The sequence below is a fragment of the Bacillus cereus group sp. BfR-BA-01379 genome, from assembly GCF_022663605.1.
GTDB lineage: Bacteria > Bacillota > Bacilli > Bacillales > Bacillaceae_G > Bacillus_A > Bacillus_A mobilis.
Map to the genome: position 1 here is coordinate 1 of NZ_JAKUFT010000037.1, position 51060 is coordinate 51060.

Genomic DNA, 51060 nt, shown 5'->3' on the forward strand with positions numbered 1-51060 from the left:
TCACTTCGCAATACTCGTTCTGTCATACCGAGACTCGCTGACAAGTTTCTTCTTCCAATCGGCTGCATGAGCCTAATGTATTGAAGAATTTGCATTCTCGTTTGCATAACAGGTAGCAGATCAGGTAATAATTTTTTTGTGTTCTGAATCCATGAGCGCATATCTTTTCTCCTCACTACATTGGTTCATTTTTCCTCGTGGTCACTTTACGTCCCGTAGTGACATTTTGTGTCCCACATAGGTTAAAAAAATAATCCCTGCTACGTGTATTATTGTAACAGGAGATAGAAACTTATTCAACTCTTAACTGCATTCTTTATATAGTTTATTATGACACCTTTGTGAATGTTACCATATTCCACCTGTTTTCCGCCTATTTCTACAACCGGAATCATTAGATGATATTTTTCTAAAAGGTCATTATCTTCATATATATCTATTTCCTCAATTTGAAAAGAATATTCACATTGCACTTCCTGCAAAACTTGTTTCGCCTGCACGCAAAGGCCGCAATCTTTTTTTGTATACAGTACAACTTCCATCTTCTTCACCTATCCGATCGTTTTTCGTAATGACGACGCTGGAATATGCATTTGTTCTCTATACTTCGCCACTGTTCTTCTAGAAATAACGATTTCATGCTCTTCTTCTAATAATTTTGAAATCTTTTGATCTGAAAGTGGCTTTTTCTTATTTTCCGCTTCAACAAGCGTTTGAATAAACCGTTTCACACGCTTTGTAGAAACTGCTTCATCTTCAGTAGTAGAAACAGCATTACTAAAGAACGATTTCATCTCAAATAAACCGTGTGGTGTTTGCACATATTTATTTCGCGTTGCACGACTAATTGTAGACTCATGCACACTTAACTCTTCCGCTACCTCTTTTAAAGCAAGTGGCTTTAAATGTTCTGGACCGTCCCAGAAGAAATCATGTTGTTTTTCCATAATAATGGTCATCACTTGCAGAAGCGTTTGTTTTCTCTGTTTTAAACTGCGCATAATCCACTGCACATGCTGATACTTTTCTGATACGTAAGATGCTACTTCACTTTCACTATCATTCAGAAGTGCACTATACTCAGAATGAATTTCAATTCTCGGCATATTTCTCTCATTCATTTGTAAAACGAGACGATCACCATCTTTTTTCACCGCCATATCAGGCACAATGTAAAGTGGTTTATCAGAAGAAAACGCAAGACCTGGTTTCGGCTGCAGGGACGTAATACAGTTCACCGCCGATTGCAATTCTTCATTACTACACTTCAACACTTGAACGAGCTTTCGCCAATCCTTCTTCACGAAATAAGCGAAGTGATCCTCTATAACCTCTTCCGCTAATCCATTCCGTCTTTGTAAGCGCTTCAATTGTAAGGTTAGACATTCCTGAATATTACGCGCTCCTACCCCTGCTGGCTCGAGCGATTGGACAAGCTCTACAGAGCGGTCGACTACATGAATCGGTGCGGAAAGGAGATCCGCTAACTCTTCGTTCGTTTCTTGTAAATACCCATTTCCATCCATGTTCATAATAATGAAAGAAGCTACTTTTCGCTCTTCTTCATCTATTTTATAATACTGTATTTGATTTAATAAATGTTGCTGAATCGTTGTAGAATCCACACTGTAGATCTCCATCTGATTCTCGACTTGTTTGCTGGTACTTTTACTGTTGTTAGAGCTCTTTTTCTTCTCCCTCTCAAAACCACCTAACTCAATAAGGGGATTCTCTAACGATTGCTCATACAAAAACTCCGATAATTCTTGTACATTATACTGGAGCATTGTAATCGCTTGCCTTAACTCTTGTGTCATTGCCAAACGTAAGCTTTGTTCTTGTAAAAGACTTGCCTTCAAACTAATCTCCCCCTTGTTTCTATTGTACAATAAGTTTGGTAAAAGGAGAATCCTCACGCAGACACCCATTCCAAAATATTATTAATTTATATGTATTAATGAGATTTACAACTTACAACCGAAATTTGAATAATATTGAAAGAAAATAATACGCCGAAAAATTATTATCAAGTACTAATAGTAAATCTTATTACCAGATATAACAAGAGGGAAATAAAAAAAGTCCTAACCTACAAAACGTAAGTTAGGACTTTTTGACGCGCCCAGAGGGATTCGAACCCCCGGCAGACGTGGTACCGGAAACCACCGCTCTATCCGACTGAGCTATGGGCGCATGAAGATTATGATAATATCAACGTTTAGCCTCCGTCTTGTTTCGATTTGTTCTTACCGAAAGTTTAACGTAGGACACGAACTCCATCGCTTAGGTGTTCGCTTCTTTACATATGGATATTATAGCCTGTCGTCTATCTAATACGCAAGTATAAAAATCTCTTCTATCCTATATATAATGCGCCTTCTCTCACTTTCTTCGTGGTCTTCGTACTCTGCGCAAAACGGCATAGAACGAATTTAGACGCAGACACTAAGTCCACGCCCTCGCCTTTACTCTTCGTTATGTTCCTGCTGCGTACTATACGCACGTTTTACGTTTACATATAGAACCTTATCGTTATGATGCTGGGAACGTTGTGCAACCTCCATAGCTGCCGTAACATCTTCCCGTGTAATCTGCTCGTTATTCCCTAGCTTCGCCTTTACATCGCTACGCATTACGTTGATATTGTACATTTTAGTTTTCCTCCTTTTTGTACGCTTCAGGTAGTTCTTTATTTCTGTAAATATACCCTAGCTCATCGTCACTCATTTTCGGCAGTTCTCTATAGTCGAACACATCATTAAAGAAAGGCGAAGCACCTTTGCGTCCTCGACTTAGTTCGTTTAGTTTTGATAATAGCCCTCCGAACTCATCGTTTAGCTGGTAATATTCTAGTACTGTGCGGTAGTATTCTCCAATAGCCTTTTGCGCTCGCTCTACGATTGGCTGTACACGTTCTTTTTGTAGCATAGGGTCGATAGTACCGAACCAATCAGCCGCTAAATCATCTATTGTAATTTTCCCTTGCAGCTCCTGTTCGGCGTACTCGTTCGCCTGTTTTTCTTCTTTCTCTGCGAACTCTAACGCAGCTCTAGCCTTGTCGATATCACTTTGCGCCTTCTTCTTTTGAGTAGCAACACTTCCCCCTGCAAACTCTTTCTTTAAGACGTCCTCGTATGCTACTACAGCAGCCGTTACGCCCTCTTTCGCATCTTTTACCTTTTGTGCGTATCTTTCCGTTAGTGCTAATGCCTTTTCGTCTTGTTTCTTATAGTCCTCGTATAGTTTCCATTCCATCTTTCGTTTCCCCCTCTAGTTTTTCGATTAATTTACGCATACAGCTAATAAGCACTGTGCGCCATTTCGGTAGTTGTTTTTGCTGCTCTTTTTCATTCGGATCTTTTAGCTCGTATAAATCTATTAGAGCCTCTTGTGTTCTCGCATCTTCGATACCGCGTAATGTTTCCGACGTCTCTTCCTGCGCCTTGAAATGCCCAGTTATATCACTCGCCGTAAGACACGCTAGGTATATAGATTCATCGCTTGTCCATACGTCGAACGCTGGTAAGTCGTCGCAATTCGCCCACACCACTTCACGCATCTTCTTCGTTAGCGGCATCTCGGTTGCAGGTGCGATTACCTGCGCGAGTAAATAATTGTCGTCGTATACATAAGCGCATAAGAAAGGGCGACCTCGTAGTTTATGAATGTTAACCACCATTAACGGACGCATACAGCTACACCCACTTTCGTACTTCCATCTTTCTTTTTAACTGTAGCTCGTGCAGCTACTTGCGCTTTAACCGAATCCTTTAGCACTTTTAGCTCTTGTTCGTACATAAATGCGTCTATCTTTGCAAGAACTTCGTCGCCTAATAACGTTCGTATTCTTCTCACGCTGTCTTTATTCGGACTTTGTAAATCGCTCTCCCAACGAGTCACAGCGAGTTGATTAACACCTACTAGCGCACCGAACTCTGTTTGCGTTAAATCTAGTAGTTGTCGTGTAAAACGGATTGTCGCAGCATTCATTTTTATCGCCTCCTATAGTTGCGTATTTTATATATGGTTCGTATGTAAAAAAGGGAACTGGACGCCACGTTAATAGCGCCCTCTCTAATGCCATTGGATAGAATGTAGCGGCGTAATAAGTACAGGCAGCTTCCGTAATACATAAACCGAAGCCGCATACGAATTTGCGTACTTACCTAACTAGATTGAGAATAGGTTCGTACCCTACTCTCTTCACTTATATGTACGGCTACGGGTCGATTTCTTGTATACTTCGCTTAAATTAATTAAAAGAAATACGGAAATAATTCGTCACTAGCGAAGCTACCTCACCTTTGTCGTTACCTCTGTCGCATAAATACGGATGTATCAGTATTGCTTTTCCTTTTGTGCCTGTATCGAACGTGGCTACTGCACCTTTACGCTTTAAACCCGATAACAGTACGCTAAAATGGCTCTCTTCCACGCCTAGCAGCGCAGCAGCTTCCTTAATACGTAACGGTTTCGCTTTGTCTACGTCTTGCTCCGTCGGGTCGTGCGTTAACATAAGAAACTTGTGATTTACGTACGCAGTCGCTTTAAGCAGCAGCCCCGCTTCATTGTCAGTTAATTCATCTAGTTTCTCTTTCGCATATACTCTATAGACCTTCGTAAACGGCTTCGCTTCCTCGCTCTTTCCGATAGAAATAAGGCTTTCATCTACATAAAAAACGCTACGCCTTCCTTCGCCCTCTCTATGGACTACACCTAGAGCTTCTAATCGTCCGATTGCTTTCTTAACACCGTTCGTGCTCTTTCCTAAAAGGCGCTGCATATCCGACTGTTTAAGCGGTTTTAGCCTACCTTGTGCATCTCTTTTCCCAGTAACGAGCCTACTGCCGTTCCCTAGTCGCAGATTTAAAGCTAATTTAAATAGCAGCCCCGCATCTAATAGCGATATATCTTTATTGATTGCGTTCATTCGGTCATTGATCACCTTTAAAAATTCTCGCTTGTCTTCCCGACTCTTCGCTGCTTCACGAGCTAGCTTGTCTTTGTATCCTTGACGCTGACGCTCTTCTCTTTCCTTTTGTTCTATTACGTCTCGTTTACTAAAAAATAACTCTCCCGTTTCCTCGTTTACGTACTCTCTTAATCCCATTTAGTAGCCCTCCTTTGTTTTCGGCACATAAAAAAAGTGCCTTCACAATGATAGGCGCCTCAAGTTTCGATTTTGGGTTAGGTCGATGAGTTTACACACATTGGTTAAAGTGATAGTTAGCTCGATTTGGCATTGGTTTTAGTGACAGTTTCGAAATCACCCCAAACCCTTGCGGCTGTAAGGTTATACCCCGTTTTCCGCTATGAGTACGTTCTTTATCTTATGTTCATAAGAGCGCCCTGCCTAGCGGCATTTACGCAGCAATATACTAATAAAACACCTCCCACTACTGCGAATACATTTGAAGTCGATGAGCGTAGCGAAAGAGACACGAGGCTGCAAGTCCGTATGCTATAGCGCAATAAGCATCCATGTGCGGTCTAGCTAACATGGCTCTAACGCACACTAACGATAACTAAGTAAGAACGATAGCTATATAAGTCATTACTGCGCAGAGATACGCAGATAGATATATAAAGAAATTGCGAAGGTTTAGCGCTAAAGGCGGGCAACTGTTACGCCCCGAGTTCAAAAATGAAATCTATAATTTCTGAGGGGCTGCTGTGACGTATTCGTGGTAGCCGTTGGGGGAAATGGATAATTTCGAGTGGGCGGCGTGCTGTATCGTTGCGCTGCACTTCACGGCTTCGCAAGTCTTCGCCCGCTGCTTCGCTGCCGTTCACTTCGATGATAAGTTTCGATTGCGATTCCTTTTTAATGCGTTTCTTTCTTCGCAAGTAATCTTCTTTGCTGCGCTTGCAATCTGCATCGACTGCACTTAACTTCGCACTAACATTCTTAATCGTTTATCTTTCGGATCACCTTTGATTCGCTAATTGAATTACAATGATAGAAGTCTTCGCAATCAATATGAATGAAGAAAGAACAACACTGCAAAGACTCGCTGCTTTCCTCGCATTCAACCACTCTCGAATACTTAAAGCTGCGCAAGACTAGCCGCATAGTAATAGGTGGCATGGACATACGCTATGCCCCAGCAGCATGTCGCCCTAGCCCTATCCGTATAAGGTACTGCGCCCACCTCTAAAGGTACAGACGTCGCACGAAGCCGTACAAGGTTTATAGAGGTGTTTTAAGGTGTTCGAACACTAATTGTATTACCTAATCGCATATAAGTCCGTGTGTGTAGCGATATGCAGCCACCTATCCGCCCTGTGCCATAACGTATCGGGGTATAAGGATATATAACGCCCTGTTGGTAAAATAGCCCTGCCTATGTGAGATAATATGCCGCCCTGCATCGCAGCATTTGAATGTAAGGGGACGTATCATTAACACTAAAAGTGTCATAACTTAAAGGTATTGACACCATTTTAACGACACGATAGAATCGGTACATCAAAAGGTGTCATAACTTAGTATCATAAGTGAACACGAAAAAAAGGCGGGTACATATGAAATACGGATACGCAAGGGTAAGTACATTACAGCAGAATTTAGAGGCGCAAATACAAATGTTAGAAAAGGAAGGTTGCGACATTATCTATTCCGAGAAGTTTACGGGAACGAAGGCAGACCGCCCTAAGTTTCAAGAAGTACTATCGAAACTAGAAGCAGGCGATACATTGGTGGTTACGAAGCTAGATAGATTCGCAAGGTCTGCGGTAGATGGAATACAAACAGTTAAGGGGCTATTTGAAAGAGGCGTAAGAGTTCATATCCTTAACATGGGATTAGTAGAAGATACAGCAGCGGGGCGATTAATCTTTAATATTATGAGTTCATTCGCTGAATTCGAAAGAGATATGATTGTAGAGCGTACGCAGGAAGGCAAGGCAATCGCAAAGCAACGTGACGACTTTAAAGAAGGTAGACCAAACAAATACACACCGAAGCAAATAGAGCATGCGTTAGGATTACTAGAAACACATTCATATACACAGGTAGAGCAATTGACAGGCATTAGTAAGAGTACGTTAATACGAGCGAAGAAAAAGAAGCAGGGCGCTAAATAAATAGCGTCTTTTTTGTTATATGCGTAACCCCTCGAGTTATGGACGGCGCCCCCCGACCGACCTCGGAGCAGCTGTACAGCCCCCCTGTTTTCGTATATATGTAAACTTGCGTAAACAAATACAACTAACTAAAAGTAAGCTAACACCTTGCAGCTCTAAGCGTCCAGCGTTCCTCTTATAAAATTACACGAGTTTACATCATGTAAAGCTTTGTTACTCCTACTCATACAAAAAAGGAGCTGCGATATATCCAACATGAGAGCGCTGGAACACAACTCCATAGCCTACGCAGAATTTCCACAACTACGTATACCGCTTCTATTAGACGTACAATCGCTAGTAGAAGTGCTAGAAGACTATTATATCATTGCGTACGCTGCGAAGTACAACGCGAGTCACATAAGGCATCGCCAATCCTCGTTAAATATCGACGCACACCAATATAAATCATGCCGCCCTCTTTCGCTTAACAAACGACCTCACTGCGCCCCTAGCGCTATTAAATGTGCACCCTGTTTTCTTCGCCAATCTTCTAGCAATATCGCATGTATTTTCTATGTGATCCATATCGAAAACGATGTCCACTATTAGGCATCCTGCCAGCATTTCGAAAAAAAACACGTCAGGATAGGAATGTATAAAAAAATGAATATGATATTCATGGTCTGCTACACACTACATTCTGATAAAATGAATTAAAAGGAAATTACTGTAAGGGGATGGTGAATTGAGCAAGAAAAGCTTATTTGAGCTATTCTTAGTAACGTTAGCTTTACTATTCCTTCATGTAAGCACATTTACCAATGAAAAATTGAACGATAAATTTGGCAACTTTACCTTCCTTATTGTACTTCTCATGTTTTATATCAACGTTGCATTTATAGAACGGTATTTTGATGATATACAAAAGTGGATTCGAAATATCACATTTTTTCTTGCCCTGTCAGTAGTAATTTTAGTATCACTATGGATAGATTACTTTTGACAAGCGTGGCTTTTTCCAAAATGATGGCGCTACCCCATCGCCATCAAGCAAAAATTTATAATACCTCCAAAACGAAAATTTTGTGCCTTTTATAGCAACGAAGTTTATTTTTATCGTTTTTGGGGCAACCTGTTCTGTTAGGTTGATGGGCATGCGTCAAGACCCCGTATGCTTCTGTTCCGACCGTCACTAAGTTAAATCAAGTTCACGTATTTGTCTTTTTCATTCTTAACAATTAGAAATATTTTGAATGTAATCCACTCATTTTAAGTAAGAACATTAATTAGTTACAGGAAGAATTGATGAAATACTACACTCTCTTAAATTATTTGAAATAAGAACTTATACTATTATTAAATTTGGTAATGAATTATTTTAATGGACTAATTAGAAGATAATGGATAACAACAATAATAAACCAATTGAATTTATTTGGTATAATATTGTTAGCTTTGAATTTTCAGCGGAAAGTTTGTGGATCTGCATATTATGTATAATTTAAATAAATTTTAGGGGCGAAGATAATTGAGTACTAATATATCTGGAGAAAATCGAAATAAATTGTTAGCACAAATTGAGGAAATAAAAAAATCTATTAGCGCTATAGAAGATTCAAAAGAAGCAGCAAGGTTAAAGAATTATTTGAATGGTATTTCAAATGAATTAAATATAAAAAAATACGGGCTTATTTATGAGGAACATGAGGAAACACTAGACCGACTATTAAAAGAGAATCTTCCCGTGTTTACGGAAGAGAAAGATTTATATGTAGATAATGGTGGAGAAATGAACTTCTTATTGGAAGGTGATAATTTAGCTTCATTAGAATTACTTTCTAAAACTCACAAGGGTTTGGTTGATGTTGTTTATATTGACCCACCATATAATACTGGTAATACAGACTTCACGTATGACGATGATTATGTAGAAAAAGAAGATGCATATAAACATAGTAAATGGTTATCATTTATGAAACGTAGATTAGAGTTAGCGCATGAAGTTATGTCTAACGACGGAATTTTATTTATGAGTATCGATGATAAAGAACAAGCAGCTTTAAAAATTTTAACAGATGAAATTTTTGGAGAAGATAATTTTATTGTTGCATTACCAAGACAAACGAAAAAAAGTGGGAAAACTACAGGCTCATTCTCAAAAAATCATGATTATGTTTTAGTATATACGAAACTAAATAAAGATGTTTTTGTAATGGAGGAACATATTGATGATAATTATAAATATGAAGATGAGTTTGTTGATGAACGAGGTAAATATAAATTAAATCAAACATTAGATTATGACAGTTTATCTTACAGTAAAAGTTTAGATTATCCGTTAGAAATTGATGGGGAAATTTTTTATCCAGGAGGAAGTAAAGAAAAACATTTAGAACGTCAATCTGGAAAACATAAACGCGCTGACTGGGCATGGAGATGGAATAAGGAAATGTTTAAATATGGGTATGAAAATGGGTTTGTTGTTATCAAAAGAAAGAAGGATGGGACGGCCCGTATCTATACTAAAACATATTTGAATGCCAAAATTGAGAAAAGAAAAAGTAAAGGAATGACTGAATACTTTATTAAGTACGTGCATAAGACAAAGCCACTAAGCTCAATTGAATTAACTCTTAATAAATATTCAAATGATAATGCTAAGAAAGATTTAAGTGTATTCAATTTGCAAGATGAATTTGATTATTCTAAACCTGTAGATTTAATCAAACGCTTAATTTCATGTCACTACAATCCAGATGCATATGTTTTAGATTTCTTTGCAGGTTCGGGAACAACTGGACAAGCAATTTTAGAATTGAATAAGGAGCGCGGAGGCAACCGTAAATTTATTTTGTGTACAAACAATCAAAATAATATTTGTAGAGAAATAACTTATAAACGAGTTAGCAGTCTACTAAAAGGGTTTGAATATAAAAAAGAATATATGGTAGAACTTTTAGAAGAAAAATTAACAAAATCAGCTCTAAAAAAAATTGATAAGACTTTCAAGGAAATTGAAAGAATTGAAAGTAATAATGAATTTGTCCAATATAAAACAGAATCTAAGGATGGATATTTAAGACTATTTGGCATTAATACAAAAAATGAATACTTTAATCCATATAAAGGGAAATTAAAATATTTGAAAGTTGAATATGTGCCAACGGAAGATTTGTTTTATGAAGAATACGCAGATGAACTTTTAAACTATATTCCAGCTTTGGTTGAATTAGAAAATGGTATAAATTTAGATGATAATAAAGAATTTAAAATTATTCTTACAGATGAAGAATTAGAAGAATTTATACGGAATGATTCTCTAGATAAATCTAGTATTTGTCGAGTGGTTTATTTAGGACATGATGTTCTTACTAGTTCTTTACAAGAAAAATATTTTAAAGAAAATGGCATCGAGGTTAAGATTATACCAAATTACTATTACAATGAACTGGAGCGATAGAAATGCTTGAATTAGCAAAATTTCAATTGAAAGCTATTAGTGAATTAAATGAAAAAATGTTAGAAAATAAGCATGAAATAGTATTGAAAAGTCCTACAGGTTCTGGTAAAACGATTATTTTAACACACTTTATTGATCAATATATAAAAGGAAACCCTAATAAAGTTTTTATATGGTTAACACCTGGGAAAGGCGAGTTAGAAAAGCAAAGTAAAGCAAAAATGGATAAGTATATTCATAATAGCTCTACAAAACTTTTATCTGATGTTATGAATAGCGGCTTTGAAGAAGATGATGTTTGTTTTATAAACTGGGAAAAGCTAACTAAGCGAGGTAATAACGCTTTAAAAGAAGGCGAGAAAGTTAATTTTAAAGAGCACGTTAAAAAAGCTTTGAATAAAAGTTTAGAATTTGTTGTTGTAATTGATGAATCACATCAAAATAATACTTTAAAAGCGAATGAAGTTCTTTCGTTGTTTAATGCAGATAAAGTAATAAGAACTTCAGCAACCCCAACATATGGGAAAGATGTTGCTCTTATAGAAATATCGGAATCTGAAGTTATAGAAGAAGGATTAATAAAAAAAGTATTAGTTATTAATGAGGGGTTCAGTAGTAATACATTGATAACAGATCCAAGTGAATTTCTAATAGATAAAGCGCTCGAAAAGCAGTTTGAACTAAATACAAATTTTAAAAGGTTGAATTCATCAGTAAATCCTTTAATTATTATCCAATTTCCAAATGACAGTGATGAAGCGATTGGAGCGGTTGAAAAATACTTAGCAACAAAAAATATTACTTATGATAATGGATTACTAGCTATTTGGCTAAGTGATAAAAAAGAAAACTTAGAAGATGTAGAAATGAATAATGCGAAGCCTATAATAATTCTTATTAAACAAGCAATTGCTACAGGCTGGGATTGTCCACGTGCCCATATATTAGTTAAATTACGAGAAAATTCGAATGAAGTTTTTGAGATTCAAACTATTGGTCGAATTCGTCGTATGCCCGAAGCTAAACATTATGGAAAAGATAAATTAGATTCTTGTTATCTTTATACTTTTGATGAAAAATTTACTGAAGGCGTAAAAGCAGAATTAGGCAAAAATGCATTGAATGGTAAAATATTAACTTTGAAACCAAAATTTAAAGACTTTGGATTAATCAATGAACAAAGATCGGGATTGAGTTCTTCGAATGACGCAACAATAGCAATAAACTCTATAATGGGGTTTTACAAAGATACTTATCATTTAGATGATGATTTAGAAGGTAATAAATCAAAACTTGAAGAAGGTGGTTATGTATTTTCTAATGTTATTCGTCAAAAGACTTTTTCAGGATCAGTACAAAATTTAAGCGAAGATGATTTTAAAAAGTTAGATAGTATCAATTTGACGGAAGAATTAGATGTTAATAGACATAGTCGAGATTATCATAATCGCTTAAGTAGAATTGGACTGCGAATAAGCCTTACATATGAAAAAATGAGTACAATTGTGAGAAGGTTATTTAATAAGTCATCAAAAAACAAAAAACTACTTGCACTAACGGTTAAAGACTTATATGCATTTATTATTAATAACTATAATAAGTTAATTGAAGATTTTGTTGGCGCTATTTCTATGGCTGGAAAAGGAAAACAAACTCAATTAAATTTATTCTTTGACCAAAAATTTAGTTTCCCTGAATCATTTGTTTTTACTTATGATGGTAGTAATAAAATTCAAGAAGTGTATTCTAAGAATATTTATAAAGACTATCTAAGTTCGGCAGAGAAAAGATCTGATTCAGAAAAAAGTTTTGAAAGATTTTGTGAAGATACAGAGAGTGTAGATTGGTTCTATAAAAATGGTGATAAAGGTAGTGAATATTTCTCTATCGGATATTATGACAATGCTGGTACAGCTAAATTATTTTATCCAGACTATATAGTTTCAGTTCAAAACACCATTTGGATTGTAGAAACTAAAGGTGGTTTCAGTAATAGCGGTAAAAGTGAAGATATCGATGCCTTTTCACGTATGAAGTTTGATTATCTTGTTAAATATGCAAATAAGCATGCATTACAGGCAGCTTTTGTTAGAAAAGACAAAAGTAACAATGAGTTATTTATTTGTACAGCAGATTATAGCGATGACATAAAAAGTGATAGTTGGGTACAATTATCAAAGGTATTTTCATAATTAAAAGCACCTCTAATTTTAGAGGTGCTTTCTTTATGCTTTAAGGCATTGGGACACAGTCTTGAAGTTTACAATTCCAATAATTTCTGACTCCTCTTCCGTGATTCCAAGTTTGACTTTGTCTATTATTTTGGTTATTTAAACGAATATTCTCAATGTCTTGAGGGGTAGTTTTAGCATAACCCGACAATGTATTTGTATATCTATCATCAACTTCTAAGTCAACAATTAGTTGATCAATTAAGGCATTTAAAACATTTTCATTATAAAGAATTCCATCCTCAAATACAGTATTAACAGCAGTTAATAAATTAGCGTAATTTCTAGGAACGTAGTTTACATCAGTTTCAAAGTATAACTGATATGCAATATCATAAGGTAAATCAAGGGGCATAGTAACGTTATTATAATTGTCATAAGCAGTAACCTTTAAGTCATACCAACGTAAACGATAGGCTAAGTCTCTATTTAAATGTGGTACTTTAGAAGAGTTAACTTCTACCCTTAAATCATTTTGCGAAAAGTCATAACCTTGTGGATTATGAAGAGTGAAATTGTCAGTACGCACTCTGTCATATTCATTTGTTATGTTGAAACCTCTATGCATTAAATATGTTATGAGAGCATTTTTAGCTAAATCGCCTTGAAAAAGGTTATCTAAGATAGGCCTACCATTGGCAAACCCTTGAGACGTATAAGGAAACTTCAAAATTGCTGTAGTAGCAGCCCATCTAATATTCTCATTTGAAATTGGAATATGTACAATATCATTAATTGTTACAGCCATTAATTTATTCCACCTTTTTATATAAAAGTAACACTATTACTCTTTTTTGTACAGTGAAATACAAGAATTTTCAGAATGTACGTACTCATAATTTTTTTCTTATGATGAATTGTATTATCAAGCGTAACAACTCAAATAGGGGTAGCACCACATCACTATCAAGCTAAAATTTTTTACTATCCATAAAGCGAAAAAGACATTATCCTTTCTGTAAAATTATAGGAAAGGATGGCGTGGCTTTATGAATCTTTCGATTCTTGACGAACTTCAACCAATTGCTGAAGAATTACAACGACATATGTCTCCTCATGCTCTAGAACACCTAGCCAAAGAAAAAGGATTCGTTCAACGAAAGAGTAAATATCAAGCACAGGAATTAGTTGCTTTATGTGTATGGCTTAGTCAACAGGTTGCAAATACATCACTCACACAATTATGTAGCTGTCTTGAAGTATCCTACAGGTGTTCTTATCAGTCCTGAAGGACTTAACCAACGATTTAATACTTCTGCAGTAAAGTTTCTTGAACAAGTGCTAGCTAAACTTTTAACTCAAAGAATTCATTCAACAAAAGAAATAACTCATCAATATATCACAACCTTTAAGCATATTCGGATTCTGGATTCTACAACATTTCAGCTTCCAGATAAGTTTTCTTTACATTATCAAGGTTCAGTTGGAAGTAGCCATACCGCAGGAGTTAAAATTCAATTGGAGTATGACCTATTGAGTGGAAAGTTCCTGCACGTTTATGTAGGAGAAGGAAGAAAAAATGATAAAACCTTTGCTTCAACAAGCCTACAAACCATTCAACAAAAAGACTTGTACATAAGAGATTTAGGCTATTTCGACTTACATGACTTACAGAAGATCCATGATAAAAAAGCTTACTATATCTCACGTTTGAAATTGAATTCTCGAATCTATCGTAAGAATGATAAGTTAGAATATTTTCGAAATGGAACCGTAAAGAAAGGAACACTCTATATTCAGTTAGATATGGAAGAACTCATGAATCAATTATCCCCTGGTCAAACAATGGAGATTTCAGAGGCATACATTGGACAGTATCAAAAATTACCTGCTCGTGTTATTATTCATCGATTAACAAAGGAACAAACAGAGAATTGGTTGAAGGAGCAAGCAAAAAAAGAAAGGTATTACCTACAAAGAACGGAGTAAAAGGTTGAGTGGAATCAACGTGTATATTACGAATCTTTTGGCAGAAAATGTCCCAACGGAACATACCCATGACTTGTATTCATTACGCTGGCAAATTGAAATTTTGTTCAAAACATGAAAATCTTTCTTTCAAATTGACAAGTGTAAGGAAATCAAGAACGAACGCTTAGAATGACATTTATATGGGCAACTCATTAGCATTTTACTCTGTTCATCGACGATGTTCAAAAAACGTCAGTTACTCTGGGATAAGGAAAGAACTAAGTGAATACAAATTCATCTATATGATAAAGAATTATTATCTATTGCTTTATGAAGGTTTACAGAAAAGCATCCATGAATTATTAAAAGTTTTACTGCGTTTGTTTTATCTTTTAGAGAAAAACGTGAGGAAATCTCACCGATACGAAAAGAAAACAGTCTTTGATATCTTAGGCGTCGTATACAACTTTACTATATCTCACAATCATGTAGCGTAATCAAAAAAATTGAAATCCTATAGGGTGTATTTAGTATGCAAATCTTTAAAGAACTTACACTGGACCTTTAGAAAAAAGAAGAAATCTCATATGAAATTAAACTTATATAAGCTTAGCTTGATGGCTAAGTGGCGCTACCCCATATAGTACGACTTGCCACATTGCGTTTTCATCGTTTCTTGCTTTGATTGCTAGTGCGTTTAGTTCTTCGTTTCTCAATTTTCCCTCTAACTGTGTTTAATGGTAGTTATCTATATTTCCCTCTAACCGTGGTTAGTGGTAGTAATTTCTTTTAAATCTCTTAAAATTGCTTGACCTTAGGGTCTTTCGGTTTTTATCATGCCGCAGCGAAGTTAGGAAAACGGCTGGCGGCAGACTTATCCCCTATGCTGAAAGACTACGCAAAAAGTAATCAATCAGAATAGAAAGGATAAGCGTCTACATTTAGGCTTCGGTTAATGCCATGCCTTGTTTCGTCAGTGTTCCTTATGTATGACCCTATTCGCTTAACAGTTTTCACCGTATGTACCCTTTTTCGTAGGCTTGTCCTCATAATATCGTCCCTATGCGACAAGCTGAATACACTCCCTAGCGTCGTAACGCTAACGATAACCGCCCGAACCTTTTAGACTAAACGCCTAGGTAAGTTCTCACCTTCCCGTAGCGTATGAATAGGAATACATTACGGGGCGCTATCCTTGTAAAAGCATACTAAGTACTTTCCGCACGACCGATAACAAGCCAAACAGTTTTTAATGTGGTTTACAGGCAATTCCACTTTAGGAAATTACCGTACCAGCACCTAAAAAAGACAATAAGAAACTAAGCCTTGCACCCTCGATTTTTTTTCGATAGAATGAAAGCTAGATGTTGTCGGACTGATACGGCTTGTCCTGTATTCAGTTTCGATGTGTGTATGTTTGGGGTCGTACGTTGCAGCGTACGGCTCTTTTATTTACTTTAAACCCCGTAATCGTTCTTAGCAGCTACCTTTTCGTACTGCTCTTTTACCGCTTCGTCGTTCAAACGGACATATCGCATAGTTGTCGTGATGTCTGCATGTCCCATAATTCGCATTAATGCGTTAACACTTCCACCATTCCGTAAGAAGCTCGTAGCAAAGGTATGGCGTAAACTATGAGGCGACGGACGGCATTCTTTTAAAAGCCCCGCTAACGTACCATAGCGGTACATACGCTTACGCAGCAAATCATTATCTATCACTTTACCTTCTTGCGTTAGAAAGACGTTTGTAATACCTCCAAAGTACTCTCGACTTTCGTCTATAAGCATTCGTAGCTCTTCTGCTACCTTCTTCGTCATAGGTACAGCCCTAGTTTTACGGTTCTTATTCTTAGCGCCTGCTAACATAATTGTAAAGTTATCAAAATCTATATCGTTAACCTCTAGCTGATTTACTTCGTTTACACGCAACCCGCAGTGCAGCATAAGCAGCATAGTGCAGTAATCTCTGTAGCCCGCGTACGTCGTCTTATCTACCACACGAAATAGGCGCTTTATTTGATTGTTATTTAGCGTAAAAATCGGTGCTTCATCAGTACGCAGTTTTACAAAGTCTACAGCGGGATTACTTTTAATGTAGCCTTGTTCATGCAGTCGCTTAAAGACCGATTTCAATGCCGATATACGAATATTTACAGTAGTAGGTGCTAACTCTCGATTGAGCAACTTGTTAATATACATTTGTACATGCGCCACCGTAATGATCTCGACTTTCTCAATATTCAATTCTCGCATGAAATAACGGAAGAGCTTACTGTAATCGTCTATAGTTCGCTTTCTAAACCCTTCCGCTCGAAATGCCTGCGTAGCAATCGTTATCGCTGCTTCTGTATTTAATTCTTCCGCAATACCGATAAAATCGACTACTTCCTTTCGCCTTTTTACCACCCGTCTACTTTTCAACATAAAAAAGAACCCCCTATCTGAAATAAATTCCAGACGGAAGCTCTCCGCATATGTATTATCATTATCTTCACTTGACTACACGTAGCATCTTTTTACTATGCGACAATAATTCGCTAATGCCTACGTAGGACGTTTGCGGTTTGTTCCCGCTCATGTTAAGCGTTAAAAACTCTGACAAACAGCTCTATACCGCACCCTAAAACGTATTTAGTTCCCTTTGTCATATAAGACGTGGTACCGGAAACCACCGCTCTATCCGACTGAGCTATGGGCGCATGATTATAAAAACACTTCATTTTCTTTTCATAATAATAGCAATAAAATCCATCTAAATCAATAAAAATATCCCCATAATCCTCTATGCACCCTAGTTAGGAGTAGATTAACAAAGCACTGCCCCCTAAATTTTCCAATCATAAATTCACCCCAACTCACAAATTATAATCTTTGAATTGATATTCCAAAGGGGGCTTCATTCAATGACTGTAATTACAAAATTAAAGCAAACTGTTTCTGGATTAAAAAGTGCACAAGCTAGCTTAGAGGGATTCGCTCTTGATACGGATAACCAACAAGCAAAGCAACTTTTCCAAACAGCTGCAGAGCAAACGCAAACGATTATCGATTCTTTAAACCCACGCGTTGAAGAAGTCCAACAAGAAGAACCACAATACTCACAGCAATAACGTATTCGTCATGCTGTGAAATAGAAAAAGGATGATATGCAGTCATCCTTTTTCTATCACATTACATATTGCAATAGAAATGGAATGATAATCATGCGAAAACTCGGCCTCATAACCGCATTATTTGCCCTTCTATGTAGCTCTTTTACCGGATGTGATAATAGTCCCTTAGATAAAAAAGTGAAAGAAGAAGCAAAACGAACGGAGAAAGAGAAAGGTCCCAAATTAACAAAGACGAGTACGGAATCATTTAATCAATCTATATCACAAGGAGCCAAGAAAAGAGCTCTCGCTATGGATGAAATTATAAAAAGCACAGCAGTGAATTCAAATTTAGATCTCTACATAGCAGTTACACCGGAGCACCACGAAAGGTTTGGATTAAAACCTTTACGTAAGAAGCTTCAAAAGCAGCTAAGTGATGAACATCCTACTTTCGATGTTCGTGTAAGTACAGATAAAAAAATCTTTATGTTACTCGAAAAACTTGAAAAAAGGATAAAGGAAAAAAAAGTATCTAAAGATGAGATTAATAAGCAATTAAAACTCATCGGGAAAAAAATGGAGTCTAACACTTAACGCTTTTTAAAAGAAAAGGAAGGATTGCAATGTCTAGTAAAGATAAGAACTTAACCCCTGTGCAACAGGAGTATAAAAAATTCGAGCAAGAACGAGAACCGAAGCGCCCTGTCTTGAAAAATTGTATAAAAGCCTTTTTCGTCGGTGGTTTTATTTGCTTCATCGGACAACTCATTTCTACTTTTTACATCACATATTTTGATTTCACTGAGCGTTCAGCAGGAAATCCAACAGTCGCAACGCTCATTTTCATTTCCATGTTACTAACTGGTTTCGGTATATATGACCGCTTTGGGCAGTTTGCTGGCGCAGGCACAGCTGTACCTGTCACTGGATTTGGTAACTCTGTTATTGCCGCATGTATCGAACACCGAACAGAAGGATTCGTACTCGGCGTTGGAGGAAATATGTTTAAATTAGCCGGATCCGTTATTTTATTTGGTGTATTTTCAGCTTTCGTCATCGCACTTATTAAAACGATTCTCGTTCAATGGGGAGGGCTATAAATGTTACAAGGACACCGAACATGGGTATTCGAAAACAAACCAGTTATTATCTCAACGGGGGTAGTTGGTGGACCGTTTGAAGCGAATGGAAATATACCTGAAGACTTCGACACCCTCCATGAAGATTTATGGCTCGGACAAGATTCTTACGAGAAGGCGCACAAAATTTTATTTGAAGAAGCTTGTAGCCGCGCTACTGAAAAAGCCAAGCTTCGTAAAGACGATATCCAATTTGTACTTGCAGGAGATTTAATTAATCAAATCACTCCAACAAGCTTTGCCTGCCGTACACTCGGAACACCATATCTCGGATTATTCGGCGCATGTTCTACTTCAATGGAAGGATTAGCACTCGGGGCAAGCATTGTAAATGCAAAAGGCGCAAAGTATTTATTAACTGGAGCATCCAGTCATAATGCCGCTGTAGAAAAACAATTCCGATATCCAACTGAATACGGCGGTCAAAAACCTCCTACCGCACAATGGACAGTAACTGGAGCTGGCGCAGCTATTTTAAGCGACACTGGACATGGTCCTAGAGTAACATCTGCAACAATTGGACGAGTGATTGATATGGGATTAACAGATCCTTTTAATATGGGTGGTGCGATGGCCCCAGCGGCTGTCGATACAATTGAAGCCCATTTACGTGAACGACAAATTGACCCCTCTTATTACGACTTAATCGTAACAGGTGACCTTGGACATGTCGGTCGCGAAATTGCCTACGACCTACTACATAAACACGGAACAAAAGTAACAAGTGAACAATTCCAAGATTGTGGAATCATTATTTACAGAGACGGACAACCAGTCATAGCTGGGGCGAGTGGACCAGGATGTTCCGCAACAGTCGTGTACGGTCATTTATTAAACCGAATGAAAAGAGGAGAGTTCAAAAAAATACTTGTCGTTGCGACAGGCGCTTTACTATCTCCACTTACATTCCAACAAGAAGAAACGATTCCGTGTATCGCTCACGCCGTTTCGATTGAATTCGGAGGTGCAACGCAATGATTTTTTTCTGGGCTTTCGTCATTGGCGGACTCATCTGTGTAATCGGCCAACTTATGTTTGATGTCGGCAAGCTAACACCCGCTCATACAATGGCAACACTTGTTGTTGTCGGCGCTATACTGGACGGATTCAACCTGTATGAACCATTAATTGATTTCGCTGGAGCCGGGGCAACTGTACCTATTACAAGTTTCGGTAATGCCCTCGTTCACGGCGCAATGGAAGAAGCTGCAAAACATGGTATCGTCGGCGTCATTACCGGCATGTTTAAAGTAACGAGCGCCGGCGTATCTGCAGCTATTATTTTCGGCTTCATTGGAGCATTGCTATTCAAACCGAAAGGATAAGGTGTTCGTATGACAGTTATCGCTAGCGTTAAAACCTGCCTCGCTAGTGTAAGGGGCGCTCAAGCAAGTTTAAGCTCTCTTTCACTAAATTCACAGGACGCGGAATCAAAACGTGTATTTCATGAATGCATGTTAGAAATGGACAGCATCATCACTGATTTACAGAATAGAGTTTCAGTATTAGAACGTGAAGAACCTCAATATAAAGGGTTTTAAGTAGACTGGAGGAAATGACTATGTCTCACCTGCCGGAATGGACACTTGTCATTCTTCGCTCTGTATTCATATTAATTATTTTATTCGCTATTACGAAATGGTTAGGGAAAAGACAAATCTCTCAGCTCTCCTTTTTTGAATACATAGCCGGAATGACAATCGGTGACATCGCTGCCCAAGTATCTACAGGGCTCGATTCAAAATTTTTCCACGGCGTCTTTGCGATACTCATTTTCGCTGTGGTACCTTTTTTAACAGGCATCCTCTCTTTAAAGAACAAAACAGCTCGAGATTTTTTTGAAGGAAAATCTACCGTACTAATAAAAGACGGAAAGATACTCGAAGACAACTTAAAGAAAGAAAAATATACAAGTGACGAATTACTGGAACTTCTTCGTGGAAAAAATGCTTTCAGCGTAGCTGAAGTCGAATTTGCTGTCTTAGAACCGAGCGGAGAATTAAATGTACTATTAAAGAAAGATTCTCAACCACTTACAGCAAAAGACATCGGCTTAAAAGTACCAAATGAAAAAGAACCACAAACTGTTATTATGGATGGAAATGTCTTAGATGAACCTTTATCCTCAAGCGGGCATAACCGTGCTTGGTTACATTCCGAACTAGAAAAGCTCGGTGTTGTTATTGAAAATGTTTTTCTCGGTCAAGTGGATTCATATGGACAACTTACTATCGACATTTATAATGACAAACTACAAATGCCTTCTCCTCAAAATAAGCCTTTATTATTAGCATCTTTAAAAAAATGTCATGCTGATCTTGAACTATTTTCCCTAGAAACAAAGTCGAAATCAGCAAGCGAAATGTATAGTAAAAACGCGAAACACATCGAAAAGATTTTAAATAAAGTAACCTATCTTTTAAAAGAATAGATATCGAAAGAACGCTGTAGTAAAAAGGCGTTCTTTTCTTTTTTTCTATAGTTTTTATAACGTTTAAATTTATGTAATTCGGTTATGATGTTGAAGATACATAAGCAGGGAATTTCAAAAACATAGCGAATATTTCATGGTACAACTACATATTTTTTTGATTTAAAGTGGTTTCGTTTGACCTTTATTGACCATAATTGTATTATAAGACTAAGAAAGCTTTAGAAGGAGGAAATAACAGATGAATTTAATTCCTACAGTAATTGAACAAACAAATCGTGGAGAACGCGCTTACGATATTTACTCTCGACTATTAAAAGACCGCATCATTATGCTTGGTAGTGCAATTGATGACAACGTAGCTAACTCAATCGTTTCCCAGCTTTTATTCTTGGAATCTCAAGATCCAGAAAAAGATATTCACATCTACATCAACAGCCCTGGTGGTTCTATCACAGCAGGTATGGCAATTTACGATACAATGCAGTTTATTAAACCACAAGTATCAACAATCTGTATCGGTATGGCTGCATCTATGGGTGCATTCTTACTTGCAGCAGGTGAAAAAGGAAAACGTTATGCACTTCCAAACAGTGAAGTAATGATTCACCAACCACTTGGTGGAGCACAAGGTCAAGCGACTGAAATCGAAATCGCTGCAAAACGTATCCTGTTCTTACGTGAAAAACTAAACCAAATTCTTGCTGACCGCACAGGTCAACCACTTGAAGTACTACAACGCGACACAGACCGCGACAACTTCATGACAGCAGAAAAAGCTCTAGAATACGGTTTAATCGATAAGATCTTTACAAATCGTTAATTAATCAAAAGCGGAAGCGGCTCGTTTAGAATCCCAGGGTGTTGGAGCTTTTACATTCGAGGCGCTTTTTGCCTCGAATGTAAAAGCGAAACAACCGGAGATTCTAGCCGCTGGAGCTGGATAGACTAAAAGCGGAAGCGCCCTATAGCAGGGCGCTTTTTTTATAGTGTGGCCTCCGCACTCGCATACCCACCAACAAACAACAAAACAAAAAAGCTATCGCACATGCGCGATAGCTTCTTATTGTACATATGCAGCTAATGCTTCTAAAGCTTCTTCTGCATCTGAACCTTCTGTTGTAATTGTTATCATGCTACCAGTTCCAATTGCTAAGCTCATAATCCCCATTATGCTCTTTGCATTCACTGTCTTTCCATCTTTCTCGATGAAGATATCCGCATGAAAGCGATTGGCCTCTTGTACAAACAACGCAGCCGGACGTGCTTGTAAACCGTTTTTTAATGAAACCTTAACTCTTTTTTGAACCACAGCTCCATTTCCCCTTTAACCTCTTATTTTTTTGCTACCGTTTCCCCCGCGCGTAATTTCTCTGCAATCTCATCGATTTTACGCAAACGATGATTAATACCCGATTTACTAATTTTCCCCCCGGATACCATCTCGCCTAACTCTTTCAATGTTACATCTTGATAATCTCTTCGTAATTGTGCAATTTCTCGCAGTTTATCTGGTAATATATCAAGACCAACTGTCTCATCAATATAACGGATATTTTCAATCTGCCTTAGCGCTGCACCAATTGTTTTATTTAAATTGGCTGTTTCGCAGTTCACCAAACGATTTACTGAATTACGCATATCGCGAACGATTCGAATGTCTTCAAATCTTAAAAGTGCATTATGAGCGCCTATAATATTTAAAAACTCTGTAATCTTTTCTGCTTCTTTCAAATACGTAATGTACCCTTTTCTTCTTTCCAACGTCTTACTATTTAAATCAAATCCGTTCATCAGTTCACATATAGCATCATTATGTTCCTTATATAACGAAAAGACCTCTAAATGATAAGATGATGTTTCTGGGTTATTTACTGAACCACCTGCTAAAAATGCACCGCGTAAATACGATCGTTTACAACATTTCTTCTCAATCAATTCTTGTGATATATTTCGGATCAACGAAAAGTCGTCTCGAACAATATGAAGATCAGCTAATATTTCACGAGACTTCTCAACAAGCCGCACAATATATACATTATTTTTCTTCAATCGCATTTTTTTACGAACAAGTAATTCTACCGTCACGTCATATCCTTTTTTCAAAAGCGTATAAATCCTTCTTGCAATTGCCGCATTCTCCGTTTGAATATCGATAGATAGACGACGATTTGAAAAAGAAAGCGATCCGTTCATTCGAAGTAACGCTGATAATTCTGCTTTCTCACAGCATTCCTTCATCTCAAGATTCGTCAACTCTTTCTTTGTTTCTGATGCAAATGACACAGTCAACACCTCCTTATACGATTACTTTGGAACAAAAATCTTGTCCTATATGAAAGGATGAGCGTTACCTCAAACGAGGCAACGCACATCTACAACAGTGAATATAAAATAGAAGCTAGTTTTAATGTATCGTGCCTTACAACACGATCATCATACTTTGCTAATTGATCTTGAATGACATCAATATTGCTCTCTGTAAAACGCTCTTCATCTACTACAACTGGTGCCGACATTTCTTCCTCATATAACTGACGTAATTCACAAGGAATATCACGGTTATTTACAATTGCAGTATCGATAAATGGTTTACCTAAATGATCATGTAACGCCTGCACATGGTCAAACGCAGTATATCCCATCGTTTCACCAGCTTGCGTCATAACATTACACACATATACCTTCTTTGCTTTTGCAGCAAGAACAGCGTCCCCGATTTTGTTAACAACTAAATTCGGTAATATACTCGTATACAAACTTCCTGGACCAAAAACAAGTAAATCAGCTCGTTTAATCTCAGCCAACGTTTCATGTAACGGCTCTACATCTTCCGGAGTTAAAAAGACGCGGTTAATCTTCTTTCCGTAATAAGGAATCTTTGATTCACCTGTTACAATTTCTCCATCCTCTAGTTCCGCATGAAGTACCGCACTTTGGTTCGCTGCCGGTAACACACGTCCTCTGACATTTAACACTTTACTCGTTTCCGTAATCGCATGGAAAAAGTCTCCTGTAATCGAGGTCATACCCGCCAATAATAAATTTCCTAACGCATGACCTTTCAGCCCGTCTCCCGTTGTGAAACGATGCTGAAATAAAGCTTCCACCAGCGGTTCTACATCTGATAACGCAACAAGTACGTTGCGAATGTCACCTGGGGGTGGAATTTCTAGCTCATCACGTAATCTACCTGAACTGCCACCATCATCAGCGATTGTAACAACTGCTGTAATATCAACTGGATATTGTTTTAATCCTCGTAATAAAACAGAGAGTCCAGTACCGCCTCCCATGATAACAATTTTAGGTTTTCTCTCTTTTTTCATCCCTTAATGGCCCTTTCTCTTCTCCACATCACGATGAGATACATGAACGCTATACTCTGGTTTCAAATGTTTCCCAAGGTATTCTGTAAGCGTAACAGAACGATGCTGTCCACCTGTACATCCAATTGCAATTACAAGTTGACTCTTGCCTTCTCTTTTATAATGAGGCAGCATGAAAGTAATAAGATCCGTCAATTTCTCTAAAAACTTATGTGTCTCATTAAATTTCAGCACATACGATGAAACTTCCTCATCTAGTCCTGTTAATGGCTTCATATGTGGAATGTAATATGGATTTGGTAAAAAACGAACATCAAATACTAAATCTGCATCAATTGGAATACCGTACTTAAATCCAAATGACATAACATTTACACGAAATGCTTGCTCAGTTTCAGTTGAAAACAGATGAACAATTTTTTCACGTAATTCTTTCGGTTTTAAATCCGATGTATCAAGCACAATATTCGCTCGTGCCTTCATATCAGTTAATAAGCTGCGCTCCATTTCGATTCCCTTTAACGGCAAACCAGTTGGTGCAAGTGGATGCGAACGTCTCGTTTCTTTATAACGAGTTACAAGCGTGCCATCTTTCGCATCTAAGAATAAAATATGAGGAATAATCCATGTACGTTCTGATAAATCATCAAGCGCTCCCCATAAATGTTCGAAAAACTCTCGGCCACGTAAATCAACGCCAAGTGCTACTTTATTCATTTTTCCTTTTGAATCCGCCATAAGCTCAATAAACTTTGGCAATAACATCGGTGGTAAATTATCAACACAGAAATATCCTAAATCTTCAAAACTTTGTAAAGCTACTGTCTTTCCAGCTCCAGACATTCCTGTAATAATTACCATTTTTATATCATTATTCTCTGTCATCGTATCCTCTCCTTGACGGTTTAACTCGGATCTAATCGATATGAAAGCAACTCAAAATCTGGGGTATATACAAATGTACCGTAGATTATGCCATTTCCCTTAATTAAATAATCAATAATGTGATAATCTCCTGGTGCCATTGCTAAATCATCAATTTTGTCAAATGTATGCCAACCAATGATGCCTTCTTCGCTCTCTAGTTTGTTTTCTCCTGCAAAATCTGTCGCTAAAAAGGAGAACATCATCCACTCAGAAACAACTTTATCACCTTCTTGGATGACAAAGGTGAAGACCCCTTTTAACGCTGGGTTCTTTAAATAAATACCTGTTTCTTCACGATACTCGCGAACAACGGAATCTCTTACTGTCTCACCACGCTCCATTTTCCCGCCTGGTGCAACCCACCAATTTCGGCGAGGCTTTTGGAGTAAGAGCACTTCATTATCTCTAACTAACACACAGTTTGTCACTCTTTGCATGTTTCTTCACCTCAGCTACTTGCAGTAAATTTCTCACTGCATACTCATTTCATTATACTATCAAAAACAGTTTGCTACAACGAAGGAGCCAGTCCCCTTTCGCTAAGCACTGCTACTCAACAATTTTAAAAAAGCTTTCTATAACAAGCAATGTAAATACCTAGACTTTCAATGAATAGCATGAAAAATCCCCTTAACGATTTTTATCGCCAAGGGGATTAAAGTACTTATTTCTTACCGAAATAAGTAACAATCGCGAATCCTAAAATAAAGGTAATAATTGAACTTATAATTGAAAATCCTCCAGTTGGAATACCAGGGAACACAATTACAATTGAGCCGATAACAAGTCCAATAATTGCCGCAAATGTCATACTTTTATAACGATCTAACAAGAAACTAATTCCTTTACTACTTACAACAAACCCTACCATAACACCAGCACCGATAACTACGATTAAGGGTAAGTTCAGTGTAGTTAAAGCATTAATTGCTGTCGGATACACACCAATAATTAATAAAATAAATGATCCGCTAATTCCAGGAAGCAACATAGCCATACTAGCCATCCATCCTGCGAAAAATAAACCAATTGCATTTAAAATTGTTAACGTCGTAATTGGATCTGCTGCCTTATCCGGTTTAAAGAAAGCTGTGATTGCAACAAGAATTGCTGCAACGATTAGTAAAACAATGTGTTTACCTTTAAACGAAGACTTTGCATCAGCTTCTCTCATTAACATCGGTAATATACTAATAATTAAACCGAGGAAGAAAAATTGAGTCGGTTCATAATGATTTGCAAGTAAATATTTAATAACGTGGCTTAATGTTAAAAACGCCGCTGCCACACCAGCTGCAAGGGGAATTAAAAATCCTAAATGTTTTTTCCATTCACGACTAAAGAATCCACTAATCGCCGCAAGTAATTGTTCATAAATCCCTAACACAACAGCGATTGTACCGCCGCTCACACCAGGAATTAAATCACTAACGCCCATACAAAATCCACGATATATATTACGCCATTCCATACTGAATAAATTCCTCATTTCTTATAGTGATTTTTTCCGTAAAGTCCAGTATATCAATAAGAAAGCTTATAATCCTAATATTTTTTGACAAAACTTTGACATTTTCACAAAAAAGAAGAAAGCTCCTATCGGTAGCTTTCTTCTCAAAAGGTATGTTATCCCTTATTTTTCTGATACAGTTTTTAGTTCTTCTAACAATTCTTCTACGTAATGTTGTGCACTTTGTGCTGCAATACTACCATCACCTGTTGCAGTTACAATTTGACGTAGCATTTTTTCACGAACATCACCAGCTGCGAAAATACCTGGAACTTTCGTTTCCATACGCTCGTTTGTTTCAAGGTAACCATTTTCATTTGTAATACCTAGTTCCACAAATGGTTTTGATAATGGTAACATACCGATGTATACGAATACGCCGTCAGTTTTGACTTCTTTCTCTTCTCCACTGTTTACGTCTACAAGCGTTACGCTTCCTACTTTACCATTTGCATCGTTAATTTCTTTAATAGTGTGATTCCAAATGAAATCTACTTTCTCGTTTTGGAAAGCACGATCTTGTAAAATTTTCTGTGCACGAAGCGTATCACGACGGTGAACAATTGTCACCTTCGATGCGAAGCGTGTTAAGAACACACCCTCTTCAACAGCAGAATCTCCGCCACCAATAACTACAAGTTCTTTTCCTTTAAAGAAAGCACCATCACATACTGCACAATATGATACACCGCGGCCGCCAAGTTCTGCTTCGCCTGGCACACCAATTTTTTTATACTCTGCACCGCTTGCAACGATAATTGCACGTGCTTTATATTCTTTTTTACCAGCAACAATTGTTTTGTATTCTTTACCATCGATGACTGCTTTCACATCACCGTATGCATATTCAGCACCAAATTTCTTCGCATGCTCGAACATTTTATTTGATAAGTCTGGTCCTAAAATAGACTCATAACCTGGGTAGTTTTCTACATCTTCTGTGTTTGCCATTTGGCCACCTGGGATACCACGCTCAAGCATTAATGTGCTTAAATTTGCACGAGATGTATATACTGCAGCTGTCATCCCAGCTGGTCCTGCACCAATAATAATGACATCATAAATTTTTTCTTCTGACACACTATTCACTCCTATTCATTCCTACACAATTAAGTTACCCTCATTATACTGTTAGCATCATTTTTTTCCCAATGATTTGCTTACTCTATGTGTGCGTACGCTTAACAGCCTGCACATACTTTCGAACAGTCGCTACAGATACATTATATACATCTCCAAGCTCCGACTGTGTCATCTTATTTCCTTGTTCGCTGCGCACGATATATTCAACCGCAGCTGACCAGCCGTATACATTGGTGAAAACTGCCCCAGATGTATATAAACGTATGAACGTACAGAACCAAAATTGTAAACACTCTTCGATTAATTCATCATCTTTTTTCGTATAATTATATAAAGCATCCGCAATTCGCGCACACTGTTCAAATTGCTGTAAATCAGCTGGAATACTCTTATGGCTATTAAGTAAAAAGAAATACTTTGCAAGTTGCGATACGATTGGAACACCGTTCTTCGCCTGCGTTACATCAAAGAAGAATCCCACCTTCTCTGGCGTGGACAACTCATTCATTAAATATAAAGCTAGCATTTGTTCCTCTAGCGTCGCACTTTGCTGAAATGATTTTCGTAATTCTTCAAATAATACGTTTTGTCCTTCATCCGCTAAATTCAGCGCATTCCACGGTTCTTTCCCCTTTTTATCAGGGTGCAATTCTACAACATGTTGCCACATTTTTTCAGCTACTTGCTGATCTTTCACCATGTAAGCAGAATATGCAAACCAATAATAAAAACTAACGTCTCCCTCGTACCCTTGACGCTTTAATACTTTAAACCATTTATATGCAGGCTCAAAATGACCAATTGTGGCAAGTGTCGTTCCCAGTTTCAAACGATGCTCGAACGAAATTGGATATACCGAAACTAACTGAGCAGCTAACGCTTCTACTTGTTTATGCTCTCCAATTGAATATAGGAAAATAAGCGTATTACAAAGCGCATGTATATTACCAGGATTTTTCTCTAAAATCATTTCCGTTAACTTCAGCGCCTTATCTACATTACCAGATTGAAAATGTGCAATGGCTAAATTATTATGACCCGACCAAAATTCCGGATAATCTTTCGTAACAATTTCTAATGTAGCAATTGCTTCTTCCAATTGTCCGTTACGAATATAACGATTCGCTTCTTCCTGCATAACAATTAAATCATCTTCATCCTCAATCTCTTCCGCACCCATCGCTTCTTCTTCCATAATCTCAAGTAATTCTAATGTATCTTCTACAAATTCCTTCTCTTCTGCAACTTCTAAATAGCGATCCGCATACTTTTTTGCCTGCTGAAATAGCCCCATATATGCATAATTATTTGCAATAAAATAATAGCACTGTTCAAGTTCTGGATTAGATCTAACAAGCTTAAAGAAGATTTGATTCGACTCTTGATATTCACCAGCCTCAGATAATACTGTTGCTAATTGGCATAAAATAAACGGCTCCTTCTCACTTTGTGCCGCTCTTCGAAAATATTTAATTGCATCTTGCAATTTTTGCCCTTTGTAAGCCCTCATCCCTTTTTTATAAAAGAAGTCCGCTAATTGATTAAAAGAGATAACTTGTCCGTTCTCCTTATATATTCCTTGATTTTTCCCCATATATCCTCCAGTTTTTTGTTTTCTTCGTTCACACATTCTTCTATCTATAAGTATAAACGATTCCGTAAAAAACAAAACAGTATATTATACTCAATTATTTCCTTTTTATTCATTAAAAAAGAAGAGAAATGTTACATTTTTACTATCAACCTTCTCTAGCATCCATTTCTTCTTTCGTATAAATAACACGCATTGGATTTCCACCCACGAAAGCACCACTTGGAACATCTCTATGAACAAGTGTGCCAGCTGAAATAATCGCGCCATCCCCAATTTTTACACCTGGTAATATAGTCGTATTCGCTCCAATCATCACTTCATTTCCTATGATGATCTCTCCAAGTCGATATTCACGAATTAAATATTCATGTGCTAAAAGCGTTGTGTTATAGCCGACAATCGAATTCTCTCCCACAGTTATCTTTTCTGGGAACATAATGTCCGGCATTACCATAAGCGCAAATGATGTTTTCTTTCCGACTTTCATCCGTAAGAATGTGCGGTACAACCAATTCTTGACGGATAAAAATGGCGTGTAACGTGCAATTTGGATAATAATAAAGTTCTTCATTACCTTCCAAAAGGACACTGTTTTATACACATTCCATAATGAATTCTCTCCCGAAACAGGATAGCGCGTTGTCCGTCGCACTTAGCTCGCTCCTCTACTAAAGTAGGGAAATACGCCCCTACTAACTTACTTGGACCTTTATGACCGGTTCATATTAGACAAAATCGGTAGCAAATCACTCATTTTATCTAGCATAAAGTCCGGCTTGTAAGCCGCTAAATACGCTCTACCTTTCAACGTCCATGAAACAGCAGCCGTTTTCGTACCCGCATTTTGTCCACCAACAATATCATGATGGTTATCCCCAACCATCAATGCTTCTTCCGGTTTCGCATCTAATAACTCAAGCGCTTTTTGAAGTGGCTCTGGATGTGGTTTCACATGCTCTACATCATCAATTGTTACGACAACATCAAAAAAATCATCAAGCTTTGACAGCTTTAATCCCATTTCAACGGTTTGTCTCGCTTTCGTTGTAACAATACCAACTTTATAGCCTTGCTTCTTCAACTCTTGAACTGTTTCATATACAGTTTCATATTCTTCCACTAATTCATCGTGATGCTCATGGTTAAATTGACGATAACATGTAATCATTTCTTCAACCTTGTTCTCATCAATCTTGCTGAAAGTATCATGTAAAGATGGACCAATGAATGGCAATACATCTTCACGCTTATATTGATTTGGATAATATGTATGTAACGTATGTAAAAAAGAAGAAATAATAAGTTCGTTTGTATTAATTAACGTTCCATCTAAATCAAATAACACTGTATTTATTCTCATTGCCTTAGTCCCTTCTCTTTCCTGAATATGAAAGAAGCAGCATCTCATAATAAGATGCTACTTTTCTCTAATTTTCCGAATATCTTTTATCAGCTTGCCCCATTTTTCGTCTCACAATAATGAAAATAATAGAAATAACAACAAGTCCAATTGACATTACTTGTGCGATACGAAGTGGTCCTAGCATTAAACTATCTGTACGTAAGCCTTCTACGAAGAAGCGCCCTACTGAATACCAAATTAAATATGTGAAAAATAATTCCCCGCGTCGTAAATTCACTTTTCGTAATGCAAGTAATAAAATGACACCTGCAAAATTCCATAATGATTCATATAAAAACGTTGGGTGATAGTACACACCTTCAATATACATTTGATTAATAATGAAATCCGGTAAATGAAGACCCTCTAAAAACTGTCTCGTTACTTCATCACCATGTGCCTCTTGGTTCATAAAGTTTCCCCATCGGCCAATTGCTTGTCCTAGTAAAATACTTGGCGCTGCAATATCTGCTAACTTCCAGAATGAAAGTCCGCGTCGTTTCGCAAAAAGAATCCCTGTAATAACAGCCCCGATTAAACCACCATGAATCGCCAAGCCACCTTGACGAATATTAATAATTTGACTCGGGTTTTGCGCGTAATATTCCCATTCAAAAATAACGTAGTACATTCTCGCAAATAGAATAGCGATCGGTACTGCAATTAATACAAGGTCAACAAATGTATCTTTTGGAATACCTAGCCTTTCTCCCTCACGAGTTGCTAGCCAAAGACCTAGTAGCACACCTGTACCGATAATAATCCCGTACCAATAAACAGGAAACGGTCCAAGTTGGATCGCTACACGGTCAAGCTGTGGTACAGAACCTAACAGCATATGTATGACCTCCCTCTCCAAAGTTTACTCCTGATTTCCTAACTCAATCGCACTCATTAATCGTTCAGAGAACTGTTGTGCTGCATTGACTCCCATACGTTTCAAACGGAAGTTCATCGCTGCTACTTCAATAATAACAGCCAAGTTTCGACCAGGACGAACTGGAAGTGTAATCTTCGTAAGTTCTGTATCAATAATCTTCATCTTCTCTTCATCAAGACCTAAGCGATCGTAATTTTTCTTTTGATCCCAAATTTCAAGATTAATAACAAGTGTAATACGCTTATAATTTCGCACTGCCCCTGCACCGAATAACGTCATAACGTTAATGATACCTAGACCACGAATTTCTAATAAATGCTCAATTAAATCTGGTGAGCTTCCTACTAATGTGTCTTCATCTTCTTGGCGAATTTCTACGCTATCATCCGCAACAAGGCGGTGACCACGTTTTACAAGCTCAAGAGCTGTCTCACTTTTACCGACACCACTTTGACCTGTAATTAAAACACCAACACCGTAAATATCTACTAACACACCATGTACAGCTGTTGTTGGCGCTAACTTACCTTCTAAATAATTTGTTAAACGACTTGATAATCTTGTTGTCGTTTGAGAAGAACGTAATAAAGGCATACCCGATTCACGTGACGCTTGCAGTAACTCATCTGGTACATCTTGATTACGAGTTATAATAATACACGGCGTCTCCTCAGTACAAAGCGCTTTCATTCTCTCTTGTTTTTGCTCTGTCGTTAACGTGTCAAAGAACGTAAGCTCCGTCTTTCCAAGAAGCTGTACGCGATCAGCTGGATAATATGTAAAAAATCCTGCCATTTCAATTCCAGGTCGCGATAAATCACTTGTATCAATCGGACGATGAATTCCTTCTTCACCACTTATTAACTCCAATTGAAATTGTTCAATTAAATCTTTTGTCCTTACTTTCGGCATATGTATAAACCTCCACTCCGCTGCGGGTTCAGTCTCATTTGATGTAAAATTCCATTCTACCGGATATTGTACCATTTTTTTCTGGAAACAAGAAATACGGTTTCTAATAAATAGAAAAAAACATTTCATACACATCATGAAATGTTTTTCTTTTTGTCATTTTCTCTTTTTTTCATATAAAGGTTCCACAATTGCCTTTTCAATAATCATATTAAAAATTGAAATACAAATTGCCGCAACGATTGCTACACCAAACCCTGATATATTAAATGCATCTCCTAACAATGAATCTGCTATCTTTAACGTAATCGCATTAATAACAATTAAGAAGAACCCGAAAGTTACAACAGTAATCGGTAGCGTAATTAAAATTAAAAACGGTTTTACAAACACATTTAAAACAGCCAAGATAATACTCGCAATAATTGCAGTTTGTATATTTGCTACGTAAAACGCGTCTGGCGCAATCCCTTTTAAAAGTCCCGATACAGCGATTAACACAACGCTATTTACAAGAAGTGATACAATCCATCTCATTTTCTTACACATCCTTTTGACATATATATTTCATCATACGCTAATAGATAATAAACGCAAGTATCATACAAATACTTATATCAATTTATTCTATTCTCCATGCTTGTATACCTACTAACATTTCCTCACAAAATAAGGGCCACACCATCTATGTTCATGAGTTTTTACAAAGGTCCAAGTGAACTCTTTATCTACAATATAGATATCCCCTTTATACATATCGTCCCTCTCACACAATATATCCTCTATATGTAATAAACTCGCATCTTTTATTAGCAGTACATCATCACAATGTTGATAGAATATACAGCAATCCTTTTTCACTTCATTATGAAACGCGTTCTCCGCTTCTTCACCCTCTAAACACTTCTTTTTCTCATAACTAAATATGTGCCAAAGATACCCACATGCATACTTATCTCCATACAGGAAAATGTCTTCTTTTTCCCTATCACTTAAATGGTTTGCAAAATGCTCCTCCCAGCGCTTGCGAAAATATACACCCCAACTTTGAAACTCTCTTACTTTCATATTTTTCTTTCTTAAAATATCTATAAAGTGAAACTTTAATCAGTGGGTTTTTGTTCATCTCCCACTGATTATTAGTTGAACCAATCGGGCTTTTACGGGCAGTTAATCCCCCACCTAACTTCTTTGCTTCCGCTGAATTTTGAGGTGGGGATCTTACTGCCCGTTAATGCGGGGCAAACTCCATCTTCTCCCCCTATGAACGAAAAACCGAGCGGCATTTCCACTCGGTTTTTAGTAATACACTTATTGTGATAACTCTACTTCTTTTATTTTCTCTTTCATTCTTGCTTTATCACGGACTAAAATCTCTTTTAAATACTTACCTGTATACGATTGCTCTTCTTTCACTACTTGCTCTGGCGTTCCGGAAGCAACGATTTGTCCACCCTTGTCTCCACCTTCTGGTCCAAGGTCAACGATATAATCAGCTGTTTTAATCACATCTAAATTATGTTCAATTACAAGTACGGTTTCACCGCTCTCAACAAGACGTTGCAGAACTTCTAGAAGACGCGCGATATCATGTGCATGTAAACCAGTCGTCGGCTCGTCTAAAATGTATAGCGTACGCCCAGTAGAACGACGGTGTAATTCAGAAGCTAGCTTCACACGCTGCGCTTCACCACCAGATAACGTCGTAGCTGGCTGTCCCAATTTCATATAACCAAGCCCAACATCTACAAGTGTTTGAAGTTTACGCTTAATTTTCGGGATATTAGCAAAGAACTCTACTCCATCTTCGATTGTCATCCCTAACACTTCAGAAATGTTTTTATCTTTATATTTCACTTCTAACGTTTCACGGTTGTAACGTTTACCGTGACAAACTTCACACGGAACATATACGTCTGGTAAGAAGTGCATTTCGATTTTAATAATTCCATCACCACGACATGCTTCACAACGTCCACCTTTTACATTAAAGCTGAAACGTCCTTTTTGATATCCGCGCACTTTCGCTTCATTCGTTTGCGCAAACACATCACGAATATCATCGAATACACCTGTATACGTCGCTGGATTAGAACGTGGTGTACGCCCGATTGGCGATTGATCAATATCGATTACTTTATCTAAATGCTCAAGACCTTTAATTTCTTTATGAGTCCCCGGCTTCGCTTTCGCTTTATATAACTTTTGCGCTAACGATTTATATAGTACCTCATTAATCATCGTACTTTTACCGGAACCAGATACACCCGTTATCGCTACAAACGTACCAAGCGGGAATGACATCTTTGCATTTTTTAAGTTATTCTCTTTTGCACCGACAATTTCCACTTTACGTCCGTCACCTTTACGTCTTTCAAGTGGAACCGGAATAAACTCTTTACCACTCAAATACTTACCTGTTAACGAATTCTCATCTTGCATCACTTCAGCTGGTGTACCTGCTGACACAACTTGACCGCCATGAATACCTGCACCAGGTCCGATATCAAGTAAATAATCAGCAGCCATCATCGTATCTTCATCATGCTCAACGACAATTAACGTATTACCTAAATCGCGCATTTCTTGCAATGTGCGAATAAGACGATCGTTATCACGTTGATGTAAACCGATAGAAGGCTCATCAAGAATGTAAAGTACGCCAGTAAGACGAGAACCGATTTGCGTCGCTAAACGAATACGCTGTGCCTCACCACCTGATAAAGTTCCTGCAGCACGACTTAACGTTAAATAATCTAAACCAACGTTCACTAAGAATCCAACACGCTCTTGGATTTCTCTTAAAATTAAATGAGCAATTTTTTGTTGCTTCTCCGTTAGCTCCACATTTGAGAAGAATTCCTGTACTTCTTGAACAGAATACTTCGTTACGTCAGCAATCGTTTTATCACCAACGAAAACAGCTAAACTCTCAGGCTTTAAGCGTCCACCTTTACACTTTGGACAAGCTTGCTCTGCCATATACTTTTCCATTTGCTCACGAATATAATCAGAACTCGTTTCACGATAACGACGTTCAATATTCGGAATAACACCTTCAAATAAAATCTCATTTTCCTTCACTTGACCAAATTCATTTACATAGCGGAAATAAACTTTCTCTTCTCCGCTTCCGTACAACACTTTATCAAATAAATCTTTCGGTATATCTTTCACAGGCATATCCATATCAACGCCGTAATGATTACATACAGATTGTAAAAGCTGTGGGTAATATTGTGAGCTTGTCGGTTCCCAAGGCGCAATCGCATGTTCATTTAATGATAAATCCCAGTTCGGAATAACAAGTTCTAAATCTACCTCTAACTTTGAACCAAGTCCATCACAAGAAGGACATGCCCCGAATGGACTGTTGAATGAGAACATACGCGGCTCTAATTCTCCGATTGAAAAACCACAATGTGGGCAAGCATGATGTTCACTAAATAGAAGTTCCTCTTCTCCCATTACATCAATTAAGACTCTTCCCCCGCCAAGTCTTAATGCACTTTCAAGAGAATCCGCAAGACGGCTTGCGATTCCTTCTTTTACAACAATACGATCAATTACAACTTCAATAGAATGCTTCTTATTTTTATCTAACGCAATATCTTCAGATACATCAAGCATTTCACCATCAACACGTACACGAACATATCCTTGCTTCTTAATGTCTTCAAGCACTTTCACATGTGCACCTTTACGCCCAGAAACGATAGGAGCTAACACTTGTAATTTCGTACGTTCAGGATACTCCAGTACACGGTCTACCATCTGCTCTACTGTTTGTGATGTAATTTCAATACCATGATTCGGACAAATCGGCGTACCAATTCGTGCAAATAATAAACGTAAATAATCATAAATCTCCGTTACCGTTCCGACAGTTGAACGTGGATTGCGACTCGTTGTTTTTTGGTCGATTGAAATCGCTGGAGATAAGCCTTCAATCGTATCCACGTCAGGTTTATCCATTTGCCCTAAAAACTGGCGCGCATACGCAGATAACGATTCTACGTATCTGCGCTGCCCTTCTGCATAAATCGTATCAAACGCTAATGATGATTTCCCTGAACCAGACAATCCTGTCACAACAACAAGCTGATTTCTCGGAATGGTTACATCAATATTTTTTAAGTTATGTGCTCTAGCACCTTTTACAACAATAAAATCCTTGCTCATGCTCACTCTGTTCACCCTTCCGCTTTTAATTCTAATAGTAAATCTCTTAATTCAGCTGCACGCTCGAAATCTAACGCTTTTGCTGCTTCCTTCATCTCTGCTTCCATCTTCGCAATTGTCTTTTCACGCTCTTTTTTCGTCATCTTCTTAGCTGGTGCTGCTTCATATGTTTCCGGCTCTTCAGCAGCTGTCGTTGCACGGATAACATCACGCACGCCTTTTTGAATCGTTTTCGGCGTAATACCGTGCTCTTTATTGTAAGCCTCTTGTATCGTACGACGACGCTGCGTTTCTTCAATCGCAATTCCCATCGATCTTGTTATACGATCTGCGTACATAATTACGCGGCCGTTTTCATTACGTGCTGCACGACCGATTGTTTGAATTAATGAACGCTCTGAACGCAAGAAGCCTTCCTTATCAGCATCTAAAATAGCTACAAGTGATACTTCTGGAATATCTAACCCTTCTCGTAATAAGTTAATACCGACAAGTACATCAAACTTACCAAGACGAAGGTCACGGATAATTTCAATACGTTCTAACGTTTTAATTTCAGAGTGAAGATAGTTTACTTTAATTCCTACATCTTTTAAGTAATCCGTTAAATCCTCTGACATCTTCTTCGTTAAAGTCGTAATTAATACACGTTCATTTTTTGCAATGCGATCTTGAATTTCTCCTAATAAATCATCAATCTGTCCTTCAATTGGTCGTATATCAATTGGTGGATCTAAAAGCCCTGTTGGACGAATAATTTGTTCTATTACTTCCGGTGACTGCTCTAACTCATAAGGTCCTGGCGTTGCTGAAACGTAAATCACTTGATTCGTTTTCTCTTCAAATTCATCAAACGTAAGCGGTCTATTATCTAAAGCTGATGGCAAACGGAATCCATGATCTACAAGCACTTGCTTACGTGCTTGGTCACCGTTATACATCGCTCTTACTTGTGGCACTGATACGTGTGACTCATCCATAACGATTAAGAAATCTTCTGGGAAATAGTCTAATAACGTATATGGCGTTGCACCCGCCGGACGAAGTGTTAAATGACGGGAATAGTTTTCAATCCCTGAACAAAATCCCATCTCGCGCATCATTTCTAAATCATAACGTGTGCGCTGCTCTATACGCTGCGCTTCTAACAACTTGCCATTATCATTTAATTCCTTTAAACGCTCTTCTAATTCTTTTTCGATATTTTCAATAGCGACCTTCATCTTTTCTTCACGTGTAACGAAGTGAGATGCTGGGAAGATTGCTACATGATCACGTTCTGCTAATACTTCACCTGTTAACGCATTTACTTCGCGAATACGATCAATTTCATCGCCGAAAAACTCAATTCGAATACAATGCTCGTCAAGTGATGCCGGGAAGATTTCAACTACATCCCCGCGCACACGGAATGTACCACGCTTGAAATCAATATCATTACGTCCATACTGCACATCAACAAGTTCACGAAGCAATTGATTGCGGTCCTTCTCCATGCCAACGCGAAGTGAAACAACTAACTCGCGGTATTCTTCTGGAGAACCTAAACCATATATACATGAAACACTCGCAACGATAATTACATCGTCCCGTTCAAATAGTGCAGACGTTGCTGAGTGACGCAATTTATCAATTTCATCATTAATTTGCGCATCTTTTTCAATAAACGTATCTGTTTGCGGCACATACGCTTCTGGCTGATAATAATCGTAATAACTAACAAAATATTCAACTGCATTATTCGGAAAGAAATCTTTCAGCTCACTATATAACTGTCCAGCTAACGTTTTATTATGAGCCATGACAAGTGTTGGCTTCTGCACTTCTTTAATGACATTTGAAATCGTAAATGTCTTACCCGTTCCTGTCGCTCCAAGCAACACTTGCTTTTTCTTTCCACTATTAATTCCCTCTACAAGCTTCTCTATAGCTACCGGCTGATCACCTTGGGGGGAATACGCTGAAATAATTTCAAATTGATGTTCCACTTAAGTTCCGACCTCCTCATAAAAATCTGTATTATTATTTTACCACGAACGCCCATAAAAAACCTAAAAAAACGAACAGATATTCGGTAAAATTTTCGACAATATATACATAGAAAAAGGAAGGAGTCAAATCTTCCTTCCTCTACTAACTCTATTTTTTAGGTACATATAATAAATCATATCCATTGCGCCCACTTTCATTCGCACAATCTATTAACCTATAAGCCATTTGTGCTTCACGCCACTCTTTAACAATCCTTTTACAGCTATCTTCATTCATACCTGTATGATTACCAGCAAATCGATCTTGTCTATTATCTAACATATGAATTATATCTGTTCCACTATACTCTAACGTTTGAAAAACCGGATCACCTTCATGTGTATAATGTACAATTCTTATTTTATCAACTTCCCCTTGTTCCACATTCAAAACGAACTTTTCAAATTTATCTAGATTGGAAGTTCCTGCTTCCTTTACAATGACATCATTCTTCTTATCAATTGTAATGTTAGGTTGTGAGCATGCTACTAAACTAAAGAGAAGTAGGCATATAAAACCACTTCTTTTTCCTATTGTCATCCGCTCCTATAAAAATCATTTGTATACTGCAAAAGCTACTTTCCTCTACGAAAGTAGCTTCTCTTTTCCTTTTTCCTTCTTCGGGAAAAGAACATATGAAAATGAAATAACTGTATCCACTAAAAGTATAATCGCCCAAACTTGGCTAACACGACTTGCTTTTTCATTTAAAACAATCCCCGTTTCTAACCAATTATGCCACTGTTCAAACGGGACAAAACCGTACAGAAAGAAAAAGAAAATATGCACAACAACGAATAAAACAAGATGTAATACCCAATTTTTTATTTCCTGCTTCGCGTAAGCCATACCTGTTAATTCTACGTGTTCTTCCCTAATTGGCGCTGGTTCATTCCGCCATTTCGCAACTAGCTTTTGCGCAAATATATCAAGCTTCTTCAAATCCTTTTTCCCGTAGAAAACTGCATACAATAAAATAATTACCGTAATGATTTGAAAATTAGAGAACTTCCCTGTTTGATAATAGTCCACTACCCCTAAAGTTAAAATAAACACTTCATTTACGAGGAGTACAATCCCCATCATAAAGCTCGCCTTTTTCAAACGGAATCCGTAACGAAGTAAAAAGAAACCGATAGCCGATAACCAAAATACAATCTCTGCCCCAATTAAAAAGTACCAACGATATTCTGCGAGTATACTCATTTATCCCTCTCCTTCTCATCATATATACGAAAAGCTTCATCCATATATAATAAAAATTCTTCTTCGATTGGATACATGCTCATTTTCTGTGAATCTTCCTTCGACTTTCTAACTTCCCATAACTTATCTAAAAACGCTTCATCACCATTGGCCATTTCTAAACACTTCTGCATTAATCTCTTCATTGCCCCTTGCACCTCATCACTTGCCGCTTCTTTACCGTCTTTCATAAAGGTGCGTAATTGCTTTAATAAATCTACCCATTCTAAAACATTCGGATTTTCTTCACTCATATTTGGCAAGTTATGAAGCAATTTTTGTTCTTCCTTTGAAAATACTTCATTTTGAAATATTTCACGTATACGAGACGACTGTTTCGAAAGCTGAATCAGTTCAAACATAACTTTCCAATCAAGTTCTCCCTCCACATCCACGGAATAAACAACAGCTTGTAAAATACGTTCCATTCGATTAAATTTCTTTTGTTCTTCCTGTACAAACCGAAGTTGTTTTTCAAGAGAGTCCTTTAAGTTAAACTCACCTTTTACTAACATATTCGCAGCCTCTTTTAATGAAAATCCCATTTCCTTTAAAAATAAAATTTGTTGCAGACGTATTACGTCAGCTGCACCATATAAACGATGCCCGCCTTCTGTTTTCCCGCTCGGCTTCAATAAATCTATTTGATCATAATAACGTAATGTACGTACTGTTACCCCTGTTTCTTTCGTCAATTGTTGTATTGAAATCACTACCATCACCTCTTCCCCTTCATTATAAAAGATGACGTCACGTCACTTTCAAGCCTTTTGTAAAAAAATACAAAAAGCTGTTTATACTCTTTGTATAAACAGCTTTTACTGAAATAATCCTTTTTGTACAGCGCGGCCACAAAATAAAATAAGTGCTCCAACAACAACGCTCGTTGCTGTTTTATGATAATGAGCTGAAACTAATAAATAATATGATAAACCTACAGTACCAAGCATAATACAAATGCTTGGCACTGGATAACGAGAGAAGTTCTGCATTCCCCAAAACAAAGCAAAAATAGCCGTAGCGACACATAATACCGGTAATCCCATCCCAGTTCCCCTTTTTCTATCTATTCCTTGTTGCTAACACACTCGTCGATGCCATACTTATTAACAAACCAAAAATAACAATATATAATAACTCATTTACCTGTACTACTTGCCTATCTAAATACTTATTTACACAAAGATACATAATGAACAAGAACACGAAGCTTGTCATACTAAGCGTAAAATACGACTTCATCTTGTTCACAACTCGCTCATCAATCGACGGTACTCCCTCTTCTTTCAAACGCTTTTGTTCTCTATATTCCGAAATACTATATAAAATGACTAGCGCTACATTCGATATGAAGATTGTTCCCCGCGAAATACTTAAAATCATTAAACTCACATTTAAAACAAGACCCGCTAAAAATAAACTTCCTATGAACCGTATAACATCTTGCTTACTCATACATGATCAGCCTCTTTTTGATTTCTATATTTCCACTTCGGCCAATAGTTCACAAGAAAATACACCCACTGCCCTAGTACAAACAAAACAAACGGCATACCGGCATTTCCATCAACAATTAAATTATATAAACTCCATATCGCTAAACTAATCGTAAAAAATAACCCTATATATTTAAACGCTTTATCTGACTGGAATCTCTCAAACTCATCTTGCATTTTTCATTCCTCCTATCTCTATGCTCGTTTCCCTATCATGACTCCTATGATGAGACTCCCCGCAAATAAAGAACTACATATCATAAGTATTTCTTGCACTGGTATAACAGCTCTGCCTATTGCTTTACTCGCAACAATATAAACAATAAGCAATAGAAACGCGAATACAAATGAGACATTTACATATTTTTTTATATTTTCATTTACTCGCTCATCTATATCTGGAAGTTCTTCTTTTTTGTACTTACGCTTTTTGTAATACGTATACACTATCAAAAATACAATTGCTAAAACGTTACTCACTACGAGCGGTAAAATTGGTATAGCCGGATTCATAATATGAACTACAATGTCTCCCAAAAACAATCCAAAAGTCGCACCGATAAATAACTTTTTAGTATCGCTCATTTTTCTCCCCTTACTCTAGCGTAAATATTTCCTCCACCTTCACCCCAAAATATTTGGCGATTTTTAGGGATAACTCTAGACTCGGATTATAATGATGGTTTTCAATCGCCACAATCGTCTGTCGCGTCACCTGCATCGCCTTTGCCATTTCAACTTGCGTTATATGATGTTGCTTTCTTAACTCTTTTATTGTATTTTTCACACCCATAGGCTCCACCTTCGAAAGTAAAGATATCTTTACTTTAATTATAAATATTTTCCAGTTGCAAGTAAAGATGTCTTTACAAATTTTAGAAAAACACTTCACTGAACACCTTCTCTAACAACGTACAAGCGTAACTCAATTTTTATCGGCGATTATATATATCGCCTTACCGACCTCCGTTGTGCTATAAGCATAAGAAAGAAGCTGTTCCCAAATACCTTTGGGAACAGCTTCTCCGCCTGACTACATAAATCCTAATGCATATACAAGAACGTATCCAAGAATAGAAAGGAAAACCGAACCGATCAGCCCCGCCACGAATGCTTTACTTCCTAACTTACGGAACGTTTTAAACTCTACATTTAAACCAAGCCCCGCCATCGCCATTGCAATAAGCATGTAAGCAATGACAACAATGTATCCGGCAACAACTTCTGGTATAATCCCGAGCGAATGCACTGCACTCATCGCTAAAAATCCGAAGATGAACCACGGAATTGGAAGGTCGCGCCACGATTTTTTTTCCTCGCTTCCTTCACTCTTACCAAACCATAATCCAATTAAAATCGCTACTGGCACAAGCATTGCTACGCGCGTTAATTTCACGATAACTGCGATGTCTACAGCCGTACTTCCTCCTGGCGCCGCAGCTGCGATGACATGAGCGATTTCATGCAGCGTCGCACCCGAGAATACACCGTAACCATACGGTGAGAAACCAAGCACTGGATATAATAACGTATAAATAAGTGTAAATATTGTACCTAAAATGGCAATAATCGCTGCGCCTACTGCCGTTTCCTCATCCTTCGCTTTCACTTGCGGCGCAATTGCCACGACCGCAGCCGCGCCACAAATTGCAGTTCCGCACGCTGTTAAAATTCCAAGCTTTTTTTCTACCTTAAACACTTTCGTTAGCCCATACACAACGAAAATTGTAAATGTAATAACAACCGCTGCGATGACCAATACTTTCGGCCCTGCCTTCGCAATATCAACAAGGTTTAACCGCATTCCAAGTAAGATAATCCCGAAGCGAAGCAACTTCTTACTCGCAAAGTTCGTCCCAGCTATCGCTTCTTGCGGAACTCCAATTGCCGCACGCCAAACCATCCCAATTAGAATAGCAATTACTAATTGTCCCATAATATTTAAAAACGGAAGCTCTGCTAAATATTTCGCAGCAATTGCGATTAATAGTGTAATCCCAATTCCTTGTGAAAATCCAAAGCCCTTCTTCTTTTGTATAACAAGTGTTTGTTCCACTTTGAACCACTCCAATAATCGTATTGGAACATGCATGTTCTTTCTACTTACATTATAAGAGAGTTTCTATAATAAGTTTAATATCAATATTGAATCTCTATCATCAGAAATACTTATGATAAGATGAAAGAAAAACGAAAGGAGCCCATTACATGAACGTAGACATTTTAAAAATATTTGTTACTGTCGTTGAACAGAAACACTTCTCCCGTGCAGCAGAATTATTAAACCTTTCACAGCCTGGTGTAAGTATGCATATACGCAACTTAGAAAACGAATTTGGCACTACTCTTATTCAGCGTTCTCCAAAGCACGTTCAAGTGACAGAGGCTGGAAACATATTATATATACATGCAAAACAAATGCTCTCTCTTTATGAAGATGCTAAGCAAGAAATTAACGAGCTACATAACGTTGTAACAGGAACTCTTCGCATCGGTGCTAGTTTTACAATTGGCGAATACTTACTTCCAAAAATACTGGCTAACTATGCGAATGAAAATCCACACGTCGAAGTTCATACTTTCATCTCAAATACAGAAGATGTTTTGCAAAGCCTTCGCTCTAATCAAATTGATATTGGCTTGGTGGAAGGGCAAGTCTTATACGCCGACGTTGACGTTGAAACGTTTATGCAAGATGAAATGAAGCTCGTCGTCCCGCCAAATCATCCACTACTCCGCACAAAGGAAATAAATGAAAGCACACTCCAAGATCAAGTATGGGTATTAAGAGAAAGTGGTTCTGGTACACGCGCTTATAGCGACCGCTTTATTCATCAACACCATTTAAAAATGAAAAGATTCTTTACGTTCAGTAGTATCCAAAGCGTGAAGGAAGCAGTTAGTGCCGGACTTGGCATCGCTATCCTTTCTGATTGGACCATACGGAAAGAGTTACTGGCAAAAGAGCTATTCCACGTTGAAGTTCCAAATGAACAACTCATCCGTCCATTCTCCATCGTGCGCGGCAAATATTTTATTCCGTCTAAGGCTATTCAAGTGTTTTTAAATCATGTAGATTCCTTTGCGAAAAAACAGAGTTGACCTTCACATTAGTGTGAAGGTTTACAATACATGTAAAAGGAGTGAAACCCATTGCGAATTGGAGAGTTATCAAAAGAAACTGGCATTAGCGAAAGATCACTAAGACATTATGAAGAAAAGGGGTTACTCCCTTCTAAGCGCCTCGCAAATGGCTACCGTGATTTTGATAAAAGTGCCATCGAAAAAGTGGAGCTTATTCAAATGTACTTGCAAATTGGCTTAAATTTAGAAGAGACGGCAAAAATGCTGCGCTGCCTTGAAATCGAACCGCATCTGTACGAAAATCCTTGCAGCAGTATCCTTACGCTTTATGAAGATAAACTTAATGAAGTAACAAAGCAGATTTCACTACTTTCCAGCATTCAAACAAATTTGCAAAAACACGTTTCACTCCTAAAACAAGCAAAAGAAAAGAGATGATTACATGTTTGTTATACATGGCAGTTCAAGACAAAATGGAAATACAGAAGCTTTAACACATACGATGATCGATGGAATTGAGACAGAACAAATTTACTTGCGAGACCATACAATCCATCCTATTACAGACCAACGTCATGACGCAGAAGGTTTCCAACCTGTACATGATGACTACGAGCAGTTAACCAAACGCATGTTAGAGCACGACACAATTATCTTTGCTACACCCCTATACTGGTACGGAATGAGCGGACATATGAAAAACTTCGTTGATCGCTGGTCACAAAGTTTGCGTGATACATCCCTTCATTTCAAAGAAAAAATGAAAGATAAAAAAATGTACGTTGTCATCGTTGGTGGAGACAATCCTAAACTGAAAGCATTACCGCTTATCGCTCAGTTTCAATATATCTTTGATTTTGTTGGTTCATCATTTGAAGGATATATTATTGGGGACGCAAATGGATTAGATGAAATCAAAAACGATGCTAAGGCGCTGCTAAAAGCACAATTGTATAATAACGAATTCAAAAATGATAAATAGAAATAAGTTTGACAAACTATTTTGTATGCGCATACAATAAAAGTAATATTATGAAAGGAAGGTACTTTGACCAATGAAGTTCTAATTCTCTTATTTATTTCATCCATCACAAATAGTGAACAAAAAATGATGAAAACTAGCAGAGGATTAGTCTGTCCATTTGTCGATACTTTCTTTCGAAACGATCATGTAAAAATCGTTTATTTATGTACGATTTTTACATGCAAGGGCGACGTTTATCCTCTCTAGTGAAACTAGGGAGGTTTTTTTATGACTATTTTATTCGCACGTAATATTGAAAAAAGCTTTGGTGATCGCACACTATTTACGTTACCATCACTGGAAATTCAAGCACAGGATCGCATAGGAATTGTTGGAGTCAACGGGGCTGGTAAATCTACGTTATTACAAATATTAAGTAAAGAAATAGAAGCTGACACTGGCATAGTAACTCATCATAGTTCTATCAGCATCATTCCTCAACTTAGCGAGGAACTACCGGAAACCGCTTCTTCTCTCGCAAAAGGAAAATGGAGTATTTCAAATGTTACAGATGCAATGAGCGGTGGTGAACGAATGCGGCTAAAGATTGCTCATGCTCTCGAACAAGATGCAGGCATTTTATTCGCTGATGAACCAACAAGCCACTTAGATATGCTTGGTACAGAGCAATTAGAAAAGGCACTTTTATCTTATAAAGGGGCACTTGTTTTAATATCACATGATCGTGATTTTTTAGATAATATATGTACAAAAATCATTGAAATTGAAGACGGTACTATTCAAGAGTATAAAGGGAATTATTCAAACTATCGAAAACAAAAAGAACGTGAACAAATACAAAAACAAGCAGAATATGAGCAATATATACAAGAAAAAAATCGGTTAGAGCAATCAATTTCACAAAAAAAGCAACGTGCTTCTAGCATGACAAAAATCCCAACTCGGTTCAGTTCATCTGAATCTAAACTTTATAAGTTAAGCGGGGCTCATGGGCAAGAACAGGTTAGCAAAGCAGCAAAAGCATTAGAAACACGTCTCGAAAAACTAGAAAAGAAAGAAAAACCAAAAGATATTTCTCAGGCTCAGTTTGACGTGCAATACCATACACCCATTCATAGTAAAGTCGCAGTACAGTTCAATAAAGCAACAAAGAAAATAGGCGACCGCACACTATTTAAAAATATGAATGGAACTATTGCCCCTAGTGCAAAACTTGCTATTTTAGGAGCAAACGGAAGCGGTAAAACAACTGTGTTCAACATGCTTCTCGCAAACGAGCGTGGCATTCAGCTTTCGAAGAGTTGTAAAATTGGATATTTCGAACAAACGCTATCAATTTTACAAACAGATAAAACCATTTTGGAAAACGTTCTAGAAGAAACAAACTATACGGAAGCATTCGTTCGCACAATACTTGCCCGGCTTCTATTCCGTCGTGAAGATGTTCATAAACCTGTGCATGTCTTAAGTGGCGGCGAACGAATGAAGGTTGCGCTCGCAAAAGTATTTTTAGGAAACTATAATATGCTTCTGCTCGATGAACCGACAAACTATTTAGACTTAGCGACGCAAGAAGAATTAGAAATCATGTTACAAGAATACCCTGGCACAGTACTTTTCATTAGCCATGACCGTGCCTTTATTCGCTCTGTTGCAGACCATATTCTACAAGTAGATGAGAGTGAACCAAGAGTATTCCACGGTAATTACGAGCAATACACAAAAAGAACAACCGGGGATTCTGTAAACGTTACTGAACAAGAATTATTACGATTACAAACAAAATTAACAGAAATCATCGGCAGAATTTCCATACCAAATCATCACGATGACATCACATCTCTCGAACGAGAATACGAAACATTATTAGTTCAAATCCGGAAATGTAAGGAAGCGCTCTAATGTCTTCCCTATATATCGACAAGGCCTTCCGCATTTCCCAAGAAATATTGAAACTTCGACATGATAACAAAAAAGCCGTGCACCTGCACGGCTTTTCACTTTATATACGGACAGCAGTTCCGCTCACTGCAACCATTAGCATTCCTTCGCGAACTACTTCGTAATCCACGTCGATACCAACAATTGCATTCGCATTTTTTTGTCTTGCGAAAGTTTTCATCTCTTCCATTGCAATGTCGCGTGCTTCTTTTAATTTACTTTCATAAGCGCCCGCACGACCGCCGACAACGTCACGGACAGAGGCAAAAAGGTCACGAACGATATTCGCGCCCATAATCGCTTCTCCATTGACGATATCGATATACTCAATAATTTCTTTCCCTTGAATTGTAGACGTTGTTGTTACAATCATGCTTCATAGCCTCCCATATAAGATTTTCACTTACTTATGGTGCACTAATTTAGCAGAAATTATATTTACGAACTGAACTGAGCTTCGTATAAACGGCTATATCCTCCGCCTTGCTCAATTAGTTCCTCATGCGAACCTTGTTCTGCAATACCGTCTTTATTTACAACGACGATACGATCCGCATTTTTAATCGTTGCAAGTCTATGAGCAATAACTAATGTTGTACGGCCGACAGATAGCTCAGCAAGTGACTTTTGAATTGCCAATTCTGTCTCTGTATCTAATGCAGAAGTTGCTTCATCTAATATTAAAATTGGTGGGTTTTTCAAGAACATACGTGCAATCGCTAGACGCTGCTTCTGTCCTCCTGAAAGTTTCACGCCGCGCTCACCGATAACAGTATCTAAACCGTCTGGTTGTGAGTAAATTAAATCTTCTAATTGCGCTCGTTTTACCGCCTGCCAAATTTCAGCTTCTGACGCCTTTAAATTTCCGTAAGCAATATTTTCACGAATCGTTCCTGAGAATAAGAACACATCTTGCTGTACAATTCCAATTTGCTTACGAAGTGAAGATAACGTCATATCTTTCGTATCAATACCATCAATTTGAATCGATCCAGATGATTGTTCATAAAAGCGTGGGAGTAAACTACATAACGTTGTTTTCCCAGCTCCTGATGGTCCAACGAACGCAACTGTTTCCCCTGCATGTATTTTCAAACTAATATCATTTAAAATCGGTTCTTTGTTTTCATATCCGAATGTAATGTTGCTATATTGAATATCACCATGTACATGTTTAACTTCCATCGCATCTTTAGCGTCTACAATATCTGGCTCAGTTTCAAGAAGCTCTACATATCTCTTAAAACCAGCGATCCCTTTCGGATAACTCTCGATTACTGCATTAATTTTTTCAATTGGGCGGAAGAAAATATTCGTTAACAGAACAAATCCTATAAATCCACCGTACGTTAATTCACCTTGCAACACAAACCATGTACCGCATATTAAGACGAAGAGCGTTACAAGACGCATGAGCATATAACTAATTGACGAATTTAACGCCATAATTTTATACGCCATTAATTTCGTTGTACGGAAACGAGCGTTGTTAACAGCAAATTGCTCTTTCTCAAACTTTTCATTTCCGAATGCTTGTACAACGCGGATACCGCCAACATTGTTCTCAATACATGCATTAAAATCAGCAACGTCTGAGAATAAACGTCTAAACGTACCTGTCATTTTTTTATTGAAGTAAAGTGCCAACCATAATAAGAATGGAATAACGAAGAACGTTAATAGCGCTAACTTCCAGTTGATCATCATCATAAATGAGAATGCCCCAACTAAAGTCATAACAGCGATAAATAAATCTTCTGGCCCATGGTGAGCAATTTCCCCAATCTCCATTAAGTCGTTTGTAAGACGTGAAATTAAATGACCTGTTTTATTATTGTCAAAAAATCTGAATGATAGCTTTTGAATGTGATCAAACAATTTCTGCCTCATATCCGTTTCAATGTTAACGCCAAGCATATGCCCCCAATATGTAACGACGTATTGTAAGCCTGCATTTAAAATATACACTGCAAGTAAACCGAAACAAGCCCATAAAATAAGCGTCCAGTTTTGCCCTGGCAATAACTTATCAATAAATTGATTTACGATAAGCGGGAAGCCAAGTTCTAATAACCCTGCGACAACTGCGCAAGAAAAATCGAGTATAAATAAACCTTTATACGGTTTATAGTAAGAAAAAAATTTACGTAGCATATCTTCCCTCCATTTTCCAAAATTAAAAAGACTCCCTAAATGATAACCATTATCAAATAATTATTCAAGTGATTCGACTATGAAACTAAAATAAGGTTTGCGAGAGTTGTCGTTTTTTGCCGGGAAGTCGATATATTTGGATAGTCGCTGATATAAATTTCATTTACTATTAATCCCGTTCAAACCAAAAAGGGTATCACCACAAGGTGATACCCTTTTCTTCTATTACATCGCTTCCGAATCCCACTCATGCTCCTGCTGAACAAACACAACACCTAATTCGTGATGTCCTCCGGCGTATAATGCCGTTTGAGCAAGGCGAAGCTCTCCATTAGTATCTAATACTTCTAACTTGCAAAATGCTCCTGTCGTCTTCGTTTGAAGCGCATCATAAAATTCCTCAGCACTTCTTGGAATGACTCCATTTACTTTCGTAATCACTTCTCCAGGCAGTAAATTCAGCTCTGCCCCAATTGTATTCGGGATTGTATCTAATACAACAAGTCCATCATTATGTGCAGCGAAATACGCCGGTCTTGTCTCATCCGCAATTTTTTCTTGCATGGAAATTGTGAAACGTCCAAGCATTGCGACTCCCATCGCGATAATGGCAAGTACGTGCCACCAATAACTTGCGATTCCTAAAACAAGCACAAGTCCTGCTAATCCGTACACACGTCTTCCTGTAAATAATAAAGCTTCCGTTGGCTCATAGCTTCTAATCCTTCTCATAAATCCAATTAAAAATGGAACGAGGAATAGAGAATATGTATCTGAACCTATTGAAACGACAGGCCACCATGAAATAAATTGTGTTACCGCGTCACCTGGTACAAGAATAAAAATTGGAACGATCCATAAACGCTTTGATTCGTGTAAACCAATCTTTAACCCACGCTTCCCCTTCCTAATCTTCGGTGTCGAATATCCTACTGCATTTTTAGAAATCAACAAGCCCTCTACAACGA

Annotated in this window: 52 protein-coding genes, 1 tRNA gene and 3 pseudogenes; 17 read left to right on the forward strand and 39 right to left on the reverse strand. The window is 37.7% G+C overall.

Annotated elements, in window-relative coordinates:
• The 9 genes and pseudogenes from MR113_RS28600 to MR113_RS15405 all read right to left on the reverse strand — a co-directional run.
• Window positions 1-161, reverse strand: a pseudogene (locus MR113_RS28600) (hypothetical protein); the annotation flags it as partial.
• A gap of 135 nt (window positions 162-296) precedes the next feature.
• Window positions 297-542: a glutaredoxin family protein gene (locus MR113_RS15370; protein ID WP_063263114.1), complete on the reverse strand. Its 246-nt coding sequence runs from the start codon at window positions 540-542 to the stop codon at window positions 297-299.
• Between the two features lie 9 nt (window positions 543-551).
• The gene (gene rpoN / locus MR113_RS15375; protein ID WP_242255307.1) at window positions 552-1859 is read right to left on the reverse strand and encodes an RNA polymerase factor sigma-54; all 1308 of its coding nucleotides are present in this window, start codon (window positions 1857-1859) and stop codon (window positions 552-554) included.
• Between the two features lie 258 nt (window positions 1860-2117).
• A tRNA-Arg gene (locus MR113_RS15380) sits at window positions 2118-2193 on the reverse strand.
• A gap of 272 nt (window positions 2194-2465) precedes the next feature.
• Window positions 2466-2651, reverse strand: coding sequence for a hypothetical protein (locus MR113_RS15385; protein ID WP_000282377.1), 186 nt, complete (start codon window positions 2649-2651; stop codon window positions 2466-2468).
• A gap of 1 nt (window position 2652) precedes the next feature.
• Window positions 2653-3255: a hypothetical protein gene (locus MR113_RS15390; protein WP_000454949.1), complete on the reverse strand. Its 603-nt coding sequence runs from the start codon at window positions 3253-3255 to the stop codon at window positions 2653-2655.
• Window positions 3227-3691 (reverse strand): hypothetical protein, encoded by a 465-nt coding sequence (locus tag MR113_RS15395; RefSeq protein ID WP_001247663.1) that lies wholly within the window; start codon window positions 3689-3691, stop codon window positions 3227-3229. Before MR113_RS15395 ends, MR113_RS15390 begins: the two co-directional genes overlap by 29 nt.
• Window positions 3679-3990, reverse strand: coding sequence for a helix-turn-helix domain-containing protein (locus tag MR113_RS15400; RefSeq protein ID WP_000990554.1), 312 nt, complete (start codon window positions 3988-3990; stop codon window positions 3679-3681). The genes MR113_RS15395 and MR113_RS15400 overlap by 13 nt, the downstream gene beginning before the upstream one ends.
• Window positions 3991-4252: 262 nt before the next feature.
• On the reverse strand, window positions 4253-5110 hold the full coding sequence (locus MR113_RS15405; protein ID WP_000524276.1) for a hypothetical protein: 858 nt from the start codon (window positions 5108-5110) through the stop codon (window positions 4253-4255).
• 1415 nt (window positions 5111-6525) lie between these two features.
• Here MR113_RS15405 and MR113_RS15410 point away from each other — a divergent pair.
• From MR113_RS15410 to MR113_RS15425, 4 genes are all read left to right on the forward strand, one after another.
• Complete coding sequence (locus tag MR113_RS15410) at window positions 6526-7086, forward strand: recombinase family protein (RefSeq protein WP_000873656.1); 561 nt, start codon at window positions 6526-6528, stop codon at window positions 7084-7086.
• A gap of 727 nt (window positions 7087-7813) precedes the next feature.
• Entirely contained in the window at window positions 7814-8071 is a 258-nt protein-coding gene (locus MR113_RS15415) for a DUF3963 domain-containing protein (RefSeq protein ID WP_242255308.1), read from the forward strand.
• A 525-nt stretch (window positions 8072-8596) separates the two neighbouring features.
• Complete coding sequence (locus MR113_RS15420) at window positions 8597-10528, forward strand: site-specific DNA-methyltransferase (RefSeq protein ID WP_000106167.1); 1932 nt, start codon at window positions 8597-8599, stop codon at window positions 10526-10528.
• Window positions 10529-10530: 2 nt separating this feature from the next.
• Window positions 10531-12720: a DEAD/DEAH box helicase gene (locus tag MR113_RS15425; protein WP_242255311.1), complete on the forward strand. Its 2190-nt coding sequence runs from the start codon at window positions 10531-10533 to the stop codon at window positions 12718-12720.
• Window positions 12721-12760: 40 nt separating this feature from the next.
• Here MR113_RS15425 and MR113_RS15430 read toward each other — a convergent pair whose 3' ends face one another.
• On the reverse strand, window positions 12761-13507 hold the full coding sequence (locus MR113_RS15430; protein WP_000301536.1) for a hypothetical protein: 747 nt from the start codon (window positions 13505-13507) through the stop codon (window positions 12761-12763).
• Between the two features lie 241 nt (window positions 13508-13748).
• Here MR113_RS15430 and MR113_RS15435 point away from each other — a divergent pair.
• A pseudogene (locus tag MR113_RS15435) lies at window positions 13749-15167 on the forward strand (IS4 family transposase).
• Window positions 15168-16127: 960 nt separating this feature from the next.
• Here the strand turns inward: MR113_RS15435 and MR113_RS15440 are convergent.
• Window positions 16128-17096, reverse strand: coding sequence for a tyrosine-type recombinase/integrase (locus MR113_RS15440; RefSeq protein ID WP_000920415.1), 969 nt, complete (start codon window positions 17094-17096; stop codon window positions 16128-16130).
• A 479-nt stretch (window positions 17097-17575) separates the two neighbouring features.
• Between MR113_RS15440 and MR113_RS15445 the strand changes: the two genes are divergently transcribed.
• The 8 genes from MR113_RS15445 (at window position 17576) to clpP (ending at window position 22160) form a co-directional block, all read left to right on the forward strand.
• Entirely contained in the window at window positions 17576-17782 is a 207-nt protein-coding gene (locus tag MR113_RS15445; protein ID WP_000216160.1) for a DUF1657 domain-containing protein, read from the forward strand.
• 93 nt (window positions 17783-17875) lie between these two features.
• Window positions 17876-18361, forward strand: coding sequence for a YhcN/YlaJ family sporulation lipoprotein (locus tag MR113_RS15450; RefSeq protein ID WP_242255313.1), 486 nt, complete (start codon window positions 17876-17878; stop codon window positions 18359-18361).
• 29 nt (window positions 18362-18390) lie between these two features.
• On the forward strand, window positions 18391-18867 hold the full coding sequence (spoVAC, locus tag MR113_RS15455) for a stage V sporulation protein AC (protein WP_000095399.1): 477 nt from the start codon (window positions 18391-18393) through the stop codon (window positions 18865-18867).
• Window positions 18868-19884, forward strand: a complete 1017-nt coding sequence (spoVAD, locus tag MR113_RS15460) for a stage V sporulation protein AD (RefSeq protein ID WP_242255315.1) — start codon at window positions 18868-18870, stop codon at window positions 19882-19884.
• Complete coding sequence (gene spoVAE, locus MR113_RS15465) at window positions 19881-20231, forward strand: stage V sporulation protein AE (protein ID WP_000575922.1); 351 nt, start codon at window positions 19881-19883, stop codon at window positions 20229-20231. The genes spoVAD and spoVAE overlap by 4 nt, the downstream gene beginning before the upstream one ends.
• A 9-nt stretch (window positions 20232-20240) precedes the next feature.
• A complete protein-coding gene (locus MR113_RS15470; protein WP_002034728.1) occupies window positions 20241-20447 on the forward strand; it encodes a DUF1657 domain-containing protein in 207 nt (68 codons plus the stop codon).
• A 20-nt stretch (window positions 20448-20467) separates the two neighbouring features.
• On the forward strand, window positions 20468-21337 hold the full coding sequence (locus MR113_RS15475) for a DUF421 domain-containing protein (RefSeq protein ID WP_098585090.1): 870 nt from the start codon (window positions 20468-20470) through the stop codon (window positions 21335-21337).
• 241 nt (window positions 21338-21578) lie between these two features.
• Window positions 21579-22160, forward strand: coding sequence for an ATP-dependent Clp endopeptidase proteolytic subunit ClpP (clpP, locus tag MR113_RS15480; protein ID WP_001049162.1), 582 nt, complete (start codon window positions 21579-21581; stop codon window positions 22158-22160).
• A 240-nt stretch (window positions 22161-22400) separates the two neighbouring features.
• Here clpP and MR113_RS15485 read toward each other — a convergent pair whose 3' ends face one another.
• From MR113_RS15485 to MR113_RS15605, 25 genes are all read right to left on the reverse strand, one after another.
• Complete coding sequence (locus MR113_RS15485; protein ID WP_000250306.1) at window positions 22401-22649, reverse strand: HPr family phosphocarrier protein; 249 nt, start codon at window positions 22647-22649, stop codon at window positions 22401-22403.
• Window positions 22650-22672: 23 nt separating this feature from the next.
• Window positions 22673-23623: a DNA-binding protein WhiA gene (whiA, locus tag MR113_RS15490; RefSeq protein WP_064476215.1), complete on the reverse strand. Its 951-nt coding sequence runs from the start codon at window positions 23621-23623 to the stop codon at window positions 22673-22675.
• Between the two features lie 89 nt (window positions 23624-23712).
• Entirely contained in the window at window positions 23713-24666 is a 954-nt protein-coding gene (locus tag MR113_RS15495) for a gluconeogenesis factor YvcK family protein (RefSeq protein ID WP_098374190.1), read from the reverse strand.
• A gap of 3 nt (window positions 24667-24669) precedes the next feature.
• On the reverse strand, window positions 24670-25551 hold the full coding sequence (gene rapZ, locus MR113_RS15500) for an RNase adapter RapZ (protein ID WP_000138462.1): 882 nt from the start codon (window positions 25549-25551) through the stop codon (window positions 24670-24672).
• A gap of 20 nt (window positions 25552-25571) precedes the next feature.
• The gene (locus MR113_RS15505) at window positions 25572-26030 is read right to left on the reverse strand and encodes an NUDIX hydrolase (protein WP_061679302.1); all 459 of its coding nucleotides are present in this window, start codon (window positions 26028-26030) and stop codon (window positions 25572-25574) included.
• 227 nt (window positions 26031-26257) lie between these two features.
• Window positions 26258-27064 (reverse strand): DUF368 domain-containing protein, encoded by an 807-nt coding sequence (locus MR113_RS15510; protein ID WP_000455196.1) that lies wholly within the window; start codon window positions 27062-27064, stop codon window positions 26258-26260.
• Window positions 27065-27226: 162 nt separating this feature from the next.
• Entirely contained in the window at window positions 27227-28183 is a 957-nt protein-coding gene (trxB, locus tag MR113_RS15515; protein WP_242255317.1) for a thioredoxin-disulfide reductase, read from the reverse strand.
• A gap of 85 nt (window positions 28184-28268) precedes the next feature.
• Window positions 28269-29780, reverse strand: a complete 1512-nt coding sequence (locus MR113_RS15520) for a tetratricopeptide repeat protein (protein WP_097863737.1) — start codon at window positions 29778-29780, stop codon at window positions 28269-28271.
• A 145-nt stretch (window positions 29781-29925) separates the two neighbouring features.
• On the reverse strand, window positions 29926-30432 hold the full coding sequence (locus MR113_RS15525) for an acyltransferase (protein WP_061679305.1): 507 nt from the start codon (window positions 30430-30432) through the stop codon (window positions 29926-29928).
• Between the two features lie 57 nt (window positions 30433-30489).
• Window positions 30490-31140 carry a pyrophosphatase PpaX gene (gene ppaX, locus MR113_RS15530; RefSeq protein WP_242255319.1) on the reverse strand — a complete coding sequence of 217 codons (651 nt, stop codon included), beginning with the start codon at window positions 31138-31140 and terminating at the stop codon, window positions 30490-30492.
• 67 nt (window positions 31141-31207) lie between these two features.
• Entirely contained in the window at window positions 31208-32020 is an 813-nt protein-coding gene (gene lgt, locus MR113_RS15535; protein WP_000924230.1) for a prolipoprotein diacylglyceryl transferase, read from the reverse strand.
• Between the two features lie 24 nt (window positions 32021-32044).
• Window positions 32045-32974, reverse strand: a complete 930-nt coding sequence (gene hprK, locus MR113_RS15540) for an HPr(Ser) kinase/phosphatase (protein WP_001127251.1) — start codon at window positions 32972-32974, stop codon at window positions 32045-32047.
• Between the two features lie 156 nt (window positions 32975-33130).
• A complete protein-coding gene (locus MR113_RS15545; RefSeq protein ID WP_001267308.1) occupies window positions 33131-33511 on the reverse strand; it encodes a phage holin family protein in 381 nt (126 codons plus the stop codon).
• A 114-nt stretch (window positions 33512-33625) separates the two neighbouring features.
• Window positions 33626-34042, reverse strand: coding sequence for a DUF4275 family protein (locus MR113_RS15550; protein WP_242255321.1), 417 nt, complete (start codon window positions 34040-34042; stop codon window positions 33626-33628).
• A gap of 243 nt (window positions 34043-34285) precedes the next feature.
• Entirely contained in the window at window positions 34286-37156 is a 2871-nt protein-coding gene (gene uvrA / locus MR113_RS15555) for an excinuclease ABC subunit UvrA (RefSeq protein ID WP_242255352.1), read from the reverse strand.
• 11 nt (window positions 37157-37167) lie between these two features.
• Window positions 37168-39144, reverse strand: coding sequence for an excinuclease ABC subunit B (gene uvrB / locus MR113_RS15560; RefSeq protein WP_061679311.1), 1977 nt, complete (start codon window positions 39142-39144; stop codon window positions 37168-37170).
• A 151-nt stretch (window positions 39145-39295) separates the two neighbouring features.
• The gene (locus MR113_RS15565; RefSeq protein WP_002073537.1) at window positions 39296-39727 is read right to left on the reverse strand and encodes a DUF4362 domain-containing protein; all 432 of its coding nucleotides are present in this window, start codon (window positions 39725-39727) and stop codon (window positions 39296-39298) included.
• Between the two features lie 45 nt (window positions 39728-39772).
• On the reverse strand, window positions 39773-40393 hold the full coding sequence (locus MR113_RS15570) for a hypothetical protein (protein WP_242255323.1): 621 nt from the start codon (window positions 40391-40393) through the stop codon (window positions 39773-39775).
• Window positions 40390-41151, reverse strand: coding sequence for a MerR family transcriptional regulator (locus tag MR113_RS15575; RefSeq protein WP_242255325.1), 762 nt, complete (start codon window positions 41149-41151; stop codon window positions 40390-40392). The genes MR113_RS15570 and MR113_RS15575 overlap by 4 nt, the downstream gene beginning before the upstream one ends.
• A gap of 99 nt (window positions 41152-41250) precedes the next feature.
• Window positions 41251-41478, reverse strand: a complete 228-nt coding sequence (locus MR113_RS15580) for a hypothetical protein (protein WP_242255327.1) — start codon at window positions 41476-41478, stop codon at window positions 41251-41253.
• A gap of 16 nt (window positions 41479-41494) precedes the next feature.
• Window positions 41495-41887, reverse strand: a complete 393-nt coding sequence (locus tag MR113_RS15585; protein WP_242255329.1) for an ATPase — start codon at window positions 41885-41887, stop codon at window positions 41495-41497.
• A complete protein-coding gene (locus tag MR113_RS15590) occupies window positions 41884-42105 on the reverse strand; it encodes a hypothetical protein (RefSeq protein ID WP_242255336.1) in 222 nt (73 codons plus the stop codon). Before MR113_RS15590 ends, MR113_RS15585 begins: the two co-directional genes overlap by 4 nt.
• Window positions 42106-42123: 18 nt before the next feature.
• A complete protein-coding gene (locus MR113_RS15595) occupies window positions 42124-42513 on the reverse strand; it encodes a hypothetical protein (RefSeq protein ID WP_242255338.1) in 390 nt (129 codons plus the stop codon).
• A gap of 10 nt (window positions 42514-42523) precedes the next feature.
• Window positions 42524-42721, reverse strand: a complete 198-nt coding sequence (locus tag MR113_RS15600; RefSeq protein ID WP_061679317.1) for a helix-turn-helix transcriptional regulator — start codon at window positions 42719-42721, stop codon at window positions 42524-42526.
• Between the two features lie 240 nt (window positions 42722-42961).
• Window positions 42962-43984 (reverse strand): YeiH family protein, encoded by a 1023-nt coding sequence (locus tag MR113_RS15605; protein WP_242255340.1) that lies wholly within the window; start codon window positions 43982-43984, stop codon window positions 42962-42964.
• 152 nt (window positions 43985-44136) lie between these two features.
• Between MR113_RS15605 and MR113_RS15610 the strand changes: the two genes are divergently transcribed.
• From MR113_RS15610 to abc-f, 4 genes are all read left to right on the forward strand, one after another.
• Window positions 44137-45030, forward strand: a complete 894-nt coding sequence (locus tag MR113_RS15610) for a LysR family transcriptional regulator (RefSeq protein ID WP_242255342.1) — start codon at window positions 44137-44139, stop codon at window positions 45028-45030.
• A 51-nt stretch (window positions 45031-45081) separates the two neighbouring features.
• Window positions 45082-45450, forward strand: a complete 369-nt coding sequence (locus tag MR113_RS15615; RefSeq protein ID WP_242255344.1) for a MerR family transcriptional regulator — start codon at window positions 45082-45084, stop codon at window positions 45448-45450.
• A gap of 4 nt (window positions 45451-45454) precedes the next feature.
• Window positions 45455-45994 (forward strand): flavodoxin family protein, encoded by a 540-nt coding sequence (locus MR113_RS15620; protein WP_242255346.1) that lies wholly within the window; start codon window positions 45455-45457, stop codon window positions 45992-45994.
• A 270-nt stretch (window positions 45995-46264) separates the two neighbouring features.
• Window positions 46265-47899 (forward strand): ribosomal protection-like ABC-F family protein, encoded by a 1635-nt coding sequence (gene abc-f, locus MR113_RS15625; protein ID WP_242255348.1) that lies wholly within the window; start codon window positions 46265-46267, stop codon window positions 47897-47899.
• 100 nt (window positions 47900-47999) lie between these two features.
• On the opposite strand, the gene MR113_RS15630 is transcribed toward abc-f, so the two are convergent.
• From MR113_RS15630 to MR113_RS15640, 3 genes and pseudogenes are all read right to left on the reverse strand, one after another.
• Complete coding sequence (locus MR113_RS15630; protein ID WP_000637523.1) at window positions 48000-48311, reverse strand: heavy metal-binding domain-containing protein; 312 nt, start codon at window positions 48309-48311, stop codon at window positions 48000-48002.
• A gap of 65 nt (window positions 48312-48376) precedes the next feature.
• Window positions 48377-50092, reverse strand: a complete 1716-nt coding sequence (locus tag MR113_RS15635) for an ABC transporter ATP-binding protein (protein ID WP_098088763.1) — start codon at window positions 50090-50092, stop codon at window positions 48377-48379.
• A gap of 225 nt (window positions 50093-50317) precedes the next feature.
• A pseudogene (locus MR113_RS15640) lies at window positions 50318-51060 on the reverse strand (PDZ domain-containing protein); the annotation flags it as partial.

Bases quoted from the DNA above. Each gene is read 5' to 3' on its own strand.
- MR113_RS15370 (WP_063263114.1), bottom strand. From the start codon at position 542: ATGGAAGTTGTACTGTATACAAAAAAAGATTGCGGCCTTTGCGTGCAG.
- MR113_RS15385 (WP_000282377.1), bottom strand. From the start codon at position 2,651: ATGTACAATATCAACGTAATGCGTAGCGATGTAAAGGCGAAGCTAGGG.
- MR113_RS15390 (WP_000454949.1), bottom strand. From the start codon at position 3,255: ATGGAATGGAAACTATACGAGGACTATAAGAAACAAGACGAAAAGGCA.
- MR113_RS15395 (WP_001247663.1), bottom strand. From the start codon at position 3,691: ATGCGTCCGTTAATGGTGGTTAACATTCATAAACTACGAGGTCGCCCT.
- MR113_RS15400 (WP_000990554.1), bottom strand. From the start codon at position 3,990: ATGAATGCTGCGACAATCCGTTTTACACGACAACTACTAGATTTAACG.
- MR113_RS15405 (WP_000524276.1), bottom strand. From the start codon at position 5,110: ATGGGATTAAGAGAGTACGTAAACGAGGAAACGGGAGAGTTATTTTTT.
- MR113_RS15410 (WP_000873656.1), top strand. From the start codon at position 6,526: ATGAAATACGGATACGCAAGGGTAAGTACATTACAGCAGAATTTAGAG.
- MR113_RS15425 (WP_242255311.1), top strand. From the start codon at position 10,531: ATGCTTGAATTAGCAAAATTTCAATTGAAAGCTATTAGTGAATTAAAT.
- MR113_RS15430 (WP_000301536.1), bottom strand. From the start codon at position 13,507: ATGGCTGTAACAATTAATGATATTGTACATATTCCAATTTCAAATGAG.
- MR113_RS15440 (WP_000920415.1), bottom strand. From the start codon at position 17,096: ATGTTGAAAAGTAGACGGGTGGTAAAAAGGCGAAAGGAAGTAGTCGAT.
- MR113_RS15445 (WP_000216160.1), top strand. From the start codon at position 17,576: ATGACTGTAATTACAAAATTAAAGCAAACTGTTTCTGGATTAAAAAGT.
- MR113_RS15450 (WP_242255313.1), top strand. From the start codon at position 17,876: ATGCGAAAACTCGGCCTCATAACCGCATTATTTGCCCTTCTATGTAGC.
- spoVAC (WP_000095399.1), top strand. From the start codon at position 18,391: ATGTCTAGTAAAGATAAGAACTTAACCCCTGTGCAACAGGAGTATAAA.
- spoVAD (WP_242255315.1), top strand. From the start codon at position 18,868: ATGTTACAAGGACACCGAACATGGGTATTCGAAAACAAACCAGTTATT.
- spoVAE (WP_000575922.1), top strand. From the start codon at position 19,881: ATGATTTTTTTCTGGGCTTTCGTCATTGGCGGACTCATCTGTGTAATC.
- MR113_RS15470 (WP_002034728.1), top strand. From the start codon at position 20,241: ATGACAGTTATCGCTAGCGTTAAAACCTGCCTCGCTAGTGTAAGGGGC.
- MR113_RS15475 (WP_098585090.1), top strand. From the start codon at position 20,468: ATGTCTCACCTGCCGGAATGGACACTTGTCATTCTTCGCTCTGTATTC.
- clpP (WP_001049162.1), top strand. From the start codon at position 21,579: ATGAATTTAATTCCTACAGTAATTGAACAAACAAATCGTGGAGAACGC.
- MR113_RS15495 (WP_098374190.1), bottom strand. From the start codon at position 24,666: ATGAAAAAAGAGAGAAAACCTAAAATTGTTATCATGGGAGGCGGTACT.
- rapZ (WP_000138462.1), bottom strand. From the start codon at position 25,551: ATGACAGAGAATAATGATATAAAAATGGTAATTATTACAGGAATGTCT.
- MR113_RS15505 (WP_061679302.1), bottom strand. From the start codon at position 26,030: ATGCAAAGAGTGACAAACTGTGTGTTAGTTAGAGATAATGAAGTGCTC.
- MR113_RS15510 (WP_000455196.1), bottom strand. From the start codon at position 27,064: ATGGAATGGCGTAATATATATCGTGGATTTTGTATGGGCGTTAGTGAT.
- MR113_RS15520 (WP_097863737.1), bottom strand. From the start codon at position 29,780: ATGGGGAAAAATCAAGGAATATATAAGGAGAACGGACAAGTTATCTCT.
- ppaX (WP_242255319.1), bottom strand. From the start codon at position 31,140: ATGAGAATAAATACAGTGTTATTTGATTTAGATGGAACGTTAATTAAT.
- lgt (WP_000924230.1), bottom strand. From the start codon at position 32,020: ATGCTGTTAGGTTCTGTACCACAGCTTGACCGTGTAGCGATCCAACTT.
- hprK (WP_001127251.1), bottom strand. From the start codon at position 32,974: ATGCCGAAAGTAAGGACAAAAGATTTAATTGAACAATTTCAATTGGAG.
- MR113_RS15545 (WP_001267308.1), bottom strand. From the start codon at position 33,511: ATGAGATGGATTGTATCACTTCTTGTAAATAGCGTTGTGTTAATCGCT.
- MR113_RS15550 (WP_242255321.1), bottom strand. From the start codon at position 34,042: ATGAAAGTAAGAGAGTTTCAAAGTTGGGGTGTATATTTTCGCAAGCGC.
- uvrA (WP_242255352.1), bottom strand. From the start codon at position 37,156: ATGAGCAAGGATTTTATTGTTGTAAAAGGTGCTAGAGCACATAACTTA.
- MR113_RS15565 (WP_002073537.1), bottom strand. From the start codon at position 39,727: ATGACAATAGGAAAAAGAAGTGGTTTTATATGCCTACTTCTCTTTAGT.
- MR113_RS15570 (WP_242255323.1), bottom strand. From the start codon at position 40,393: ATGAGTATACTCGCAGAATATCGTTGGTACTTTTTAATTGGGGCAGAG.
- MR113_RS15575 (WP_242255325.1), bottom strand. From the start codon at position 41,151: ATGGTAGTGATTTCAATACAACAATTGACGAAAGAAACAGGGGTAACA.
- MR113_RS15580 (WP_242255327.1), bottom strand. From the start codon at position 41,478: ATGGGATTACCGGTATTATGTGTCGCTACGGCTATTTTTGCTTTGTTT.
- MR113_RS15585 (WP_242255329.1), bottom strand. From the start codon at position 41,887: ATGAGTAAGCAAGATGTTATACGGTTCATAGGAAGTTTATTTTTAGCG.
- MR113_RS15590 (WP_242255336.1), bottom strand. From the start codon at position 42,105: ATGCAAGATGAGTTTGAGAGATTCCAGTCAGATAAAGCGTTTAAATAT.
- MR113_RS15595 (WP_242255338.1), bottom strand. From the start codon at position 42,513: ATGAGCGATACTAAAAAGTTATTTATCGGTGCGACTTTTGGATTGTTT.
- MR113_RS15600 (WP_061679317.1), bottom strand. From the start codon at position 42,721: ATGGGTGTGAAAAATACAATAAAAGAGTTAAGAAAGCAACATCATATA.
- MR113_RS15610 (WP_242255342.1), top strand. From the start codon at position 44,137: ATGAACGTAGACATTTTAAAAATATTTGTTACTGTCGTTGAACAGAAA.
- MR113_RS15620 (WP_242255346.1), top strand. From the start codon at position 45,455: ATGTTTGTTATACATGGCAGTTCAAGACAAAATGGAAATACAGAAGCT.
- abc-f (WP_242255348.1), top strand. From the start codon at position 46,265: ATGACTATTTTATTCGCACGTAATATTGAAAAAAGCTTTGGTGATCGC.
- MR113_RS15630 (WP_000637523.1), bottom strand. From the start codon at position 48,311: ATGATTGTAACAACAACGTCTACAATTCAAGGGAAAGAAATTATTGAG.
- MR113_RS15635 (WP_098088763.1), bottom strand. From the start codon at position 50,092: ATGCTACGTAAATTTTTTTCTTACTATAAACCGTATAAAGGTTTATTT.